This window comes from Streptomyces lucensis JCM 4490, assembly GCF_014650035.1.
Lineage (GTDB): Bacteria > Actinomycetota > Actinomycetes > Streptomycetales > Streptomycetaceae > Streptomyces > Streptomyces lucensis.
Genome location: NZ_BMUE01000005.1, coordinates 278,564 through 336,234, shown reverse-complemented (window position 1 = coordinate 336,234; position 57,671 = coordinate 278,564). Strand labels below are relative to the sequence as shown.

Here is a 57,671-nt window from a genome sequence, read left to right as displayed (position 1 = left end):
GAGCGCCTCAGGAGCCGGCGACCGCCGCCCGGATCTCCTCCGCGAAGCGTTCCGTGGCCGAACGCAGCGCTCCGACGCCGGGACCGTGGCGCAGCACACCCCGGCTGACGTTCGGGACGACGTTGCGCACCGCCGCCCCGAACACCTTCGGCAGATCGGCCGCCGTCGCCCCCTGCGCCCCCACACCGGGAGCCAGGAGCGGGCCGTTGATGTCGAGGTCGTACGCCGCCAGGTCGCCGACCGTGGCGCCGACGACCGCGCCGAAGGAACCCAGCGGCGCCTCGCCCGCGTTCTCGGCGGCCAGGTGGGCCAGCATGGTCGCGCCCACGCTGCGCCCGTCGGCCCGGACCGCGTGCTGCACCTCGGGGCCCTCCGGGTTCGACGTGAGGGCCAGCACGAACAGTCCGGCGCCGCTCTCCCGGGCCAGCGCGACGGCCGGGCCGAGCGAGCCGTAGCCGAGGTACGGCGAGACGGTGAGCGCGTCGGAGAACAGCGGGGCGTCCTTGTGCAGGTAGGCCTCGGCGTACCCGGCCATGGTCGAGCCGATGTCCCCGCGCTTGGCGTCCATCACGACCAGCGTGCCGGCCGCGCGCGCCTCCTGGACCGTCCGCTCCAGGACGGCCACTCCGCGCGAGCCGAAGCGCTCGAAGAAGGCACTCTGCGGCTTCATGACGGCCACCCGGTCGGCCACCGCCTCGACGACGGTCCGGCTGAACCGCTCCAGACCGGCCACGTCGTCGTCCAGCCCCCACTCGGCGAGCAGGGAGGCGTGCGGGTCGATGCCGACGCAGAGCGGGCCGCGCTCGTCCATGACGCGGCGCAGGCGCGCGCCGAAGGGCTCCGGAACGGTCATGCGGACTTCCTCACGTCGGCGCCGACCGCGTCGGCGAGGGTGGCGTACGGGCTGGTGCGCAGGCGCGCGGCGAGGCCCTTGTGGATCGCGCGGCACCAGAAGGGGCCCTCGTAGACGAAGGCGCTGTACCCCTGGACCAGCGTGGCGCCGGCCAGGATGCGCTGCCAGGCGTCCTCGGCGGTCTCGACGCCGCCGACGCCGACCAGGGTGATCCGGTCGCCCACGCGCGCGTACAGGCGGCGCAGGACCTCCAGGGAGCGCGCCTTCAGGGGCGCTCCGGACAGGCCGCCGGTCTCCTTCACCAGCGAGGGGGCGGAGGCGAGTCCGAGTCCCTCGCGCGCGATGGTGGTGTTGGTGGCGATGATGCCGTCCAGGCCGAGTTCCACCGCGAGGTCGGCGACGGCGTCGACGTCCTCGTCGGCGAGGTCCGGGGCGATCTTCACCAGCAGCGGGACGCGCCGGTTCGCGACCGTGCGGTCGGCGGCCTCGCGGACGGCGGTCAGCAGCGGGCGCAGCGCCTCGGTCGCCTGGAGGTCGCGCAGGCCCGGGGTGTTCGGCGAGGAGACGTTGACGACCAGGTAGTCGGCGTAGGGCGCGAGGCGCTCGGCCGACTTCACGTAGTCGGCGACCGCCTCCGCCTCCGGGACGACCTTGGTCTTGCCGATGTTGACGCCGACGACGGTCCGGAAGACCGGTTCACGGGTCGCGAGGCGGGCCGCCACGGCCAGCGAGCCGTCGTTGTTGAAGCCCATGCGGTTGATCAGCGCACGGTCGGCCACGAGCCGGAACAGCCGCTTCCTGGGGTTGCCGGGCTGCGGCTCCCCCGTCACCGTGCCGATCTCCACGTGGTCGAAGCCCAGCATCGACATGCCGTCGATGGCGACGGCGTTCTTGTCGAAGCCGGCGGCGAGCCCGAAGGGGCCGTGCATGCGCAGCCCGAAGGCCTCGGTGCGCAGCACCTTGTACCGGGGCGCGAGGACCGCCGCGACGAACGTGCGCAGCACGGGGACGCGGGCGGCGAGGCGGATCCAGCGGAAGGCGAGGTGGTGGGCCTTCTCGGGGTCCATCCGTTGGAACAGCAGACGGAAGAAGAGCTCGTACATCGGGGAAAGTCCTCAGGGGTCCTCGTGAAGAGGGGGACACCGTTTCCGGTGTCCCCCTCAAGGGCTGCTAGTCGCGGGCCGCGGTCAGGTGTTCCGCGTGTTCCTGGAGCGAGCGGACGCCCACGTCGCCGTGGTTGAGGGCGTCGATGCCCTGGACGGCGGCCGCCAGCGCCTGCACGGTCGTCAGGCACGGCACGGAGCGGGCCACCGCCGCCGTGCGGATGTCGTAGCCGTCGAGGCGGCCGCCGGTGCCGTACGGCGTGTTGACGATGAGGTCGACCTCGCCGTCGTGGATGAGCTGGACGATGGTCTTCTCACCGTTCGGACCGGTGCCCTCGGACTGCTTGCGCACGATGGTGGCGTTGATGCCGTTGCGCTTGAGGACCTCGGCGGTGCCGGAGGTGGCCAGCAGCTCGAAGCCGTGCGCGACCAGCTCGCGGGCCGGGAAGATCATCGAGCGCTTGTCGCGGTTGGCGACCGAGATGAACGCGCGTCCCTTGGTGGGCAGCGGGCCGTATGCGCCCGCCTGCGACTTGGCGTACGCCGTGCCGAAGACGGAGTCGATGCCCATGACCTCGCCGGTGGAGCGCATCTCCGGGCCGAGGACGGTGTCGACGCCGCGGCCGTGGATGTCGCGGAAGCGCGACCACGGCATGACGGCCTCCTTGACGGAGATCGGCGCGTCCAGCGGCAGCTCGCCGCCGTCGCCGTGCGCCGGGAGCAGGCCCTCGGCGCGCAGCTCGGCGACGGTGGCGCCCAGCGAGATCCGGGCGGCGGCCTTGGCGAGCGGCACCGCGGTCGCCTTCGAGGTGAAGGGGACCGTACGGGAGGCGCGCGGGTTGGCCTCCAGGACGTAGAGGATGTCGCCGGCCATCGCGAACTGGATGTTGATCAGGCCGCGCACGCCGACGCCCTTGGCGATGGCCTCGGTGGAGGCGCGGAGCCGCTTGATGTCGAAGCCGCCGAGGGTGATCGGGGGCAGGGCGCACGCCGAGTCGCCGGAGTGGATGCCGGCCTCCTCGATGTGCTCCATCACGCCGCCGAGGTACAGCTCCTCGCCGTCGTAGAGCGCGTCGACGTCGATCTCGATGGCGTCGTCCAGGAAGCGGTCGACGAGGACCGGCCGGGAGGGGCTGATCTCGGTCGACTCGGCGATGTAGGAGGCGAGGCGGGTCTCGTCGTAGACGATCTCCATGCCGCGCCCGCCGAGGACGTACGACGGCCGGACGAGGACCGGGTAGCCGATCTCGTCGGCGATGGCCTTGGCCTCCTCGAAGGTGGTGGCCGTGCCGTGCTTCGGGGCCGGCAGGCCGGCCTCCGCGAGGACGCGGCCGAAGGCGCCGCGGTCCTCGGCGGCGTGGATCGCCTCGGGCGAGGTGCCCACGATCGGCACGCCGTTGTCCTTCAGCGCCTGCGACAGGCCGAGCGGGGTCTGCCCGCCCAGCTGCACGATCACGCCCGCGACCGGGCCGGCCTGCTGCTCGGCGTGGACGATCTCCAGCACGTCCTCCAGCGTCAGCGGCTCGAAGTACAGCCGGTCGGAGGTGTCGTAGTCGGTGGAGACGGTCTCCGGGTTGCAGTTGACCATCACGGTCTCGTACCCGGCGTCGGACAGCGCGAAGGAGGCGTGGACGCAGGAGTAGTCGAACTCGATGCCCTGGCCGATGCGGTTCGGGCCGGAGCCCAGGATGATGACGGCCGGCTTCTCACGGGGCGCGACCTCGCTCTCCTCGTCGTAGGAGGAGTAGAAGTACGGCGTCCTCGCGGCGAACTCGGCGGCGCAGGTGTCGACGGTCTTGTAGACCGGGCGGATGCCGAGGGCGTGCCGGACCTCGCGGACGACGTCCTCGCGCAGGCCGCGGATCTCGGCGATCTGCTGGTCGGAGAAGCCGTGCCGCTTGGCCTCGGCCAGCAGGCCGGCGGTCAGCTCGGGCGCCTCGGCCAGCTCGTCCGCGACCTCCTTGATCAGGAAGAGCTGGTCCACGAACCACGGGTCGATCTTCGTGTACTCGAAGACCTCCTCGGGCGTGGCGCCCGCGCGGATGGCCTGCATGACCGTGTTGATCCGGCCGTCGGTGGGCCGGACGGCCTCGCGCAGCAGGGCGTCCTTGTCGCCGGGCTCGCCGGTGAAGGCGAACTGGCTGCCCTTCTTCTCCAGCGAGCGCAGCGCCTTCTGGAAGGCCTCGGTGAAGTTGCGGCCGATGGCCATGGCCTCGCCCACCGACTTCATTGTGGTGGTCAGCGTGGAGTCGGCCTGCGGGAACTTCTCGAAGGCGAACCGGGGGGCCTTGACGACCACGTAGTCGAGCGTGGGCTCGAAGGAGGCCGGGGTCTCCCGGGTGATGTCGTTCGGGATCTCGTCGAGCGTGTAGCCGACGGCCAGCTTGGCGGCGATCTTGGCGATGGGGAATCCGGTCGCCTTGGAGGCGAGCGCCGAGGAACGCGAGACGCGCGGGTTCATCTCGATGACGATCACGCGGCCGTCCTCGGGGTTCACCGCGAACTGGATGTTGCAGCCGCCGGTGTCGACGCCGACCTCGCGGATGATCGCGATGCCGACGTCGCGCAGCACCTGGTACTCGCGGTCGGTCAGCGTCATCGCCGGGGCGACGGTGATCGAGTCGCCGGTGTGCACGCCCATGGGGTCGAAGTTCTCGATGGAGCAGACGACCACGACGTTGTCGTGCTTGTCGCGCATCAGCTCCAGCTCGTACTCCTTCCAGCCGAGGATGGACTCCTCCAGGAGCACCTCGGTGGTCGGGGAGAGCGTGAGGCCCTGGCCGGCGATGCGGCGCAGCTCCTCCTCGTCGTGCGCGAAGCCGGAGCCGGCGCCGCCCATGGTGAAGGAAGGACGGACGACGACCGGGTAGCCGCCGAGGGTCTCGACGCCCTTGAGGACGTCGTCCATGGTGTGGCAGATGACCGAGCGGGCGGACTCGCCGTGCCCGGTCTTGCGGCGGACCTCCTCCACGACGTCCTTGAACAGGTCGCGGTCCTCGCCCTTGTGGATGGCCTCGGGCTTGGCGCCGATCAGCTCGACGCCGTACTTCTCCAGGACGCCGTTCTCGTGCAGCGAGATCGCGGTGTTCAGGGCCGTCTGGCCGCCCAGGGTGGGCAGCAGGGCGTCCGGGCGCTCCTTGGCGATGATCTTCTCGACGAACTCCGGGGTGATCGGCTCGACGTAGGTGGCGTCGGCGATCTCCGGGTCGGTCATGATCGTCGCCGGGTTGGAGTTGACGAGGACCACGCGCAGGCCCTCGGCCTTGAGTACGCGGCACGCCTGGGTGCCGGAGTAGTCGAACTCGGCGGCCTGGCCGATGACGATCGGGCCGGAGCCGATGACCAGGACGGACTGGATATCGGTGCGCTTAGGCACGCTGGCCCTCCATCAGGGAAACGAAGCGGTCGAACAGGTAGGCGGCGTCGTGCGGGCCCGCTGCCGCTTCGGGGTGGTACTGGACGGAGAAGGCCGGCTGGTCGAGCAGCTGCAGCCCCTCCACGACGTTGTCGTTGAGGCAGACATGGGAGACCTCGGCGCGCCCGAACCTGGTGTCGCTGACCTTGTCGAGCGGCGCGTCCACGGCGAAGCCGTGGTTGTGCGCGGTGACCTCGACCTTGCCGGTCGTGCGGTCCTGGACCGGCTGGTTGATGCCCCGGTGGCCGTACTTCAGCTTGTAGGTGCCGAAGCCGAGGGCGCGGCCGAGGATCTGGTTGCCGAAGCAGATGCCGAACAGCGGCGTCCTGCGCTCCAGGACGGCGGACATCAGCGCGACCGGGCCTTCGGCGGTCGCCGGGTCGCCGGGGCCGTTGGAGAAGAAGACGCCGTCGGGCTCGACGGCGTAGATCTCGTCGGCCGTGGCGGTGGCGGGCAGCACGTGCACCTCGATGCCGCGCTCGGCCATGCGGTGCGGGGTCATGCCCTTGATGCCGAGGTCGATGGCGGCGACGGTGAAGCGCTTGTCGCCGACCGCCGGGACGACGTACGCCTCCTTGGTGGCGACCTCCTCGTAGAGGCTGGCGCCCTTCATGTGCGGCTGGGCCTGCACGCGCTCGACCAGCTCGGCCTCGGAGGCGCTGTCGAGCGCGGAGCCGGAGAAGATGCCGGCGCGCATCGAGCCGCGCTCGCGCAGGTGGCGGGTGAGGGCGCGGGTGTCGATCCCGGAGATGCCGACCACGCCCTGCGCGACCAGCTCGTCGTCCAGGGAGCGCTTGGCGCGCCAGTTGGACGGCACGCGCGCGGGGTCGCGCACCACGTAGCCGGAGACCCAGATGCGCCGGGACTCGTCGTCCTCGTCGTTCCAGCCGGTGTTGCCGATCTGCGGGGCGGTCGCGACGACGATCTGGCGGTCGTACGACGGGTCGGTGAGGGTCTCCTGGTAGCCGGTCATGCCGGTGGAGAACACGGCCTCGCCGAAGGTCTCCCCCACGGCCCCGTAGGCGCGGCCGCGGAAGGTGCGGCCGTCCTCCAGGACGAGTACGGCGGGAACCTTCGCGGCTCCCCTGGTGGAGGTCGTCATCGTGCGCCTTCCGTGTCGTCGATCATCTTGTTCAGGGTGTCGGCCCATTCGGTGTGCTCGGCCGAGCGGTCCGAGCGGAACCCGGAGTCGATCAGCCTGTCGCCGTGGGCCCAGGTCACCACCAGCAGTCCGCCCTCGGTGAGGACCTTGCCGGCGATGCCCTTGTCCAGCCGGGCGCCGCGCAGCGCGGCCGCGGGGACGAAGAAGTCGTTCGCTCCGGGGCGCTCGACCTCCAGGCCCGCGTCGGTCAGGGTGAGCTCGGCCCGGCTGCGGGTGCCGAGGCCGTGGGCCACGATGCGGTCCAGCCACTGCCCGGCGGTGGTGGAGCCGTGGTAGCGGCCGCTCATGCTCAGTCTCACCGGGCCGGTTCCGTCCGGCGCGGTGGGCAGGGCCGGGATGTCGCCCTGGAGGGTGCCGCGCCACTTCCAGCCCTCGCGCATCAGCCAGTAGACGAGCGCGACGAAGAGGGCGAGTCCGACGAGCCAGCCGATGCGGCCCGGCCAGTCGGTGACGTCGGCCGACTTCCCGGCCAGCAGGATTACAGGTGTCACGTGAGCTTCCCGTCGACGAGCGTGGCCTTGCCCCGCAGCCACGTGTGCGTCACACGGCCCGGCAGCTCACGACCCTGGTACGGGGTGTTGCGGCTGCGCGAGGCGAAGCCCGCGGGGTCCACCTGGCCACGGTATGCCGTGTCGACGAGGGTGAGGTTGGCGGGCTCACCAGCCGAGACGGGTCGGCCGTGCCCGGTGGCCCGTCCGATCTGCGCGGGCCGGGCGGACATGCGGTCGGCGACGCCGGCCCAGTCCAGCAGACCCGTCTCCACCATGGTCTCCTGCACCACGGACAGCGCGGTCTCCAGGCCGACCATGCCCATTGCGGCCGCGGCCCACTCGCAGTCCTTGTCCTCGTGGGGGTGCGGGGCGTGGTCGGTGGCGACGATGTCGATGGTGCCGTCGGCGAGCGCCTCGCGCAGGGCGTGGACGTCGCGCTCGGTGCGCAGCGGCGGGTTGACCTTGTAGACCGGGTTGTAGGTGCGCACCAGTTCGTCGGTGAGCAGCAGGTGGTGCGGGGTCACCTCGGCGGTGACCTGGATGCCGCGGGACTTGGCCCAGCGGACGATCTCCACGGAGCCGGCGGTGGAGAGGTGGCAGATGTGGACGCGGGAGCCGACGTGCTCGGCGAGCAGCACGTCCCGCGCGATGATCGACTCCTCGGCGACGGCCGGCCAGCCGCCCAGGCCCAGCTCGGCGGAGACGACGCCCTCGTTCATCTGGGCGCCCTCGGTGAGGCGGGGCTCCTGGGCGTGCTGGGCGACGACGCCGCCGAAGGCCTTCACGTACTCCAGCGCGCGGCGCATGATCACGGCGTCGTCCACGCACTTGCCGTCGTCGGAGAAGACGGTGACGCCGGCGGCCGACTCGTGCATCGCGCCCAGTTCGGCGAGCTTCCTTCCCTCCAGGCCGACGGTGACGGCGCCGATGGGCTGCACGTCGCAGTAGCCGTGCTCCCTGCCCAGCCGGTAGACCTGCTCGACGACGCCGGCGGTGTCGGCGACCGGGAAGGTGTTGGCCATGGCGAAGACGGCGGTGTAGCCGCCGCTCGCCGCCGCGCGGGTGCCGGTCAGGACCGTCTCGGAGTCCTCGCGGCCCGGCTCGCGCAGGTGGGTGTGCAGGTCGACCAGGCCCGGGAGCAGCACCTTGCCCCCGGCCTCGACGACCTCGGCGCCCTCGGCGGACAGCCCGGTGCCCACCTCGGCGATCGTCTCGCCGTCGATCAGCACGTCCTGCGGCTCGCCGCCGAGCACCTTCGCACCGCGGATCAGGATCTTGCTCATGGTTCTACTTCTCCTCGGGGGTGCGGGCGTGGGTGAGGGCGGGCTCGTTGCCGCCGAGCAGCAGGTAGAGGACGGCCATCCGGATGGAGACGCCGTTGGCGACCTGCTCGACGACCGTGCAGCGGTCGGAGTCGGCGACCTCGGCGGTGATCTCCATGCCGCGGACCATCGGGCCGGGGTGCATCACGATGGCGTGCTCGGGCATCTTCGCCATGCGCTCGCCGTCGAGGCCGTAGCGCCGCGAGTACTCGCGCTCGGTGGGGAAGAAGGCGGCGTTCATGCGCTCGCGCTGGACGCGCAGCATCATCACCGCGTCGGACTTCACCAGCGTGCTGTCGAGGTCGTACGACACCTCGCAGGGCCAGCTTCCGACGCCGACCGGCACCAGCGTGGGCGGGGCGACCAGGGTGACCTCGGCGCCGAGGGTGTGCAGCAGGTCGACGTTGGAGCGGGCGACCCGGCTGTGCAGCACGTCCCCGACGATGGTGATCCGCTTGCCGCTGAGGTCCTGGCCGAGGCCGGCGTCCCGGCCGACCAGGCGGCGGCGCATGGTGAAGGCGTCGAGCAGGGCCTGGGTGGGGTGCTGGTGGGTGCCGTCGCCCGCGTTGACGACGGCGGCGTCGATCCAGCCGGAGTTGGCCAGGCGGTAGGGGGCGCCGGAGGCGCCGTGGCGGATGACGACGGCGTCGACGCCCATCGCCTCCAGGGTCTGGGCGGTGTCCTTCAGGGACTCGCCCTTGGACACCGACGACCCCTTGGCGGAGAAGTTGATGACGTCCGCGGAGAGGCGCTTCTCGGCGGCCTCGAAGGAGATCCGGGTGCGGGTGGAGTCCTCGAAGAAGAGGTTGACGATCGTGCGGCCGCGCAGGGTCGGCAGTTTCTTGATCGGCCGGTCGGCGACCCGGGCCATCTCCTCGGCGGTGTCGAGGATCAGGACGGCGTCGTCGCGGGTGAGGTCGGCGGCCGAGATGAGATGACGCTGCATCTGTCAGGCTCCGTAAGGCAGTTCGGTCAGGAGATTCGGGGCAGGCCGGTGCGCGTACGGGCGCGCCGGAGCGGCCGTACGCCGGACTTGGCTACTGGCCGGCCGGCTTCACACCGAGCAGCACGGTGTCGCGACCGTCCTCCTCGGCGAGCTGGACCTTGACCGTCTCCCGCAACGACGTGGGGAGGTTCTTGCCGACGTAGTCGGCGCGGATGGGCAGTTCGCGGTGGCCGCGGTCGACCAGGACCGCGAGCTGGACCGCGCGGGGGCGCCCGATGTCGTTCAGGGCGTCGAGGGCGGCGCGGATGGTACGGCCGGAGAAGAGCACGTCGTCGACGAGGACGACCAGCCTGCCGTCGATGCCGTCACCGGGGATCTCGGTGCGGGCCAGCGCGCGCGGCGGGTGCATGCGCAGGTCGTCGCGGTACATCGTGATGTCGAGCGAGCCGACCGGGACCTCGCGGCCGGTGACCTGCCGCAGCTTGGCGGCGAGCCGCTGGGCGAGGAAGACGCCTCGGGTCGGGATGCCGAGGAGCACCACGTCGTCGGCGCCCTTGGCGCGCTCGACGATCTCGTGGGCGATGCGGGTCAGTACCCGCGCGATGTCGGGGCCCTCGAGAACGGGCCGCGCATCGGTCGCATGCGTGTTCGCGTGCGTGTCCATACGAAACGGACCTCCTTCTCCGCCTCACGGGACGGACCTTAAAGGACGTCGGATTTGCGCCATCCACGGTAGCAGGTCCCCGGGAGCCCCCCGATCACCCCCCTGGCGGAATCGGCCGGCGCCGTCACGGAAGAGTCGGTGTGGACCATTCGGCTTGACGCACGAGAGTCACGCTGCGTAACCTCACAGTGAGTTACCAGCCGCGCGGCGGGCAGACAGCCGACCGCGTCGACACAGTGTCCGGGGAGCTATATGTCCAGCGAATACGCCAAACAGCTCGGGGCCAAGCTCCGGGCCATCCGCACCCAGCAGGGCCTTTCCCTCCACGGTGTCGAGGAGAAGTCCCAGGGTCGCTGGAAGGCCGTGGTGGTCGGTTCGTACGAACGCGGCGACCGTGCCGTGACCGTGCAGCGTCTTGCCGAGCTGGCCGATTTCTATGGCGTTCCTGTGCAGGAGCTGCTGCCGGGCACCACTCCGGGCGGCGCCGCCGAGCCGCCGCCGAAGCTGGTCCTGGACCTGGAGCGGCTGGCCACCGTGCCGGCCGAGAAGGCGGGCCCGCTGCAGCGCTACGCGGCGACCATCCAGTCCCAGCGCGGCGACTACAACGGCAAGGTGCTCTCGATCCGCCAGGACGACCTGCGCACACTCGCCGTCATCTACGACCAGTCCCCCTCGGTCCTGACCGAGCAGCTGATCAGCTGGGGCGTCCTGGACGCGGACGCGCGCCGTGCGGTCGCCGCGCACGAAGAGGCGTAAGCGCGGGGAGAACCCAGCAGAAACGTGCCGCCGGGGTGGCCGGAACTTCACGGTTCCGGCCACCCCGGCGGCGTTCTACGGCTCTCGTGGCCCCTTCCCGGTACGGGGGGAGCCACGGCACACCGACGGGGCGCGGGGAACCGCGCGGGCGGCCGCGGACGGCCCATGGCCGCCCGGCCGCCGCGGTTCCTCGGCGCCCCTTCTCGTCAGGCGCGACGCAGTGTCGGCTTGAGGTCCTTCAGCCGGCCGAGGAGGCCGTTCACGAACGAGGGCGACTCGTCCGTCGAGAACTCCTTCGCCAGCTGCACCATCTCGTCCAGGACGACGGCGTCCGGGGTCTCGTCGACCCAGATCAGCTCGTACGCGCCCAGCCGCAGGATGTTGCGGTCGACGACCGGCATCCGGTCCAGCGTCCAGCCCACCGCGTACTGCGCGATCAGCTCGTCGATGCGCTTCGCGTGCTCCGCGTAGCCCTCGACCAGCTGCATCGTGTACTCGCTGACCGGCGGCTGCCGCGTGTCGGACCGGGACAGCCGGATCCAGTCCGCGAGGACCGTCAGGACGTCGGCGCCGCGCTGGTCGCCTTCGAAGAGGATCTGGAAGGCGCGCTTGCGGGCCGTGTTGCGGGCAGCCACGGTTAGCTGTTCACCCGGCCGAGGTAGTCACTGGTGCGGGTGTCGACCTTGATCTTCTCACCGGTGGTGATGAAGAGGGGGACCTGGATCTGGTGACCGGTCTCCAGGGTGGCGGGCTTGGTGCCGCCGGTGGAGCGGTCGCCCTGGACACCCGGCTCGGTCTCCTGCACGACCAGCTCGACGGCGGCCGGCAGCTCGACGAAGAGGACCTCGCCCTCGTGCTGGGCGACGGTGGCCGTGAAGCCCTCGATGAGGAAGTTGGCGGCGTCGCCGACGGCCTTGCGGTCGACCATCAGCTGGTCGTAGGTCTCCATGTCCATGAAGACGAAGTAGTCGCCGTCCATGTACGAGAACTGCATGTCGCGCTTGTCGACAGTGGCCGTCTCGACCTTGACGCCGGCGTTGAAGGTCTTGTCGACGACCTTGCCGGAGAGCACGTTCTTGAGCTTGGTGCGCACGAAGGCCGGGCCCTTGCCGGGCTTGACGTGCTGGAACTCGACGACGGACCAGAGCTGGCCGCCTTCGAGCTTGAGCACCATGCCGTTCTTGAGGTCGTTCGTGGAAGCCACGGTTGCGGAATCTCCTGGACTGACGTGGACGACCCCGGCGCACGCACCCAGCGGCGCCGGGGAAGGCCGGGCGGCGTGGGGATGTGCCTGGTCTTCCCTGGGGTCGCTAGAGCGCGAGCAGCTCCTTGGTCGTGATGGTGAGTAGCTCGGGTCCGCCGTCCGCCTCGGGGCGCACGACGAGCGTGTCATCGATCCGGACACCGCCCCGGCCCGGGAGGTGGACCCCCGGTTCGACGGTGACCGGCACGCAAGCGTCCAGTTTACCCATGGCCGCGGGGGCCAGCTGCGGGTCCTCGTCGATTTCGAGTCCGACCCCGTGTCCGGTCAGCGGTGTGAGTGCCTCCGCATAGCCCGCGGAGTCCAGGACCTGGCGGGCGGCACGGTCGACGTCGCGGTACGCGGTCCCCGGCGCCAGGGACTCGCGCCCGGCCCGCTGGGCGGCGAAGACGAGGTCGTACAGCTCGATCTGCCAGTCGGCGGGCGAGGTGCCGATGACGAAGGTGCGGCCGATCTCGCAGCGGTAGCCGCGATAGGTGGCACCCAGGCAGACGGAGAGGAAGTCGCCCTCCTCCACGCGCCGGTCGGTGGGGCGGTGGCCGCGGCGCCCGGAGTGCGGTCCGGTGGCCACGGAGGTGGGGAAGGCCGGCCCGTCTGCTCCGTGGTCGACCAGGCGCCGCTCCAGCTCCAGCGCGAGGTGCCGCTCGGTGCGGCCGACCAGGATGGACTCCAGCAGTTCGCCGAGCGCCTGGTCGGCGATCTCGGCGCCGATGCGCAGACAGGAGATCTCCTCCTCGTCCTTGACGACCCTGAGCTGCTCCACGGCCGCGCCGAGGTCGGCCAGGCGGAGCGCCGGGGCGACCGAGGCGAGCGCCCGGTGGCGGGCCACGGTGAGGTGGTGTTCCTCCACCGCCAGGGAATCGGCGCCCTCGGCCGTGGCGAGACCGGCCGCCGCCACCGCGGGATCGCCGCCGGACGAGGACAGCACGTGCGTCCGCAGGTTCTCGTCCGGCCGGCCCTCGAACGGACGGTCCTCGGGCTGGCCGGCGCAGACGAGCAGGTCCTCGCGCCTGCCCAGGAGCAGGACGGCGCCCTGGGGGGCCGCCGCCGCGAGATAGCGCACGTTGGCGGGGCGGGTGACGAGCGCTGCCGCGGTGCCGGCCGCGTTGAAGTGGTCCCTCAGCCGGGATCGGCGGTTCGCGTACACCTCTGACATGAGATGAGCGTAGGAGCTTTGCGCGGATCGTGCCGATCGAGGGGGGCCGAGTGGGGTTCGCGGGGGTTCGTCCGGCTCGGTTACCAGCTCGGCGGGCTCGCTATGGCCCGCGCCAGGACCTCGTCCAGTACCTGGGCCGTGCCGGGGACGTCCAGCTGGGAGTTGTCGATGATCGGCAGTCCCGAGCCGTACCAGCCGGCCATCCGGCCGTGGATGCGGGCCACCTCCTCGTCGGTGAGGCGGCGGTTGCCCGTCCGTTCGGCGTTGCGCTCCAGGACGATGTCCAGTCCCGGAAGGAGGACGACCGGGAGCAGCCCGGGGCCCACGTGGCGCTTCCAGCCGCCGAGGCCGACCACCGGGCGGTCCGGGAAGACGGCGTCGTCCAGGATGCAGGAGATGCCGTTGGCCAGGAAGTTCCGGGCGGCGAAGCCGCAGGTGCGGCGGGCGAGGCGGTACTGGGCCTCGGAGTTCTCGTTCCAGCCGGACTGGGGGTCGGCGAAGCCCGAGCGGACCCATTCGCGCACGTCGTCCAGGCTGATGTGGGCCGTGGGGACGCGCCGGTGGTCCGCCCAGTACTTGGCCACGCTCGTCTTGCCGGCTCCGGCCGGACCGATCAGCAGGACGGCCAGGGTGGTGGCCGTCGGGTCGGCGGGCGCGGCCGTGGCGGGCGGCGCCGTGGGGACGCCGACCGGGCCGCCCGGTGGCAGCGGCACGTGGCCGGTGGTATCCGGGGCCGGCTGTGCGGGGGCGGGCGGGACGGCGGCGTGCTGCGGGGCCGGGGGCTGCGGGGGCGCCGGAGGTACGGTCCCGGACGCGGCCGGGAAGCCCGGTGCCTGGGGCGGCGGGGGAACGGGGCCGGGGCCCTGGGGGGCCGCCGGGTGCGGGCCGGGGTGGTGCCCGGCCGGCGCCCAGCCGGCGTGCGGCCCCTGCCCCGGCTGCTGGGGCGGCGGCAGCGGAGACCCCACTGCGTGCTGCATCCGTTGCCACTCCGTCTCGTCGTTCGGCTCGTTCGCCGCCGGGGCGTCCGGGTCGGTGCGGCGCCCCTCCGGCTCACTCGCAGCAGGCCATTGGTGCTGGCAGCGGGGGCGGACCCCCACTGCCCACCGAACGGTACCGTCCCCGGCCGTCATTTGCCGCAACGGCCGGGGACCGCCCGAAGTGCCCGGTCCCCCGGGGGAACCGGACACCGGACAACCGCGGGAAAGCGGACGTACGGAGCGGCGCGGGACCTACTGGCCCACTTCTCCGTAGGCGGCGAGCAGGACGGCCGGATCCGGGCCTTCCAGGACGGTCGGCTTGGCCAGGCCGTCGAGCACGATGAAGCGCAGCAGGTCGCCACGGGACTTCTTGTCGACCTTCATGGTCTGGAGCAGCTTGGGCCACTGGTCGTAGCGGTAGTGCAGCGGCAGCCCCACGGACTCCAGGACCGTGCGGTGGCGGTCCGCGGTCGCGTCGTCCAACCGGCCCGCGAGACGGCCCAGTTCGGCGGCGAAGTGCATGCCGACCGCGACCGCCGCGCCGTGCCGCCACTTGTAGCGCTCGTTCTTCTCGATGGCGTGGCCGAGCGTGTGGCCGTAGTTGAGGATCTCCCGCAGACCGGACTCCTTCAGGTCCGAGGAGACGACCTCGGCCTTGACCCGGATCGACCGCTCGATCAGCTCGGCCGTGTGCGGGCCCGCCGGGGTGCGGGCGGCCCCGGGATCGGACTCGATGAGGTCGAGGATCACCGGGTCGGCGATGAAGCCCGCCTTGATGACCTCCGCCAGCCCGGATACGTAGTCGTTGACCGGGAGGGAGTCCAGCGCGGCGAGGTCGCACAGGACACCGGCCGGCGGGTGGAAGGCCCCCACCAGGTTCTTGCCCTCGGCGGTGTTGATGCCGGTCTTGCCGCCGACCGCCGCGTCCACCATGGCCAGCACGGTGGTCGGGACGGCGATCCAGCGCACTCCGCGCAGCCAGGTCGCGGCGACGAACCCGGCCAGGTCCGTCGTCGCGCCGCCGCCGACGCCGACGATGACATCGGTGCGGGTGAAGCCGGACTGACCCAGCGCCTTCCAGCAGTAGGCGGCGACCTCGGCGGTCTTGGCCTCCTCCGCGTTGGGCACCTGGATGGCGACGGCCTCGTACCCCTGCTCGGCGAGGTCGGCGCGCAGCGCGTCGCCGGTCTCGGCCAGCGCCTCGGGGTGGATCACCGCGATCCGCTTGGCCTTCGGCCCGATCAGGCCGGCCAGTTCGCCCAGGAGCTGCCGGCCGACCAGTACCTCGTACGGGTCGGTGCCGGCGCTGCCGGCTACCTGGATGCGGGTGACTGCCTCGCTCATGCTTCTTCCAACTCCAGTGCGTCCAGCGCAGCTCGGGTGACCTCTTCGGGGGTGCGGCCGTCCGTCGGCACGACCGCGGTGGCGACCTCCTCGTACAGGTGCCGCCGGGCCTCCATCAGCTCGCGCCACTGCTTGCGCGGGTTGACCGCGAGCAGCGGGCGGGCCACGTTCAGGCCGGTGCGCCTGACGGCCTCGTCCACGTCCATGGAGAGGTAGACCACCCGGTGCCCGGCGAGCAGCGCGCGGGTGTCCGGGTCGAGGATCGCGCCGCCGCCGAGCGCGAGGACGCCCCCGTGCCCGGCGAGCGCGTCCCGTACCGCGCGCTTCTCGAGTGCCCGGAAGGCGGGCTCCCCCTCGTCCATGAAGATGTCGGAGATGGTGCGGCCCTGCTCGGCGACGATGTCGTCGTCCGTGTCCCGGTACCCCACGCCCAGCCGCTCGGCCAGCAGCCGCCCGACGGTGGACTTGCCGACGCCCATCGGGCCCACGAGTACGACCGCAGGCACGGTGCTCACCTGATCGCGAGGTGGTCGAGGTACGACCGCACGTTCCGGCCGGTCTCGGCGACCGAGTCGCCGCCGAACTTCTCGGCGACCGCGTCCGCCAGCACCAGCGCGACCATGGCCTCGGCGACGATGCCGGCCGCCGGGACCGCACAGACGTCGGAACGCTGGTGGTGGGCCTGGGCCTCCTCACCGGTCACGACGTCCACCGTCCGCAGGGCGCGCGGGACGGTCGCGATCGGCTTCATGGCGGCGCGCACGCGCAGCAGCTCGCCCGTCGTCAGGCCGCCCTCGGTGCCGCCGGAGCGGCCGGAGGCCCGCTTGATGCCCTCGGGGGTGGTCAGGATCTCGTCGTGCGCCTTGGAACCCGGCACCCGGGCCAGTTCGAAGCCGTCGCCGACCTCCACGCCCTTGATCGCCTGGATGCCCATGAGGGCGGCGGCGAGGCGGGCGTCCAGGCGGCGGTCCCAGTGGACGTGCGAGCCGAGGCCGACCGGGACGCCGTAGGCCAGCACCTCGACCACGCCACCGAGCGTGTCGCCGTCCTTGTGGGCCTGGTCGATCTCCGCGACCATCGCCTTCGAGGCGTCGGCGTCCAGGCAGCGCACCGGATCCGCGTCCAGCTTCGCCACGTCGGCCGGGGTCGGGTAGACGCCGTAGGGGGCCTTGGCGGAGGCAAGCTCCACGACGTGGGAGACGATCTCGATGCCGGCCGTCTCCTTCAGGTAGGAGCGGGCGACGGCACCCAGGGCCACGCGCGCGGCCGTCTCGCGGGCCGAGGCGCGCTCCAGGATCGGGCGGGCCTCGTCGAAGCCGTACTTCTGCATGCCGGCGAGGTCGGCGTGACCGGGCCGGGGCCGGGTCAGCGGCGCGTTGCGGGCGAGCCCGGCCAGCACCTCCGGGTCGACCGGGTCGGCCGCCATGACCTGGTCCCACTTGGGCCACTCGGTGTTGCCGACCATGATCGCGACCGGGGAACCGAGGGTGAGACCGTGCCGGACGCCGCCCAGGAACGTGATCTCGTCCCGCTCGAACTTCATGCGCGCACCGCGGCCATAGCCGAGCCGCCGCCGCGCCAGGTGGTCCGCCACCATGTCGGTGGTGATCGGCACGCCGGCGGGAAGCCCCTCCAGCGTCGCGACAAGTGCGGGACCGTGGGACTCCCCCGCGGTCAGCCAACGCAGCCTGCTCAACGGTGCTCCTCCGTGTTCGCGCCCGGTACTGCTGCGCACGCGGTTCCTCGCGTACGGCGACGGCACGGCCGGTCGCGCGACCCCGGCCCGCCACCTCCGATCCTCCCACGTCCCGGGCGCTGTCCGGCCGCCGGTCCAGCAGACGGACGCGGGAGCGCGCCGCTCAGCGGGCGGCGAGCGCCTTCTCGCCGGCCCGGCGCATGGCCTCCAGCGGGGCCGGGGAGCGGCCGGTCATCTGCTCGACCTGGAGCACGGCCTGGTGGACCAGCAGGTCGAGGCCGCCGACCACGGCGCCGCCGAACATGGACCAGCGGGCCGCCAGCTCGGTGGGCCAGGGGTCGTAGAGCACGTCGAAGAGGGTGGCGGGGCGTTCGGGTACGGCGGCGGCGAGCGCGTCGGTGGTACCGGCCGGCGTGGTGGCGATCACCAGCGGGGCCCGCAGGGCCTCGGCCGCGTCCGCCCAGTCGGCCGTGCGCACCTCCACGTCCAGCCGCTCGCCCCACCGGCGCATCTCGGCGGCGCGGGCCTCGCTGCGGACGTAGGCGACGACCTCCCCGGTGCAGATCCGGGCGAGCGCGGCGAGCGCGGAGGAGGCGGTGGCGCCGGCGCCGAGGATCGCGGCGGAGCCGACCTCCTCGATGCCGTGCTCGCGCAGGGCGGCCACCATGCCGGGGATGTCGGTGTTGTCGCCGGTCCGGCGGCCGTCCTCGGTGAGGACGACCGTGTTGACCGCGTCCACGGAGGCGGCCGTCTCGCTGATCTCGTCCAGCAGCGGGATGACCGCCCGCTTGAGCGGCATGGTCAGCGACAGCCCCGCCCACTGCTCTCCCAGCTCCGCGAGGAACCCGGGCAGCCCGGCCTCGTCGACCTCGAAGCGCTCGTACGACCAGTCGGTGAGCCCGAGTTCGCCGTACGCGGCCCGGTGCAGCGCCGGGGAGAGGGAGTGGGCGATGGGCGAACCGAGCACGGCGGCCCGGTGGGTCACTGTCATCAGCTCTTTTTCCTCGACGCGTTCCACTCCTCGACCAGCTTGTTGTGCTCGTCGAGCGTCCGCGTGAACTTGCTGGTCTTGCCGTCCATCGAGATGAAGTAGTACCAGCCGTCGTCGGTCGGGTCGAGCGCACCCCTGAGCGCTTCCTCGCCGGGGTTGTCGATGGGCCCCGGCGGCAGGCCCTTGGAGAAGTAGGTGTTGTAGGGGTTGTCGTACCTGCGCAGCTCGGCGATGCTCAGGTCGATCTTGCTCTGGTTCTTCACGTAGTTGTACGTGGAGTCGAACTCCAGCCGCCCGTAGGTCTGCGGGTTGTCCGGCGTGAGGCGGTTGTAGACGACCTCGGCCATCTTGCGGAAGTCGTCGTGGCTCGTGCCCTCGGCCTGCGCCAGGCTCGCCACGGTGAGCAGCTGCCAGGGGCCGTCGAGGCCGAGGACCTTGGCCTTCTTCTCCAGGCCCAGCTCCCGGTACTTGGCGGTGGCCTGCGAGACCATGCCCTTGAGGACGGCCTCGGGCTTCTGGCCCTTGGTGACCGCGTAGCTGGACGGGTAGAGGAAGCCCTCCAGCGGGTCCTTGAGATTCGGGTGGTTCAGCGCCCAGGCGGGCAGGCCGAGGTGCTTGTACTCCTTCTTCGCGACGCGCGCGGTGGTGCCCGCCGCCACGCCGACGCGCTTGTCGATCAGGCCGTAGATCTCGATGTTGCGCCGGCCCTCGGCGATGATCAGGTTGCTGCGGCTCTTCGGGCTGAGCATCAGTTCCACCGCGCTCGCGGCGGACATCTCCTTCTCCAGGGTGTAGACGCCGTCCTGGAGCGACTTGCCCTTGGGATTCGCCTGCAGCGCGGAGACGAACGCGGCGGCGCTCTCGACGACGCCCGCCTCCTTCAGCTTCTGGCCGATCTCCCAGCCGCCGTCGCCCTTGGTGATGCTGACGGTGACCTCGTGGCCGTTGCCGCTGCCCGCGTAGTCCGGGGCCGGGGCGAAACGATTTTGGTAGAACTTGTAGCCGAAGTACCCGACTCCGCCGAGGCCGCCGCCGAACACCAGGACGACGACCATGCAGGCGCAGCCGGTACGCCGTTTCTTGTCCTTGACGGGTTTGCGGCCCTTGCCTCGCCTGTCGCGCCGGCTCTGGAGCTCGTGCTCCTCGTCGTCGTCGCGGCCGTCCTCCTCGAGGGGGGCGGGCTCCTCCTCGTCGGCCGCGGGCTCCGGCCGCGCTTCCGGCTCGGGCTGCCTGCGCCCGGGCGGCTGCGGTGGGGGGTAGGCGTCCGCGGTGCCGTACAGGTCGGGCTGTTCCCCGCCGTACGCGACGGGCTGCTGGTTGTACGGGTCGTTGGGGTCGGCGGCGTAGGGCACGTGGCCGTGCGTGTTGCCCGCCTGCCAGGCGTCCTGGTGGTACTGCTGCTGCGTGTGGCCGGCGAGCTGCTGGTCGTAGCCGCCGTGACCCTGTTCGTCGTAGTACTGGTACTGCTGCCCGTCGTACCCGGGGTGCTGCTGGTTCCACTCGCCGTGCTGCGGCTCCTGCGGGTGGGGGTGCTGCGGCCGGCCGCCGTAGGCGGACTGCGGGCCGACGTGCGCCTGCTGTCCCTCCCATCCGCCGTCCCCGTACAACGGGTCCTGCGGATGCCACGGTTCGGAGCCCGGGCCCCGGCCATACTCAGTCATCGATCCCCTAGAGCCGCGAGGCCGACGGTCCGCGGCCGGTGGGCCGGTTTCCGTTCCGCCTCTTGCTGTGCCCCGGCTGTTCGAACACCGGCGCATCGCGCGGAACGTTACCGTATCGCGATCAGACAACCACTTCGACGCCCTCGCCGGGTGCCTTGCCTGACACCCGTTCGGATTCCAGGGCCTGCTGCAGAATGACGACGGCCGCGGCCTGGTCGATGACCGACCTGCCCTTCTTGGACCTCACCCCCGAGGCGCGCAGTCCCTGACTGGCCGTCACGGTGGTCATCCGCTCGTCGACCAGGCGGACCGGCACCGGCTTGACGCCCCTGGCCAGCTCCTGGGCGAAGGCGCGGACCTTGACGGCGGCCGGGCCCTCGCCCCCCTTGAGGGAGCGAGGGAGTCCGACGACGACCTCGATCGGTTCGTACTCCTCCACCAGCTGGCGCAGCCGGCGGTGGGCGGCGGGTACGTCCCGGCCGGGAACGGTCTCCACCGGTGTGGCGAGGATCCCATCGGGGTCGCACGAGGCGACCCCGATCCGGGCGTCCCCGACGTCGATCGCGAGCCGGCGTCCTCTGCGCATGGGGCGACCGCTTCCCTACTTGGCGGTGTCGGCGACGAGTCGCTCGACGGCGTCGACGGCCTCGCCGACGGCGGCCGGGTTCTGGCCGCCGCCCTGGGCGACGTCCGGCTTGCCGCCACCGCCGCCGCCGAGGGTCTTGGCGGCGGCGCGGACCAGGTCACCGGCCTTCAGACCGCGCTCGCGCGCGGCCTCGTTGGTGGCGATGACCGTCAGCGGCTTGCCGCCGGTGACCGTGAAGAGGGCGACCACGGCGGCCCGGCCGCCCTGGATCCGGCCGCGCACGTCGAGGACCAGCTTGCGCAGGTCGTCCGGCGCCGTGCCGTCCGGGACCTGGCCGGTGACCAGGGCGACGCCCCGCACGTCCTTGGCGGACCCGGCGAGGCCGGCGGCGGCCTGCAGCACCTTCTCGGCGCGGAACCTCTCGATCTCCTTCTCGGCGTCCTTCAGCTTGCCGAGCATGGCGGAGACCTTCTCCGGAAGCTCCTCCGGACGGCCCTTGATCAGCTCCTGGAGCTGGGCGACGACCGTGTGCTCGCGGGCGAGGAAGTTGTAGGCGTCCACGCCGACCAGGGCCTCGATACGGCGCACACCGGAGCCGATGGAGGACTCGCCGAGCAGCTTCACCAGGCCCAGCTGGGCCGTGTTGTGCACGTGTGTGCCGCCGCACAGCTCCTTGGAGAAGTCGCCGATGGTCACCACGCGGACGCGCTCGCCGTACTTCTCGCCGAACTCGGCGATGGCGCCCTGCTTCTTGGCCTCGTCGATGCCCATGACCTCGGCGTGCACGTCGAGGTCCCGGGCGAGCACCTCGTTGATCTTCTGCTCGACGTCGGTCATCACGGCCGTCGGGACGGCGGAGGGCGAGCCGAAGTCGAAGCGGAAGCGGCCGGGCTGGTTCTCGGAACCGGCCTGGGCGGCCGTCGGGCCGAGGGCGTCGCGCAGCGCCTGGTGGGTCAGGTGCGTGGCCGAGTGGGCGCGGGCGATGGCGTGGCGGCGGCGGGCGTCGATGGAGGCGTGGGCCTTGGCGCCGACGGTGACCTCGCCGACCTGGACGACGCCCTTGTGGACGTACACGCCCGGGACCGGCTTCTGGCAGTCGCGGATCTCGACGACGGCGCCGGAGTCGACCCTGATCCGGCCGGTGTCGCCGATCTGGCCACCGCCCTCGGCGTAGAACGGGGTGCGGTCCAGGACGATCTCGACCTCGTCGCCCTCGGCGGCGGCCGGGGAGGAGACCCCGTCGACGAGGATGCCGACGATCGTGGTCTCGCTCTCGGTCTCGGTGTAGCCGGTGAAGTCGGTGGCGCCGGCGGCGTCGGCGATCTCCCGGTAGGCGCCCATGTCGGCGTGGCCGGTCTTCTTGGCCTGGGCGTCGGCCTTGGCGCGCTCCCGCTGCTCCTTCATCAGGCGGCGGAAGCCCTCCTCGTCCACGGAGAGGCCCTGCTCGGCGGCCATCTCCAGGGTGAGGTCGATCGGGAAGCCCCAGGTGTCGTGGAGCAGGAAGGCCTTGTCGCCGGAGAGGACGCTGCCGCCGGACTGCTTGGTCTCGGTGACGGCGGTGTCGAGGATGTTGGTGCCGGCCTTCAGCGTCTTCAGGAAGGCGTTCTCCTCGGCGAGGGCGACCTTCTCGATGCGCTCGCGGTCGGTGACCAGCTCCGGGTACTGCTGGCCCATCATGCCGATGACGACGTCGATGAGGTCCTTGACGACCGGGCCGGTGGCGCCGAGCAGGCGCATGTTGCGGATGGCGCGGCGCATGATGCGGCGCAGCACGTAGCCGCGGCCCTCGTTGCCGGGGGTGACGCCGTCGCCGATGAGCATGGTGGCGGTGCGCATGTGGTCGGTGACCACGCGCAGCGACACGTCCGAGTCGTGGGCGTCGCCGTAGCGGACACCGGTCAGCTCGGTGGCCTTGTCGATCACGGCCATGGAGGTGTCGATCTCGTACATGTTCTGCACGCCCTGCAGAATCATGGCGAGCCGCTCCAGGCCGAGGCCCGTGTCGATGTTCTTGCTCGGCAGGTCCCCGAGGATCTCGAAGTTGTCCTTGCCGATGCCCTCGCCGCGCTCGTACTGCATGAAGACGAGGTTCCAGATCTCCACGTACCGCTCGTCGTTGACGGCGGGGCCGCCCTCGACGCCGAACTCGGGGCCGCGGTCGTAGTTGATCTCGGAGCAGGGGCCGCAGGGGCCGGGGACGCCCATGGACCAGTAGTTGTCCTTCATGCCCAGGCGCTGGATGCGTTCCTTGGGCACGCCGACGACCTCGTGCCAGATACGCTCGGCCTCGTCGTCGTCCTTGTAGACGGTGATCCACAGGCGCTCGGGGTCGAGGCCGTAACCGCCCTTGTCCTGGGGCGTGGTGAGCAGCTCCCAGGCGTACTTGATGGCACCTTCCTTGAAGTAGTCACCGAAGGAGAAGTTGCCGCACATCTGGAAGAACGTGCCGTGGCGGGTGGTCTTGCCGACCTCTTCGATGTCGGGCGTGCGCACGCACTTCTGCACGCTGGTGGCGCGCGCGAAGGGGGGCTTGACCTCACCGAGGAAGTAGGGCTTGAAGGGCACCATGCCGGCGGGGACGAGGAGCAGAGTCGGGTCGTCCGCGATGAGCGACGCCGAAGGGACGACGGTGTGCCCGCGCTCCTCGAAGAAGCTCAGCCAGCGGCGGCGAATCTCGGCCGACTCCATCAGTGGTCCTCATTCCGGTTGTGCGAGTACGTCGTGTTCTCGATGTACTTCGGGCTGCTGCGGTTGTTCTCGATGACGGCGTGGCGCCGGGGCGCGGGGAGCCCGGGGTCCTCGTCGATGCCGAGGGCGTCGTTCAGCTCCGCCTCGCGCTGCGCCATGTTGTCGCGCACGTCGAGCGCGAAGCCGACCGCGCGGTCCTTCACGCGCCGGCCGGTCTCCAGGGCCTTGTTCGCCGCGGTGGCGGCCAGGCTCTCCGGGGTCAGCTGCCTGAGCTTGCGGTTGACCTTGGTGGTGGCCCACACACCGGCGGCGACACCCGAGGTGAACCAGAACGTACGGCGGAACATCGCTCGGTCTCAGTCCTTACTTCCGCTTGCGGCGTGCGGCGGGGACCGTCCGGCCCACGATCACGGTACGCCGGGGCGCCTTCGCGGGCACGTCCTCCCTGCGGCCCCCCAGGGCCCGGCGGACGCCGTAGCCGAAGGCCGCGACCTTGACCAGGGGGCCGCCGAAGGTGGAGGCGACGGTGGTCGACAGCGCGGAGGCGTTCGACGTGACCTCCTGGACGTCGGAGGCGATCGCGTCGACCCGGTCGATCTGGGTCTGCGCCGAACGCACCGCCTGGGAGGCGTCGGCTAGCAGCGGGACGGCCTGGTCGGTCACGTCCGCCACGAGCTTGGTGGTCGCCTTGAGCGTCTGGGCCAGCCTCGCCAGTGCGACGGCGAGGAAGGAGACCAGGATCGCCCAGAAGACGGCCACCAGGATCCCGGCCACCTCACCACCGGACACTGTGCGCACCCGCTCCCTGAAACGTGCCTGAGCATCGAAAAAGTCGTGGCCCCGAGCCTATCGCGCCGAGGCCGGGGCTCCGCACCGGATTACCGGCCGCCGGGGACGGAGTCGCGACAGGCGATTGTACGCAACACGGTTCAGTACGCTCCGTGTCCCATGCGAGGTCCTCAGAGTCCCGGCCCGTGGGCGTACGTAGGTCCGCCCCTCGAACTCGACGCCTTCGTCGGGCGCTCGGCACAGCTCGCCGAGCTGGCGAGCGTGCTCGGCGGGTCCCGGCTGGTGACCGTGACCGGGGCCGGGGGCGTCGGCAAGTCCCGGCTGGCCGGACGGGCGGCGGCCCGGTGGGCGTCCGGTGACGCGGAGCGCGGCGCCGGCCGGGGCTGGGTCGAGCTGGCGACGGTCCGCGATCCGCAGCTGGTGGAGTACGCGGTCCTGGAGGCGCTCGGGCTGACCGACCACACCTCCCGCATGCCCCGCGAGATGCTGCTCGAACACCTCACCGGCCGGCGGGTCCTGCTGGTGCTGGACGGGTTCGAGCACCTGGTGGAGACCTGCGCCGGCCTGACGGCGGAGCTGGTACGCCGGCTGCCGGAGCTGCGCGTGCTGGCCGTGGGCCGGCGTCCGCTGGGGCTGGCCGGCGAACGGCTGTTCCCGCTGCCGCCGCTCGACGAGGACGAGGCGGTGGAGCTGTTCACGCGCCGGGCCGCGGAGCAGGGGCTGCCGGTGGCCGGGGCCCCCGAGGTGCGGGAGCTGTGCCGTCGCCTGGAGGGCGTTCCGCTGGCGCTGGAACTGGCGGCGGGACGGCTGCGGGCCCTGTCCCCCGACCAGTTGCTGCGGCGCCTGGACGACCGGTTCCGGCTGCTGACCGGCGGCGGCCGGGACGCCCTGCCCCGGCACCAGACGCTGCGCACGGCCATCGGCTGGAGCCACGAGCTGTGCACGCCGGCCGAACGGCTGCTGTGGGCGCGGCTGTCGGTGTTCGCGCGGACCTTCGACCTGGAGGCGGCCGAGTACGTGTGCAGCGGGGACGGGCTGGCCGCACGGGACGTCCTGGACGTGCTCTCGGAGCTGCTCGCCCAGTCGGTCGTCTCCCGCGAGGAGACCCCGGCCGGTCCCCGCTACCGCATGCTGGACACCGTGCGCGCCTACGGCGCCGACTGGCTGGAGGCGGCCGGCGACGCGGACCGGTTGCGCCGGCGGCACCGCGACTGGTACCTGGGCCTGGCGACCTGGTGCGAACTGGACTGGTTCTCGCCCCGGCAGCGGGAGGTGGCCGCCCGGGTCGAAGCGGAGCTGGCGAATCTGCGGGCGGCGCTGGAGCTGTGCCTGACGGAGCCGGAGGGAGTGCACCTCGGCCAGTACCTGGCGGGATCGCTGTGGTTCTGCTGGGTCGGGTGCGGGCGGCTGGCGGAGGGGCGGCGCTGGCTGGAGCGCAGCGTGGAGCTGGAGTCGGGGTACGAGCGGTCCCGGCTCAAGGCGCTGTGGGTGCTCGGGCACGTGGCGATCCTGCAGGGCGACACCGTGACCGCGCTGCGCACGCTGCGGGAGTGCCGGGAGCAGGCGGAGCGGTGCGCGGACGCGACGGCGGCGGCGTACGCCGAGCACCGTGCCGGGTGCCTGGCACTGATCACGGACGACATGAGCGGTGCGGAGACGCTGCTGCGGTCGGCGCTGGACCGCTACCGCGAGATCGGCGAACTCAACAGCAACGTTTTGATGGGCCAGGTGGAACTGGCGATGACACGGGCGTTCCAGGGTGATCTGCCGGACGCGGTGCGGCTGTGCGAGGACGTGCGGGGGATCTGCGAGGACCACGGGGAGCGCTGGGCGCGGTCGTACGCGCTCTACGTGCTGGCGTACGCGGCCTGGCGGGAGGGGGCCCCGGCGCGGGCGCGGAAGCTGCTCGGGGACTGCCTCGGCAACGCGCACGCCTTTGACGACCTGCTGGGCTGCGTGCTGGCGATCGAGCTGCTCGCGCTGGTGACGGCGGCGCAGGGCGACCCGGCCGAGGCGGCGGTGCTGCAGGGGGCGGCGGGCCGGCTGTGGCCGTCGGTGGGGCTGCCGCTGTTCGGCTCGGCCCACTACAACGCCCCGCACGAGGTGTGCGAGGCCGCCGCGCGGCGGGCGCTCGGTGACACGCGGTACGAGGAGTGCGTGCGCGAGGGGTCACGGCTGGACCGGGACGCGGCCGTGGCCCGGGCGCTGGGACACGACGGCGTACGGCCGCTGGGCGCGCTGCCCGCTCCGCGCGGGGCACGGGGCCGGGAGGGGGCCGGGAAACGCGAACCCGCCGCCTCGCCGGCCCCGGAGGGCGGCAGGACGGCGGGCTGAGGACGTACGCCGGCTGGGGTCAGCGGGCGTAGTACTCGACGACGAGCTGCTCGTCGCAGATCACCGGGATCTCCTTGCGGTTCGGCTCACGGTCCAGGCGGAACGCCAGGGCCTTGAGGTTCACCTGCAGGTAGCGCGGGGTCTCACCCTCGGGGGCGAAGCCACCCTCGCGGGCGATCGTGAAGAGCGTCTTGTCCTTGGAGCGGTCGCGGACCTGCACGACGTCGTCCGGGCGGACACGGAAGGACGGCTTGTCGACCTTCTGGCCGTTGACCTGGATGTGGCCGTGGACGACCATCTGGCGGGCCTGGTAGATCGTGCGGGCGATGCCCGAACGCAGGACCAGCGCGTCGAGACGGCGCTCGAGCTCGATGATCAGGGCCTCACCGGTCTTGCCCTGGACCTTGGAGGCACGCTCGTAGGCGCGGACGAGCTGGCGCTCGGACACGTCGTACTGCGCGCGCAGACGCTGCTTCTCCAGCAGACGGACCTTGTAGTCCGAGTTCTGCTTGCGGCCGCGGCCGTGCTCGCCCGGCGGGTAGGGGCGGGCCTCGAAGTACTTGACGGCCTTCGGGGTCAGCGCGATGCCGAGGGCACGCGACTTCTTGACCTTGGGGCGGGACTGGTTCGCCACTTCTTTTCCTTTTCCTTTTCGGCTGCCTCAGGGTTACGGGAGGTCGCATCCGCAGCCGGGGAATTCCCGACAGGTCCGCGTGGGACGTGTCGGGCAGCCGCTCCCCCTGATCTGGGCACATACATGCAGCACACGAACGGCCCACCGACCGGTCCCGGGCTCCGGGTGGTGGTGGGCTGCCCGCGACACCTACGACGGTGCGCGACGCTCCTGGATCGAAAGATCCGGCTGGATGTCCCGCCTGAGGCGCCGGCCGAAGCCGGACACGGGACGCAGCACTGCCAGGAATGCTACAGGGTGCTCAGGGCCGCTTGCGACCGAGGTGTCTCCTGGTCCATTCGACCGCGTCGGCGTAGCGGGCCTCGGCGCCGTGCCGGGTCGGCGTGTAGTAGTCGCGGTCCTTGAGGGCGTCCGGGGCGTACTGCTGCGGGGCGATGCCCTCGGGCAGGTCGTGCGGGTACACGTAGCCCTGCGCGTGGCCCAGCTTGGCGGCGCCCTTGTAGTGGCCGTCGCGCAGGTGCGGCGGGACCGGGCCGGCCAGGCCCGCCCGCACGTCCTGCAGCGCGGCGCCGATCGCCGTGGTCGCGGAGTTGGACTTGGGGGCGAGGGCCAGCGCGATCGTGGCGTGGCTGAGGGTGAGGGCGGCCTCCGGGAAGCCGATCATGGCGACGGCCTGGGCGGCGGCGACCGCGATCGGCAGGGCGTTCGGGTCGGCGAGGCCGATGTCCTCGCTCGCGGAGATCATCAGGCGGCGGGCGATGAAGCGGGGGTCCTCCCCGGCCTCGATCATGCGGGCCAGGTAGTGCAGGGCGGCGTCGACGTCGGAGCCGCGGATGGACTTGATGAGAGCGCTGGCGACGTCGTAGTGCTGGTCGCCGTCGCGGTCGTACTTCACCGCGGCGCGGTCGACGGTCTGCTCCAGCGTCCGCAGGCCGATCTCGCTCTCGCCCTGGTCCAGGGCGGCGCCCGCGGCCGCCTCCAGCGCGGTCAGGGCGCGGCGGGCGTCACCGCCGGCGATCCGCAGCAGGTGCGCCTCGGTGTCCTCGGGGAGGCCGACGGCGCCCTTCAGGCCGCGTTCGTCGGCCAGCGCGCGCCGCAGCAGGCCGCGGACGTCGTCGTCGGTGAGCGGTTCGAGGGTGAGCAGCAGGGAGCGGGACAGCAGTGGGGAGATGACCGAGAAGTACGGGTTCTCGGTGGTGGCCGCGATCAGGGTCACCCAGCGGTTCTCGACGGCCGGCAGGAGGGAGTCCTGCTGGGCCTTGCTGAAGCGGTGGATCTCGTCCAGGAAGAGGACGGTCTCCTTGCCGAACCCGCCGGTGGCGCGGCGGGCGCCGTCGATGACCGCGCGGACCTCCTTGACGCCCGCGGTGATGGCGGACAGCTCCACGAACCGCTTGTCGGTGGCCTTGGAGACGACGTAGGCGAGGGTGGTCTTGCCGGTGCCGGGCGGGCCCCAGAGGATCACCGAGGAGGGTCCGGCGGGGCCGCCGCCGGCCTCGCCGACCAGCCTGCGCAGCGGGGACCCGGGTGTGAGCAGGTGCTGCTGGCCCACGACCTCGTCCAGTGTGCGCGGGCGCATGCGCACCGCCAGGGGACTGGCCGCCGGGTCCTTCTCCTGGCGTTCTTCTGCTGCGGCGGTGAAGAGGTCGGGTTCCACCCTGAAACCCTAGAACACGGCACCGACAGTCCGGCCGGGCCCTTGCTGGGCCGTCGGCCGGTCCGGGCCGGCCGGTGCGGACCGGCCGGTCCCTGTCAGCTGGTCCAGAAGTCCCACCAGCGGGTCAGCACCAGCATGCCGATGATGCCCACGTGCAGGACCGGCAGCACCCAGGTGAACTCACCGAAGAAGGTCTTGAGCGGGCGCGGGGCCGGCAGGAAGCCGTTGCGGACGTTGAACGAGGTGACGTACCAGAACATGACGATCGTGGCGACCCAGGCCAGCGAGCACCACAGGCACAGCGCGTTGATCCGGTACAGGGACTGGAACTGCAGCCAGGCGCAGAAGACGACGCCGAAGAGCGTGCCGAAGTTGAAGGTCAGCCAGTACCACCGCGGGAAGCGGGCGCGGGCGAGCAGGCTCATGCCGACGCAGATGACGATGCCGTAGCAGACCAGGCCGAGCATCGGGTTCGGAAAACCGAACGCGGCGGCCTGCTTGCTCTCCATGACGCTGCCGCAGGAGACGACCGGGTTGAGGCTGCAGCCCGGGGTGAAGGTCGTGCCCGCGACCTTCGCCTCGAGGATCTTGAACTTGTCGATCGTGATGACCCAGGCGGCCAGCAGTCCGGCCGCGCCGGTGATCACCAGCAGCAGGGCGAAGGCACGGCTGCCGCCCACCGTGCGGGGGGCGTCGGCGGCACGCTCGGGACCGGGTTCCGTGGAGACGTCCTGGACTGTCGTCTTGCTCATCACGCCGATTCCGTCACTTGAGGTCGGACCTTCTTCGGGCACGGCTCATTGTGCCGCACCCGTCCGTGTGCGCACCGTTCACGCCGCATAAGGAAGTACGTACGACGAGTGGTGTCCGTTCGGTTCCGGACAGTCGGACAGTCGGACAGTCGCACAGCCGGACGGCACGAGGGCGCCGGACGCCCCCCAGAAGGAGCGTCCGGCGCCCTCGCGCGCGGCCGGTCAGCCGAGCCGGGACTCCAGCTCCGCCACGATCTCGTTCACGCCGATCGCCGTCTGCTCACCGGAGTCCATGTCCTTGAGCTGGACCACGCCCTCGGCGAGGTCCCGCTCACCGGCCACCACCGTGTAGCGGGCGCCGCTGCGGTTGGCGTTCTTCATGGCGCCCTTCAGGCCCTTGGCGCCGTAGGAGAAGTCCGCGGCGATGCCGACCTTGCGCAGCTCGGTGACCTTGGCGAACAGCACGCGGCGGGCCTCCTCGCCGAGCGGGACGGCGAAGACGCTGGTCGAGGCGGGGATGTTCAGCTCGATCCCCTCGGCCTCCAGGGCCAGCACCGTGCGGTCGACGCCGAGGGCCCAGCCGACCGACGGCAGCGCGGGGCCGCCGATCATCTCGGAGAGGCCGTCGTAACGGCCGCCGCCGCCCACCGCGGACTGGGAGCCCAGGCCGTCGTGCACGAACTCGAAGGTGGTGCGGGTGTAGTAGTCCAGGCCGCGCACCAGCTTGGCGTCGTCCTCGAAGGCGACGCCGGCCGCGGTGATCAGTTCGCGGACCTCCTCGTGGTACGTCTTGCAGGCGTCGCACAGGTAGTCCCGCAGCAGCGGGGCGCCCGTCAGCTGCTTCTGCACCGACTCGCGCTTGTCGTCGAGGACGCGCAGCGGGTTGATCTCCGCCCGGCGGAACGTGTCCTCGTCGAGGTCGAGGCCGCGCAGGAAGTCCTGCAGCGCGGCCCGGTACACCGGCCGGCACTCCTTGTCGCCCAGGCTGTTCAGCAGGATGCGGAAGTCACTGAGGCCCAGCGAGCGGTACGCCTGGTCGGCCAGGATGATCAGCTCGGCGTCCAGCGCCGGGTCCTCCGCGCCGATCGCCTCGGCGCCGACCTGGGAGAAGTGGCGGTAACGGCCCTTCTGGGGACGCTCGTAGCGGTAGTAGGAGCCGGAGTACCAGAGCTTGACCGGGAGGTTGCCCGCCTTGTGCAGGTTGGCCTCCAGCGCCGCGCGCAGCACGGACGCGGTGCCCTCGGGGCGCAGGGCCAGCATGTCGCCGCCCTTGGTCTCGAAGGCGTACATCTCCTTGGTCACGATGTCGGTGGACTCACCGACACCGCGGGCGAACAGCTCGACGTTCTCGAAGCCGGGGGTCTCGATGTAGCCGTAGCCGGAGTTGCGCAGCGGGGCGGCGATGGCCTCGCGCACCGCGAGGTACTTGGCCGAGTCCGGGGGGATCAGGTCGTAGGTGCCCTTGGGTGCCTTGAAGGTGCTCACGGAAAGCTCTCTCGTCACATTCCTCGTCGGGGAGCCTCGGCGGCTCCCTGGCCGGCGGCCACGTCCCGCAGGTAGGGGTTGGTGGCGCGCTCCTGGCCGATGGTCGTCTGGGGGCCGTGGCCGGACAGCACCACGGTGGAGTCGCCGAGCGGCAGGCACACGCGGGCCAGCGACTCGAGCATGTCCTCCATGGATCCGCCCGGCAGGTCGGTGCGTCCGATGGAGCCGGCGAACAGCAGATCCCCGGAGAAGAACACCGACGGGATGTCGGTGGTCTCGGGCATCCGGAAGGTCACCGACCCCCTGGTATGGCCCGGCGCGTGCGCGACGGAGAACGTGAGCCCGGCCAGCTCCAGCGTGGCGCCGTCGGTCAGCTCCTTGACGTCGTCCGGCTCCCCCACGGTCAGCTCGCCCATCAGCGGCATGCCGAAGGACCGGCCGAGCGCCTTCTCGGGGTCGCTCAGCATGTACCGGTCCTCGGGGTGGATCCAGGCGGGCACGTCGTGGGCGCCGCACACGGGGACGACCGAGGCCACGTGGTCGATGTGGCCGTGGGTGAGGACGACGGCGACGGGCTTGAGCCGATGCTTCCTGAGCGCTTCCTCGACTCCTTCGGCGGCCTGGTGGCCCGGGTCGATGATCACGCACTCCTCACCGGCGGCGGGGGCGACGAGATAGCAGTTCGTCCCCCAGGCCCCGGCGGGGAACCCGGCAATGAGCACGATCGTCCTTCGTTGTGTCGATTACAGGCGTCTTCAGCTGCGTCAGAGCCTACCGGCGCTGCCGTTTCCTCAGCGAACCCATATACGGTACGGGGCTACACGCAGCGGTCGGCCAGGACGCACGCGTACCGCTCGACCCACGACACGCATGAGGAGAGAACCCGGTGGTCACCCAGGATCAGCGGCGGCGTCAGCTCGCCCGGGAGAAGTTCTTGCGGCAGCAGCAGCGGCGCACCGAGGCGCGGCGCAAGGCCCGCCTGCGCAACTCCGTGATCGCATCGGTACTCGGCGTGGTCGTGATCGGCAGTGTCGCGCTCTACACGACCGGCGTACTGAAGAACGACGACGACAAGAAGACCGACGCGAGCGCCGCGGTCACGCCGAGCGCCACGCCGCCCAGCAAGGCTCCGGACCCGTGCGCGAAGCCGGCGGCCGGCTCGGTGAAGAACCTGAGCTGGAAGAAGGAGCCGGCGATGGACATCGACACGTCGGCGAAGTACTCGATGAAGCTCGCGACGACGTGCGGTGACATCGACATCGCGCTGAAGACGGCGGCGGCCCCGCACACGGTGAACTCGTTCGCCTTCCTGGCGGGCAAGGGCTACTTCGACCACACCAAGTGCCACCGGCTCACCCCCGAGCAGATCTTCGTGCTGCAGTGCGGCGACCCCAAGGGCACGGGGATGGGCGGGCCGGGCTACACCATTCCGGACGAGAACCTGAAGGACAAGATCCTCAAGGGCGGCACCTACCCGGCGGGCACGGTCGCGATGGCCAACACCGGGCAGAAGCACACCGGCGGCAGCCAGTTCTTCCTCGTCTACAAGGACAGCCCGCTGCCGCCGAGCTACACCCCGTTCGGCACGGTGTCCGAGGCGGGCATGAAGGTGCTGAAGAAGATCGCCGACGCCGGGGCCCAGGAGGCCGACCCGAACACCGGCAACACCGCCCCGAACGCCACCGTGGTGATCAACAAGGCGACGGTGACGAAGTCCTGACGGCCATGACGGCCGACCGCGCGATTTTTCGGTCGCGCTGGATGCGGACAGGCAACCCGCTGGTCGCCTATGTTGGCCGTGACGAAACTGTGGACGATGCCCGGGGGTGCTGAGCCCCCCGCGGGCATCATGTGGAGGAGGCGCTGTGAGCAGCGACCCGTGGGGCCGCGTCGACGAGACGGGGACCGTGTACGTGCGTACGGCCGACGGCGAGCAGGTCGTCGGATCCTGGGCAGCCGGCTCCCCTGAGGAGGCGCTTGCCTACTTCGAGCGCAAGTACGAGGGCCTGGTTGTCGAGATCGGCCTCCTCGAGAAGCGAGTGCAGACCACCGACCTGTCGGCGAAGGACGCCAAGACCGCGATCGACCACCTGCGCGAGCAGGTGGAGGCGCACCACGCGGTCGGCGACCTGGACGCGCTGCGGAAGCGGCTGGACAAGCTCGTCGAGAACGTCGAGGCGCGCCGCGAGGAGCGCAAGCAGCAGCGGGCCAAGCAGTCCGACGAGGCCCGCAGGGCCAAGGAGGCGCTGGTCTCGGAGGCGGAGGAGCTGGCGCAGTCCGACCAGTGGCGGGCCGCCGGTGAGCGGCTGCGGGCGCTGGTGGACACCTGGAAGGGGCTGCCGCGTCTGGACCGCAAGTCCGACGACGAGCTGTGGCACCGCTTCTCGCACGCCCGGTCGGCGTTCTCCAAGCGCCGCAAGGCGCACTTCGCGCAGCTGGACTCGCAGCGCGAGGAGGCCCGCAGGACCAAGGAGCGGCTGGTCGCCGAGGCCGAGGCGCTCTCCGGCTCCACGGACTGGGGTCTGACGGCGGCCCGCTACCGCGAGCTGATGACGGAGTGGAAGGCCGCCGGCCGCGCCCAGCGTGAGCACGAGGACGACCTGTGGAACCGCTTCCGCGGCGCCCAGGACGTGTTCTTCGCCGCGCGCAGCTCCGTGTTCGCCGAGCGGGACGCGGAGCAGGCGGAGAACCTGAAGCTGAAGGAGGAGCTGGCCGAGGAGGCCGAGAAGCTCCTGCCGGTCACCGACCTGAAGGCCGCGCGGGGCGCCTTCCGCTCGATCAACGAGCGCTGGGAGGCCATCGGTCACGTGCCGCGGGACGCGCGTCCCAAGGTCGAGGGCCGGATGCACACCGTCGAGCGGGCGATCCAAGAAGCCGAGGAGGCCGAGTGGCGCCGGACGAATCCGGAGGCACGCGCGCGTGCCGCGGGTCTGACCGGTCAGCTGCAGGCCGCGGTGGACAAGCTGAGGGCGCAGATCGAGCAGGCGCGCGCCCAGGGCAACACCTCCAAGGCCGACAAGCTGGAGCGTGAGCTGGAGGGCCGTCAGGCGCTCCTGGACCAAGCCCTGAAGGGCCTGCAGGAGTTCGGCGGCTGACCCCTGCCCCGACAGCGTGAAAGGGCCTCGTACGAGCGTACGGGGCCCTTTCCCGTGTTCCGGGGTGGTCCGCGCGGGCCTGCACAGGTCCATGGGCGGCCCGCGGGGCCGTGGTTACGACCGGCTGCGTCCCGATGTCACGCGGTAGACGTCGTAGACGCCCTCGACGCCGCGTACGGCCTTCAGGACGTGGCCGAGGTGCTTGGGGTCGCCCATCTCGAAGGTGAACCGGGAGGTGGCCACGCGGTCGCGGGAGGTCTGGACGGCCGCCGACAGGATGTTGACGTGCTGGTCGGACAGGACGCGGGTGACGTCCGACAGCAGCCGGGAGCGGTCCAGCGCCTCGACCTGGATGGCGACCAGGAAGACCGAGGACTGGGTGGGCGCCCACTCGACCTCGAGGATGCGCTCGGGCTCGCGGGACAGCGAGTCGACGTTGAGGCAGTCGCTGCGGTGGACCGACACGCCGCTTCCCCGGGTGACGAAGCCGATGATCGGGTCGCCGGGTACGGGCGTGCAGCAGCGGGCCAGCTTGACCCACACGTCGTCGACGCCCTTGACCACGACGCCGGGGTCCGCGCTGGAGCGGCGCTTGCGCCCGCGGGTACGGGACGGCGGGACCGCCTCGTCGATCTCCTCGGTCGCGGCCTCCTCGCCGCCGAGGGCCTGGACGAGCTTCTGCACGATGTTCTGCGCCGAGACGTGGCCCTCGCCGATCGCCGCGTACAGCGCGGAGATGTCCGAGTAGCGCATCTCGTGGGCGAGGGTGACGAGGGAGTCGCCGGTGAGGATCCGCTGGATCGGCAGGTTCTGCTTGCGCATGGCCCGCACGATGGCGTCCTTGCCGTGCTCGATCGCCTCGTCGCGGCGCTCCTTGGAGAACCAGGCGCGGATCTTGTTGCGCGCCCGCGGCGACTTGACGAACCCGAGCCAGTCGCGGGAGGGGCCGGCGCCGGACGCCTTGGAGGTGAAGACCTCCACCAGGTCGCCGTTGTCCAGCGTGGACTCGAGCGGTACGAGCCGGCCGTTGACCCGGGCTCCTATGGTGCGGTGGCCGACCTCGGTGTGCACGGCGTACGCGAAGTCCACGGGGGTGGCTCCGGCCGGCAGCGCTATGACGTCGCCCTTGGGCGTGAAGACGAAGACCTCGTTGCGGGAGAGGTCGAAGCGCAGGGACTCCAGGAACTCGCCGGGGTCCTCGGTCTCCTTCTGCCAGTCGAGCAGCTGCCGCAGCCACGCCATGTCGTTGATGGCGTCCTTGTCCTTGCCGGACGCCTTGGGGACGTCCGTGCGGACCTTGGAGGCGCCGGCGACGGCCTCCTGCTTGTACTTCCAGTGCGCGGCGATGCCGTACTCGGCGCGGCGGTGCATGTCGAAGGTGCGGATCTGCAGCTCGACCGGCTTGCCGTTGGGCCCGATGACCGTCGTGTGCAGCGACTGGTACATGTTGAACTTGGGCATCGCGATGTAGTCCTTGAACCGGCCGGGGACCGGGTTCCATCGCGCGTGCACCGTGCCGAGGGCGGCGTAGCAGTCGCGGACCGTGTCGACGAGGACGCGGATCCCCACCAGGTCGTAGATCTCCGCGAAGTCACGGCCGCGGACGATCATCTTCTGGTAGACGCTGTAGTAGTGCTTCGGGCGGCCGGTGACGGTCGCCTTGATGCGGGCGGCGCGCAGGTCGGCCTGGACCTCGTCGGTCACTATGGCCAGGTACTCGTCCCGCTTGGGGGCCCGCTCGGCCACCAGCCGCACGATCTCGTCGTACATCTTGGGGTAGAGGATCGCGAAGGCGAGGTCCTCCAGTTCCCACTTGATGGTGTTCATGCCCAGCCGGTGCGCCAGCGGGGCGTAGATCTCCAGCGTCTCGCGCGCCTTCTTCTCCTGCTTCTCGCGCTTGAGGTAGCGCATGGTGCGCATGTTGTGGAGGCGGTCGGCGAGCTTGATGACCAGGACGCGGGGGTCCTTGGCCATGGCGACGACCATCTTGCGCACGGTCTCGGCCTGCGCGGCCTCGCCGAACTTGACCTTGTCCAGCTTGGTCACGCCGTCGACGAGCAGGGCGACCACGTCGCCGAAGTCGCGGCGCAGGTCCTCCAGGCCGTACTCGGTGTCCTCGACGGTGTCGTGCAGCAGTCCCGCCATCAGGGTGGCCGGGTCCATGCCCAGCTCGGCGAGGATGGTGGTGACGGCGAGCGGGTGCGTGATGTACGGGTCGCCGCTCTTGCGCTTCTGACCGCGGTGCCAGCGCTCGGCGACCTGGTAGGCGCGCTCGATCTGGCGGAGCGTGGAGTTCTCGATCTTCGGGTCGTTGCTGCGGACTATGCGCAGCAACGGCTCCAGGACCGGGTTGTAGGGGTTGGCGCGCTGGACGCCGAGGCGGGCGAGGCGGGCGCGGACGCGGTTGGAGGAACCGCTGCGGGCCGGCGGGGTCGGCGGCTGGCGCACCACGGGCGGCTGGGCCGGGCGCTCGGTCGACGGGGGCTTGGGACGCGAGGCCTCGGCGCTCTTCTCGACGGGCGCGGACTGGGCGTGCTCGACCGGCCCGCGGGTGTCGTTCTTCGCGTGGGACGCGTTCGGCGCGGGTTTGGCCGCGGCTGCCGAGGCGGACTCGGGCTTGGCGGCGGTCAGGTGCTGGGCCTCGTCTGGCAAGAGGACTCCTCGTGCGCGATCCGGGTCCCCCGGTCAGGCTCCGGAAACCCCATCGTAGCGATCCCGCGCCCGGTCATCCCCCTCGGGCGGACGGGAGCGCTGTGCACCACCTGCAACGCGGGACGCCGCCGGGGGATTCCGGCAGGCGGATCCCGGATGCCGGGCGGGCGTGCGGAGGGTGTCCGGGGGTGGACGTCGCGGTGCGCCGGCATCGGCCGACGTCGCCGCCGGCCGTCGCGCCCCGGCCCTCCGGCCGGAACGCCGACGGCCGCTCCCGGTGCCGGGCACCGGGAGCGGCCGTCGTGTGTGTGCGCGCTCAGACCTGGAGGAGTGCCTTCAGGGGAGCGCTGCCGAGGGTCGGTTCCAGGCGGGCGCGACCGCCGAGGAAGCCCAGCTCCATCAGCACCGCGAGGCCCGAGACCTCCGCACCGGCGCGCTGGATGAGGTGGATCGCCGCTTCGGCGGTGCCGCCCGTGGCCAGTACGTCGTCCACGATCAGGACGCGGTCGCCGGCCGTCAGGTCCTCGGCGTGCACCTCGATCTCTGCCGAGCCGTACTCGAGGTCGTACGCCTGCCGCAGCGTGGCGCCGGGCAGCTTGCCCGCCTTGCGGACCGGGATGAAGCCGAGGCCCGCGCGGACGGCGACCGGGGCGCCGAGGATGAAGCCCCGGGCCTCCAGGCCGACGACCTTGGTCGCGCCGGTGCCGGCGGCGATCTCGGACAGCGTGCCGGTCAGGGCCGTGAACGCCGCCGGGTCCGCCAGCAGCGGGGTGATGTCCTTGAACATCACCCCGGGCTCCGGGTAGTCCGCCACGTCACGGATGCGGCTGAGCAGCAGCTCCTCGATGCCGGTCATCGGCGCTTCCCCGAGGGGCGGCCGCGTCCCCGGCTGCGGGGGCCGGGCTGGTTGCGCGGGCCCACGACGGCGGGAGCGGCGTCGTCGGAGTCGTCACCGGCGGCGACGTGGCCGGCCGGGGCGCCCTCGCCCGAAGCGGCCTGGGCGCGCTTGGCGAGGACCCGCTTCTTGAGGGCCTTCATCGCCGGCTCGCGCTCCTTGAGGTCGGCGACGAGCGGCGTGGCGATGAAGATCGACGAGTAGGCGCCGGCGGCGAGACCCACGAACAGCGACAGCGAGATGTCGTTCAGCGTGCCGGCACCGAGGAAGCCGCCGCCGATGAAGAGCAGACCGGCGACCGGCAGCAGGGCGACGACCGTGGTGTTGATCGAACGGACCAGGGTGCCGTTGATCGACCGGTTGGCGATGTCGCTGTAGGTGAAGCGGGTCTGCTTGGTGATGTCCTTCGTCTGCTCCTTGAGGCTGTCGAAGACGACGACCGTGTCGTAGAGCGAGTAACCGAGGATGGTCAGCAGACCGATGACCGTACCGGGGGTGACCTCGAAGCCGACCAGGGCGTAGATACCGGTCGTGATGGTGATGTCGTGGATCAGTGCGACGAGGGCGGCGACGGCCATGCGCCATTCGAAGGCGATCGCCAGGTAGATCACGACGAGCACCATGAAGATCGCCAGGCCCTCCCAGGCCTTGTTGGCGATCTGCTCGCCCCAGCTCGGGCCGACCAGGTCGGCGGCGAGCTTCTCGGGGTCGAGGTTCAGGTCCTTGGCCAGCTCATCCTTGATCCGGTCGGACTGGCCGGTGTCGATGCCGGCGATCTGGATGCGCAGACTGCCGTTGCCCAGCTTCTGCACGATCGCCTCGTGGCCGGAGGCCTCGTCGGCGTACTTCTCCGCCTGGGCCACCGAGGTGCTCATGTTCGTGGGCGTCGTGAAGACCGCGCCGCCCTGGAACTCGATGCCCATGTTCAGGCCGCGCACGGCGAGCCCGAGGATGGCCGTGATGGTGATCAGGATCGAGACGCCGTACCAGATCTTGCGCTTGCCGACGAAGTCGTACGAGATCTCGCCGCGGTGCAGCCGGGCGCCGAGGTTGCCGAGTTTCGACATCGCTCAGACCTCCTTCGGGTCGACAGGGCCGGCGGCAGGTCCGGCGGGACGGCGGGTGCGGCGCAGCGGCGGCTTCGCGCCCAGGCTCTCCGGGTCGAGGCCGGACCACTTGTGGCCGTCGGCGAAGAACTTGCGGCGCGCGAGGAGCGTCATCAGCGGCTTGGTGAACAGGAAGACGACGACGACGTCGAGCAGGGTGGTCAGGCCCAGCGTGAACGCGAAGCCCTGGACCTTGCCGACGGTGACGATGAACAGCACCGCGGCGGCGAGGAACGACACGAAGTCGGAGACCAGGATGGTGCGCCGGGCGCGAGGCCAGGCCCGCTCCACGGCGGGGCGCAGCGAGCGGCCCTCCCGGATCTCGTCCCGGATGCGTTCGAAGTACACGATGAACGAGTCCGCGGTGATGCCGATGGCGACGATGGCGCCGCAGACGGCCGGCAGGTTCAGCGCGAAGCCGATGGCCGGGCCGAGCAGCGACATGATCACGTAGGTGAGGGCCGCGGAGACCAGCAGGGAGGCCATCGCGACGACCGACAGACCGCGGTAGTAGACCACCAGGTAGATCACGACCAGCGCGAGACCGATGGCGCCGGCGAGCAGACCGGCGTGCAGCTGCTCACCGCCGAGCGCGGCGGTGACGGTGGTGACGGACTGCTCCTGGAAGGTGAGCGGCAGGGCGCCGTACGACAGCATGTTGGCGAGGTTCTGCGCCTCCTCCTGCTTGAAGCTGCCGGAGATGTACGCGTTGCCGCCGGTGATGGCCGTACGGACGTACGGGCTGGAGACGACTTCGCCGTCGAGGACGATGCCGAACTCGTTCTGCGGTTCCGGCTTCTTGGCCAGCTCTCCGGTGACGTCCGCGAACTTGTCGGCGCCGCTCTTGGTGAAGTCCATCTGGACCTGCCAGCCGGAGGCGCCCTGGGTGTCGAAGGTGGCCTTCGCCTTCTTCACCTCGGTGCCGTCCACGGCGGCGGGGCCGAGCAGGTACTTGTACCAGACGCCGTTGTTCTCGCCGCAGGCCACGGTGGTGTCACCGGGCTTGGCGTTCTTGCCGGCGTTGGCACGGTCGGCGGGCTTGGCGCAGTTCAGCACCGCGTACTGGGCCTGGAGCCCGGTCTTGCCGCCGCCGCTCGCGGACGCCGAGGGGGTGGCCGACGGCTTGGCGCTGCCGGACGCGGAGCCGCTCGGCGAGGGGGTCGAGTCGGCCTTGAGCGCGTCGGTGACGGCGCGGCCCTGGGTGGTCGCCGTGGCCGAGGGGGTCCCGGAGCCCGACGAGGTCGCCTTCGGCTTGGCGGAGCCGGTCGAAGACGGGCTGGAGCCCGGCTTCGGCGAGGAGCTGCCGCCGGAGGACGCGCCCGGCGAGGGGCTGGACGCGGCGGCGCCGGAGGGCTCGCTGGCCAGGACCGGGCGGAAGTACAGCTTGGCGGTGGTGCCGACCTGCTGCTGGGCCTCCTTGGAGTTGGTGCCCTTGGGGATGTTGACGATGATGTTGTCGCGCCCCTGGGTCTGCACCTCCGCCTCGGAGACGCCGAGGCCGTTGACCCGGCGGTTCATGATGTCGACCGCGGTGTCCATGTTGGCCTTGTTGATCGCGGACCCCTGGTCGGCCTTCGCCTTGAGCGTGATGCTCGTACCACCGGCCAGGTCGATGCCGAGACGCGGAGTGGTGTTGCCGGAGGCGAACATCCCTCCGGTGAGCGCCACGATGGCGATCAGGATGAGGGCCAGCGAGCGCCCTGGCTTGCTCTGGGCGCTCGCGTTCCGGCCCCTCTTAGGTGCTGCCACCTTCTCGTACTCCCTCTCGGGCCGCCCCGCGCGCGATCGGCGCGGTCGGCCATGACATGGTGTCGGGCTCCCCTGCGGGAAACAGACGCGCCCGGGGTGCGCGGCCGTCGCAACGACGACGCCGCGCTCCCCGGGGCGTGACTACTTCGTGCCGGAGTCGCCGTCGGTCTTCTTCGGCTCGTCCTCCGTCTTGGCCTCGGCGGGCTCGGCAGCGTCGGCGCCGTCCTCGGCGGCGTCCTTCTTACCGAGGTCGATCTTGTCGTCGGAGGCGGCAGCGGCGGCAGGCCCGTCGGCTTCGTCGGTCTCGGTGAGGGAGGAGGCGTCGTCCGGGACGATGTCGGTGTCGGACTTCAGGTCGTGCTCGATGCCGTGCACGATGCGGTTGTACTCGTCGTCGCTGAGCACGGCACCGATCGCGTTCTTGGCGAAAAGGAGGTCGACGCCCGGGCCGGCGTCGAGGAGGACGGTGTCCTCGTTGACCTCCTTGACCGTCGCGTACATGCCCCCGATCGTGCGGACACCGGAGCCGGGCTGCAGCTCGTTCCGCATCTGGGCGGCCTGCTGCTGCTTCTTCTTGGCCGAGCGCGTCATCAGGAACATGGCCGCGATGAGCACGATGAAGGGGAGAAGGGTAAAGGCATTCACGGGACGGGGTTTCCTTCGCGCGACCGCGACGGAGAGCGGCCTTCTGGATGGGGGTGTGGGTCGGCGCCACCCGCAAGGGCGGCATCGGCGGAGTCTAAGCGAGTCCGCGCGCATGGAACAACGCTCAGCATGGCACCTGGGTTCCTGCTCCGGCCAATGCCCTCGCCGTCACGGGGTGACGACGTGGCCTCCAGGGGGTGTCTCGTCGATCAGGCCGGGAGCCCGGCCTGATCGACGAGACAGCCCCTACGCCCCGAACAGATCCTGTTGTCCGTTTCCCGCGGCGCCGCCGGCGGCCGCGTGCGGCGGGGTGAGTTCCAGGTGCGCCCAGGCGGCGGGAGTGGCGACCCGGCCGCGCGGGGTACGGGCCAGCAGCCCCTCTCTGACCAGGAAGGGTTCGGCGACCTCCTCGACGGTCTCCCGCTCCTCCCCCACCGCCACGGCGAGGGTGGACAGGCCGACCGGGCCGCCGCCGAACAGCTTCAGCAGGGCCTGGAGCACGGCGCGGTCGAGCCGGTCGAGGCCGCGCGCGTCGACCTCGTACACGGCCAGGGCCGCCGCGGCGATGTCCCGGGTGATGAGGCCGTCCGCCTTGACCTGCGCGTAGTCGCGCACGCGGCGCAGCAGGCGGTTGGCGATGCGGGGCGTGCCGCGGGAGCGGCCGGCGATCTCGGCGGCGCCGTCCGGCTCGATCCCGACGTCCAGCAGGCTCGCCGAGCGGTGCACGACGCGCTCCAGCTCGTGCGGCTCGTAGAACTCCATGTGCGCGGTGAAGCCGAAGCGGTCGCGCAGCGGGGGCGGCAGCAGGCCCGCGCGCGTGGTGGCGCCGACCAGGGTGAACGGGGGCAGCTCCAGGGGGATGGCGGTGGCGCCGGGGCCCTTGCCGACGATGACGTCGACGCGGAAGTCCTCCATCGCCATGTACAGCATCTCCTCGGCGGGCCGGGACATGCGGTGGATCTCGTCGAGGAAGAGGACCTCGCCCTCCTGGAGGGAGGAGAGGATCGCGGCGAGGTCGCCGGCGTGCTGGATGGCGGGGCCGGAGGTGATGCGGATGGGGGCGCCCATCTCGGCCGCGATGATCATCGACAGGGTGGTCTTGCCCAGGCCGGGGGCCCCGGAGAGCAGCACGTGGTCGGCGGTGGCGCCGCGCGCGCGTGCGGCGCGCAGGACGAGGTCGAGCTGTTCGCGGACCTTCTCCTGGCCGATGAACTCGCCGAGGTCCTTGGGCCGCAGGGCGGCCTCGACGGCCTGGTCCTCCCGGTCGGCGGACGCACCGACGAGCCGCTCGGAGGCGGGGGTGTCGTTCGCGTCGTCCCAGTTCACGAAGGTCTCCTAGCGGGGTGGAGCAGGTCAGCGGGCTCGGTTCAGGGTCTGCAGGGCGGCCTTCAGCAGCTGTCCGACCTGCGGGGTGCCGCCGGCGGCCTCGGCCCGGGGCGCCACGGCGGTCACGGCCTCGTCGGCCTCCCGGGTGGCGTAGCCGAGGCCGATGAGGGCCGCGTGCAGCTGGTCGCGCCAGCCCTGGCTGACGGGGGCGCCCACCGCGGGGGCGCCGGTCGGCTCGCCGAGCCGGTCCTTCAGCTCCAGCAGGAGTTTCTGGGCGCCCTTCTTGCCGATGCCGGGCACGGCGGTGAGGGCCTTCTCGTCCCCGGTGGCGACGGCCCGGCGCAGCGCGTCCGGCGTGTGCACCGCGAGCATCGCCTGGGCGAGCCTCGGCCCGACGCCGCTGGCGGTCTGGAGCAGTTCGAAGACCTGGCGCTCGTCGTCGTCGGCGAAGCCGTACAGCGTCAGGGAGTCCTCACGGACGACCAGGGAGGTGGCCAGTCTGGCCGGCCGGCCCGTCCGCAGTCCGGACAGGGTGTTCGGGGTGCACTGGACGGCGATGCCGATGCCGCCCACCTCGACCACCGCGGAGTCGGGGGCGAGGGCGGCGACCGGTCCGCTCACGAAGGCGATCATCCCGTACGGCCTTTCGAGGTGTGCAGGGCGACGGCCTGCTGGAGTCGGTTCTGCGCGGGGGCGCGCCAGATGTGGCAGATGGCGAGTGCGAGGGCGTCGGCGGCGTCGGCCGGCCTGGGCGGCGCGGCCAGCCGGAGCAGGCGCGTGACCATGGCGCCGACCTGCGCCTTGTCGGCGCGTCCGCTGCCGGTGACGGCGGCCTTGACCTCGCTGGGTGTGTGCAGGGCGACGGGTATGCCCCGGCGCGCGGCGCACAGCATGGCGACCGCGCTGGCCTGGGCGGTGCCCATCACGGTACGGACGTTGTGCTGGCTGAACACCCGCTCCACGGCGACGTACTCGGGCCGGTGTTCGTCCAGCCACGTCTCGATGCCCTGCTCGATGGCGACGAGGCGGTGTCCCAGCTCGGCGTCCGTCGGCGTCCGGACGACGCCGACACCGACCATGGTCAGCGGGCGCCCCGCCACCCCCTCGACGACGCCGACACCGCACCGGGTCAGGCCGGGGTCCACCCCCAGTACACGCACAGGCCCTCCCCTCTCCGCTGCGACCGGCAGTTCGCGGTGATCCACGACTGTCGACAGGCTAACCGCCGCCACTGACAACGGCGGCGGGCCGGTGGACGTGTTCCACCGGCCCGCCGAGCCGCTCGGTCCGCGGCAGCGTTACGCGTCGACCTTCTCCATGATCTCGTCGCTCACGTCGAAGTTGGCGAAGACGTTCTGCACGTCGTCGCTGTCCTCGAGCGCGTCGATGAGCTTGAAGATCTTCTTGGCGCCCTCCTCGTCCAGCTCGACCTGGACGGACGGCACGAAGCTGGACTCGGCGGAGTCGTAGTCGATCCCGGCCTCCTGCAGGGCGGTGCGGACCGCGACCAGGTCGGTGGCCTCGCTGATGACCTCGAAGGTCTCGCCCAGGTCGTTGACCTCCTCGGCACCCGCGTCCAGGACGGCGCCGAGGACGTCGTCCTCGGCCAGCTCGCCCTTGGGGACGATGACGACGCCCTTGCGGCTGAACATGTACGACACCGAGCCCGGGTCGGCCATGTTGCCGCCGTTGCGGGTCATGGCGACGCGCACGTCGGAGGCGGCGCGGTTGCGGTTGTCGGTGAGGCACTCGATGAGCACCGCGACACCGTTCGGGCCGTAACCCTCGTACATGATCGTCTCGTAGTCGGCGCCACCTGCCTCGAGACCGCCACCGCGCTTGATCGCGGAGTCGATGTTCTTGTTGGGGACCGACTGCTTCTTGGCCTTCTGGACGGCGTCGTAGAGGGTCGGGTTGCCGTCGAGGTCCACGCCGCCCATGCGCGCCGCGACCTCGATGTTCTTGATCAGCTTCGCGAAGAGCTTGCCGCGCTTGGCGTCGATCACGGCCTTCTTGTGCTTCGTCGTGGCCCATTTAGAGTGGCCGGACATCTGCCTGTCTCCTTCGCGTAACCCATCTCTGCAACGAACTCCAGAGATCCTACAAGGACTCCGGTGTCCGGTAGGCGCGCACCATGTCGACGAACAGGGAGTGCACGCGGTGGTCGCCGGTCAGTTCCGGGTGGAACGACGTGGCGAGCGCGTTGCCCTGGCGGACGGCGACGATGTGGCCCTCGTGCTCGGCGAGCACCTCGGCCCCGGCACCCACGGACTCCACCCAGGGAGCGCGGATGAAGACGCCCTCCACAGGATCGCCCGCGACGCCCCGTACGTCGACCGCGGCCTCGAACGACTCGTTCTGGCGCCCGAAGGCGTTGCGGCGCACGATCATGTCGATGCCGCCGATGGTCTCCTGGCCCGAGCGCGGGTCGAGGATCTTGTCGGCCAGCATGATCATGCCGGCGCAGGTGCCGTAGACGGGCATGCCGTCGCGCACGCGCGCGCGGAGGGGCTCCATCACTCCGAAGAGGACGGCCAGCTTGGAGATGGTGGTGGACTCGCCGCCGGGCAGGACGAGGGCGTCCACCTCGGCGAGTTCCTCGGGGCGCCGTACCGGCCTGGCCACGGCGTCGGCCGCGGCCAGGGCGATGAGGTGCTCCCGTACGTCGCCCTGCAGGGCCAGGACGCCTATGACGGGGGTGTTCATGCGGTCCGTCGCCTTACCAGCCGCGGTTGGCGTAGCGCTCGGTCTCGGGCAGGGTGTCGCAGTTGATGCCGACCATGGCCTCGCCGAGGTTGCGGGAGGCGTCCGCGATGATCTTCGGGTCGTCGTAGAAGGTGGTGGCCTTCACGATGGCGGCGGCGCGCTTGGCCGGGTCGCCGGACTTGAAGATGCCGGAGCCGACGAAGACGCCCTCGGCGCCGAGCTGGCGCATCAGGGCGGCGTCCGCCGGGGTGGCCACGCCGCCGGCGGAGAAGAGGACCACCGGGAGCTTGCCCAGCTCGGCGACCTCCTTGACCAGCTCGTAGGGGGCGCGCAGCTCCTTGGCGGCCGCGTACAGCTCGTGGTTGTCGAAGCCGCGCAGCTTGGCGATCTCGTTCTTGATCTGGCGCAGGTGGCGGACGGCCTCGACGACGTTGCCGGTGCCGGCCTCCCCCTTGGAGCGGATCATCGCGGCGCCCTCGGCGATGCGGCGCAGGGCCTCGCCCAGGTTGGTGGCGCCGCACACGAACGGCGTGGTGAAGGCCCACTTGTCGGAGTGGTTGACCTCGTCGGCCGGGGTGAGGACCTCGGACTCGTCGATGTAGTCGACGCCGAGGGACTGCAGCACCTGGGCCTCGACGAAGTGGCCGATCCGGGACTTGGCCATGACCGGGATCGAGACGGCGTCGATGATGCCCTCGATCATGTCCGGGTCGGACATGCGGGCCACGCCGCCGTCCTTGCGGATGTCGGCGGGGACCCGCTCCAGGGCCATGACGGCGACGGCGCCCGCGTCCTCGGCGATCTTCGCCTGCTCCGGCGTGACGACGTCCATGATCACGCCGCCCTTGAGCTGCTCGGCCATACCGCGCTTCACGCGGGCGGTGCCGGTCTCGGGAGCCTGGTTGTCGGTGGTGGACACGGGTGACCTCACTGATGTGAAAGAGACGTTCTGCACCCGTGAGGAAACGCGAGTGGACCAGGCCACAGCAAGGGCCAATGGCAAGCCGGTGGATCCTTTTCGGCTCCGCGCCGGCTCCGCGCCGGGCCCGGGCAGGGCCCGGGGCCGGTCAGGAGGCGCGCTCCACCAGGGCCGCGGGCGGCTCGTCGTCCATCTCGACGGCCAGCGGGAACGGGGCGTGACCGGCCAGCCGGAACCAGCGGACCTTGCGGTGCTCACGAAGCCGGCGGGCGGCCCCGACGGCGTCGTTGTGGAAGCGGCGGGCCATCGGGACCCGGCGGACGGCCTCGGCCAGCTCATGGGCCGCGTCCTCACCGCCCGGCGCCTCCCGCAGGGCCTCCACCTGCGCCGTGTCCGCGAAGACCGCGCGCAGGGCCTGGCTCAGTTCGCTCTCGGCGACCTCGCGCTGCTCCTCCTCGGCCTGCCGGGCCGCGTGGGCGGCCTCGTACAGCACGATGGAGGCGGCCGGGTCCAGCACGCCCGAGGTCGCCAGTTCCTGTGCCACCGAGGCCCGGCGCAGCAGCTGGGCGTCGAGCGCGGCCCGGGCGGCGTCCATGCGCACGTGCAGCCGGTCCAGCCGCCCGGCCGTCCAGCTCAGGTACACGCCGATCGCGACGAGCGCGACGAGGATCCAGATGAGGGTTGCGGTCACGGCGGAAGGCTATCGGGACCCCTTGCCCGTGCCGCCGGGCCGGGTCGTCCCCGGGCTCAGTCCCGGGCCAGCCCGAACCGGGCCCGCAGTCCGCTCGTCCGCTCGTCCGCCGCGACGGCCGCCGCTCCGGCCGTCACCGTCTCGTAGACGGACAGGATGTCCGCGCCGACCGTCGACCAGTCGAACCGCCGCACGTGGGCGCTGCCCCGCTCGCGCAGCTCGGCCAGCCGTGCCGGGTTCCCGAGCAGGCGCACGGCCGCCGCGGCGAGCGCGTCCGCGTCCTCGTTGGCGAAGAGCTCCCCCGCCCCGCCCTGGTCGAGGACCTGCACGAAGGCGTCCAGGTCGGAGGCGAGGACGGGGGCCCCCGCCGACATCGCCTCGACCAGGATGATGCCGAAGCTCTCGCCGCCGGTGTTGGGGGCGACGTACAGGTCCACGCTGCGCAGGAAGCGGGCCTTGTCCTCGTCGCTGATCATGCCGAGGAACTCCACGCGGGAGCGCAGTCCGGCGGGCAGGTCCGCGACGGCCGCCTCCTCGTCGCCGCGTCCGGCGACCAGCAGGCGGGCGTGGGGGCGGGCGGCCAGGATCGCCGGCAGCGCCCGCATCAGCACCGGCAGGCCCTTGCGGGGCTCGTCGATCCGGCCCATGAAGCCGATCGTGTCGCCCTGCCATTCGGGCTTGGGCTCGGCCTTGCCGAAGAAGTCCACGTCGACGCCGTTGGGGATGACCACCGCGTCGCCGCCCAGGTGCTCGACCAGGGTGCGGCGCGCGTACTCGCTGACCGCGATCCGCGCGCTGATCTTCTCCAGCGCGGCCTGCAGGATCGAGTACGCGGCGATCATCGCGCGCGACCGCGGGTTGGAGGTGTGGAAGGTGGCGACGATGGGTCCCTGCGCCGCCCAGCAGGTCAGCAGGCCGAGCGAGGGAGACGTCGGCTCGTGGATGTGGACCACGTCGAACTTGCCCTCGTGCAGCCAGCGCCGTACCCGCGCGGCGGACAGGAAACCGAAGTTCAGGCGGGCCACCGAGCCGTTGTAGGGCACCGGGACCGCGCGGCCGGCCGAGACGACGTACGGCGGCAGGGGCGTGTCGTCGTCGGCGGGGGCGAGGACGGACACCTCGTGGCCGAGCCGGATGAAGTACTCGGCGAGGTCACGGATGTGGAACTGGACGCCACCGGGCACGTCCCAGGAGTACGGGCAGACGATCCCGATTCTCACGCGGGTCCCTTTCCGGGGTCGAGGTCGGCCAGCCACAGACGCTGGAGCATGTGCCAGTCCTCCGGGTGATCGGCGATCCCGGTGGCGAAGGCGTCGGCCAGTGCCTGTGTCATGACGGACGTCTTCTCGGTCCGCGTACCTGACCGCGGTACCTCGATCGGGGGATGCACCCGGCCCTTCATGACCGGCGAGTCGTCGTACCAGAGGGTGACGGGCAGCAGCAGGGCGCCCGTCTGCTGCGCGAGCAGGGCCGGTCCGGCGGGCATCCGGGCCCGGTCGCCGAAGAAGTCGACCTCGACGCCTGAGGCGGACAGGTCGCGGTCGGCGACCAGGCAGACCAGGCCGCCGTCGCGCAGCCTGCGGGCCAGCGTGCCGAAGGCGGAGCCGCCGCTGTGCGGCAGGACCTCCATGCCGAGGCCCTCGCGGTAGGCGACGAAGCGGTCGTAGAGCGTCTCGGGCCTCAGCCGCTCGGCGACCGTGGTGAACGGTGTCTCCAGCGCGGTGGTGACCCAGGCGCCTGCCAGGTCCCAGTTGGCCAGGTGGGGCAGGGCGAGGACGACGCCACGGCCGGAGGCGAGGCCGTCGGTCAGGTGGTGGAGGTCCTTCGGCTCGAAGCCGGCTCTGACGCGCTCGGCGCTCCAGGCCGGCAGCCGGAAGGACTCCATCCAGTAGCGCAGGTACGAGCGCATGCCCGCGCGCGAGAGCTCGGCGAGGCGCTCGGCCGTGGCGCCGGGGACCACGCGCGCGTAGTTCGACTCCAGCCGCAGCACACCCTTGCCTCGCTGCTTCCAGGCGAGGTCGGCGATGGTCCGCCCGAGGCGGACCGCGGCGGGCTCGGGAAGTCTCTTGACGGTGCTCCAGCCGAGCCCGTACAGCGCGTCGGTGAGCCGGTCGGCGGTGCTCACTTCGCCGCCTCGCTCCCCCGGGACGCGTCCTCCCGAGCGGCCACCGCCTCCGCCTCGGCGGACTCGCGGCGGACGGTGACGACCCGCTGGATCAGCGTGACGAGGCTGCCGACGGCGACGATCCACAGGGCGACGGGCAGCAGCCACTGGATGCCCGGCACGCCGAACTTGTGCAGGCCCGCGAAGCCGGCCGCCACCAGCGAGATCACCAGCCGCTCGGCGCGCTCGACGAGCCCGTTGACGGCCACCGGCAGGCCGATCGACTCGCCGCGCGCCTTGGTGTACGACACGACCTGGCCGCTGGCCAGGCAGAAGATCGAGACGGCGCACAGGACGTTGTCGTCGCCGTTGCCCGCGTACCAGAGCGCGAAGCCGCCGAAGATGGCGCCGTCGGCGACCCGGTCGAGGGTGGAGTCGAGGAAGGCGCCCCAGCGGCTGGAGCGGCCCAGCTGCCGGGCCATGTTGCCGTCGACCAGGTCGGAGAAGACGAACAGCGTGATCACGACCGTGCCCCAGAAGAACTCGCCCATGGGGTAGAAGACCAGCGCGCCCGCGACGACACCGGCCGTGCCGATGAGCGTGACCGCGTCGGGGCTGACGCCCCGGCGGATGAGAAACGCGGCGAACGGCGTGAGAACACGCGTGAAGAAAGCACGCGCGTACTTGTTCAGCATGGCCTTCCCGAGGGTCGGTGTCGCCGCGGCCCTGGTGACCTCCGGCTGGCCCATCGTAGCCACGCGCGGGTGCGCGTGACGGGCGGGCACCGGTACCCGGGGTCCGGGCCCGTCCGCGGCCCCGCTCGCGGTGCCGTTCGCACTCCCGTTCGCGAACCTGTCCGGGGTCCTTCGTATGGACGCGGCATGACGGGAGTGGAAAGCTCGAATAACCGCGGGCGTCGCCGGAGCCGCCAGTGCACGCGGGTCCCGCGTGTCCGCGCCCACAGTGACCTCACCGTGCACGGGAGGCAAAATCATGGGCGACAAGACACAGACACACCCCGGAGCCGCCGGCAGGGCTCTGGCGGCCGACCGTCCCACGTCCGTACGGAACGTGGTGCTGGTCGGCCACAGCGGATCGGGCAAGACGACCCTGGTGGAGGCCCTCGCGCTGACCGCCGGGGCGGTGAACCGGGCGGGCCGCGTCGAGGACGGCGGCACCGTCTCCGACTACGACGACATCGAGCACCGTCAGCAACGCTCCGTACAGCTCTCCCTGGTGCCGGTCCCCTGGGACGGCATCAAGGTCAACCTCCTCGACACCCCCGGGTACGCCGACTTCGTCGGGGAGCTCAGGGCCGGTCTGCGCGCCGCGGACGCGGCCCTCTTCGTCGTCTCGGCCTCGGACGGGGTGGACGGCTCGACCCGGATGGTGTGGGAGGAGTGCGCGGCCGTCGGCATGCCCCGCGCGATCGTGATCACGCACCTCGAGGCCGCGCGCGCCGACTTCGAGGAGACGACCCGGATGTGCGCGCAGGCCTTCGGCGGCGACGACCCGGACGCCGTCCTGCCCCTGTACCTGCCGCTGCGCGGCCCCGAGGGCCCCGACGGGCACGCGCCCGTGACCGGCCTGGTCGGGCTGCTGTCACGCAAGCTCTTCGACTACTCGACCGGCGAGCGCAAGGAGTCCGAGCCGGGCGAGGACCAGCTCCCGGACATCGAGGAGGCCCGCAACCGGCTCATCGAGGGGATCATCGCGGAGAGCGAGGACGAGACCCTCATGGACCGCTATCTGGGCGGCGAGCAGGTCGACGTCAAGACGCTGATCGAGGACCTGGAGCGGGCCGTCGCGCGCGGCACCTTCTTCCCCGTCCTGGCCGCCGCGCCCGCGGCCGAGGGCGCGCGGCAGGGGCTCGGCACCGTCGAGCTGCTGGAGCTGGTCACCCGCGGGTTCCCGACCCCGCTCGAGCACCCCCTGCCCGGCGTCACCACCGTCGACGGCGAGCCACGCGAGCTGAAGCCCTGCGACACGGACGGCCCGCTGGTCGCCGAGGTCGTCAGGACGTCCTCCGACCCCTACGTCGGCCGTGTCTCCCTGGTCCGCGTCTTCTGCGGCACCCTGCGCCCCGACCGGATCGTGCACGTCTCGGGGCACGGCCTGGCCGACCGCGGCCACGAGGACCACGACGTCGACGAGAAGATCGGCGCCCTGTCGATGCCCTTCGGCAAACAGCAGCGCCCGGTGACGCACGCCGTCGCGGGCGACCTCGTGTGCGTGGCCAAGCTGAGCCGTGCCGAGACGGGCGACACGCTCTCCGCCAAGGAGGATCCGCTCCTGATGGAGCCCTGGCGGATGCCCGACCCGCTGCTGCCGATCGCCATCCAGGCGCACAGCAAGGCCGACGAGGACAAACTCTCCCAGGGCCTGTCCCGGCTGGTCGCCGAGGACCCGACGATGCGCCTGGAGCAGAACCAGGACACCCACCAGGTGGTCCTGTGGTGCCTGGGCGAGGCCCACGCGGACGTGGCCCTGGAACGGCTGCGCAGCCGCTACGGCGTCCAGGTCGACGTCGTGCCGCACAAGGTCTCGCTGCGGGAGACGTTCGCGAACAGGGCCGCCGGGCGCGGCCGGCACGTGAAGCAGTCCGGCGGGCACGGGCAGTACGCGATCTGCGAGATCGAGGTGGAGCCGCTGCCGGGCGGCTCGGGCATCGAGTTCGTGGACAAGGTGGTCGGCGGCGCGGTGCCGCGGCAGTTCATCCCGTCCGTCGAGAAGGGCGTACGGGCACAGGCCGCCAAGGGCGTCGCCGCCGGGTACCCGCTCATCGACGTCCGGGTGACGCTGCTGGACGGCAAGGCGCACTCGGTGGACTCCTCCGACGCCGCCTTCCAGACGGCCGGCGCGCTCGCGCTGCGGGAGGCCGCCGCCGACGCGAAGATCCATCTGCTGGAGCCGGTGGCCGAGGTGACCGTGCTGGTCAACGACGAGTACGTGGGTCCCGTGATGAGCGATCTGTCGAGCCGGCGCGGACGGCTGCTCGGCACCGAACAGGTGGGCTCCGGACGGACGTTGATCCGGGCGGAGGTGCCGGAGTTCGAGATCGGCCGGTACGCCGTCGACCTGCGCTCGCTGTCGCACGGCACGGCGCGCTTCGACCGGTCCTACGCCCGGCACGAGCCGATGCCGCCGCAGATCGCCGAACGGATTCGCGAACAGGCCGGGGACGGCGCGTAGTTCCCGGCGGTCCGGCATCGCACGGGCGGGTGGCTTCGGCCGTCCGCCCGCGCGTCGCCGGTGGTGGCGGATACGCTGATCACCTGATCAGGCGGTGCCGCAGCCGTCCGGTAATGGTGCGGTCCCGGCCTGACGACCGGTTCAACAGGTGTGCGGGGCAGGGAAGTCGGGAAGGCCGCAGGAGCGACGCCGGCGGTGATGGGGGCGGGAATGTCGTTGGGAACGGAGTGGGACGGGCCCCAGGTGCCCGTCGCGGGCGACGGGCAGCAGGCGGCGACTTCCGCGCTGGCCTCGGCGGCGTACCGGGACAGCCCGGTCGAGGAGATCAAGAAGGCGGACAACGAGTGGCACCAGTCGACCGTCAAGGCCGGCAGGATCAAGCTTTTCCGGCCGAATCTCGGTGAGTCCTTCGCTCGGGCCGTGGCCGACCGGGTGCTCGCCCCCGGCCGCGCGCCGCTCATCCAGTCGTTCGGCTCCGAGCCCCAGTTCGTCGTGGAGCACTGTCTCGCGGCCAACAACATCCGCCGTGAACGCGACAACCGTCTGACGGCTGTCACGGTCGTGTGCGGTCTGCTGTTCCTGCCCGGGCTGATCGTCTGGCTGCTCGTCTTCCAGCTGCGCATGTTCGTCGCGAAGCGCGACGACAAACGCGCCGGGCCGCTGGCCACCGCCCTGCTCCTCGGCGTCGGCCTCCTCGCCGCGCTGTTCCTGGTCAAGATGCCGTTCGGCGGCTTCTGGGCGTGGTACGCCCGTGCGGCCGTCGTCGCGCCCGTGCTGGGCTGGTTCTGGGCCAGGCGGATCTGCGAGAGCAGCGCCCGGGACCTGAGGGCCCGCTGGGACGGCCTGCTCTCCGGCACCAGCGTCGGCGCCAAGGTCCCGGAGGCCGTGCCTCGCGGCCCGGGCCAGACCGCCGCGGAGGAGCTGCGCCAGTCGCTGGCCCGGCTGACCGCCGAGCAGCAGTCCAACGCGGTCTTCTACGCCGGTCCCAAGGGCATACTCGGCATGGGCACCCGCTGGGGCGCCTGGCAGCTCGCCGAGGACCTGGTGCCCGCCGACCCCGGCCGGGAGATCCACCCCTTCCGCAGCTGGGACGTGGTCCGGGCGATCCACGACCAGCTGACCCTGCTGGAGCGCGGCCCGCTGAACACCGGCGGTTTCCCGAAGCCGTCGATACGGCACTGGATCGTCACGCCGATCGGCGAGAAGGCCACGGCGGTGGCCCGGCCGGAGGGCACCGACGTCGAGGCCTTCCAGGTCAAGCCGCACGCCATACAGGACATCTGCAACAAGCAGCAGTTCGGCAGCGGTGACCGGCACTACCTGGGCGTGCAGTGGACGCTGTGGGACGGCCAGCTGGTGATCACCATGCTGATCACGGTGACCGTGCTGCACCAGACGCTGCGCATCGAGGTCACCGGGCACGCGCTGGGGCCGGTGAACTCGCTGTTCACCACGAAGCCGGAGGCGCCGACCAAGGAGGTGTCCAAGTCCCTCAAGCCCTGGGAGACCCGGACCGTCAAGCTCCCGCTGGTCGGCACCGACGAGGTGGTACGGCTGGCCGCGCGTGCCCCGCTGACCTGGTACCCGCCGCTGCTGAAGTGGCTGGGCGGTTCGCTCGTCCTGCCCGAGCCGTTCGGTCTGCGGCACGCCTGGGCCGACCAGCCGTGGCGGCACCGCTTCATGGCCGACGACGCGCTGCGCGCGGCCACGCCGGTGCTCCGGGTGGTCCACTCGGCGGCGATCAAGGTGCTGGAGGAGAACGGCGTGGACACGGAGAAGTTCGGGGCCCGCTCCACGTTCCTCAGCGGCAACGTCCAGGACCCGACGCCGCGGAAGGCGGACCTGTACGAGGCGTGAGCCCCCGGCGGTTCGGCGGGGGCGGTGGGACCGGTGCCGGATCGGTGGCGGTGGGTCCGGGGGCCGGCGCCCCCGGAGCCCCGCTCCGGCCCTGGACGGGCCGCGTCCTCGAGCGCCGGACGGGGCCGGCGGTACCGGCCCGGTGCCCCGTCAGGCCGTCGGCCAGGACTCCGCCAGCATCTTGCGGGTGTCCGCCAGCAGCTGCGGCAGCACCTTGGTGTGGCCGACCACCGGCATGAAGTTCGTGTCGCCGCCCCAGCGCGGGACGATGTGCTGGTGCAGGTGGGCGGCGATGCCGGCACCGGCCACCGTGCCCTGGTTCATGCCGATGTTGAAGCCGTGCGCGCCGGACGCGGTGCGCAGGGCGGTCATCGCCTGCTTGGTCAGCTCGGCCAGCTCGGCGGTCTCCGGCCCGGTCAGGTCGGTGTAGTCGGCCACGTGCCGGTACGGCACGGTCATCAGGTGCCCGCCGTTGTAGGGGTAGAGGTTCAGAACGGCGTACACGTGCTCGCCGCGGCGGACGACCAGGCCGTCCTCGTCGGACTTGGCCGGGATCGAGCAGAAGGGACAGCCGTCCTCGGCCCCCGGACCGGTCGGCTTGTTCTCGCCCTGGATGTAGGCCATCCGGTGGGGCGTCCACAGGCGCTGGAACGCGTCCTGCGTCCCCACTCCGATCTGCTGCTCCGGCTCAGTCGTCATGCTAGGCAGCATATGGCTTCGCCCGTTCGCGGCGTGTCGCCGGGGCTCCGGGCCGGCCCCCACCGGCCAAGCTGGGCCGGTGGACGTCGACAGCCCCGCGGCTCGCTGGGAGCAGCGCACCGAGATCCCCCTCTTCGTGGCGTCGCTGGTCTTCACGGCCGCCTATGCCACCCGTGTCCTGGCCGTGAACCTGTCGTCCGGCTGGCGGGGCCTGTGCCTGGCCTCGATGCTCGCGCTGTGGCTGGTGTTCGCCGTCGACTACCTGGTGCGCTGGCGGCTCGGCGGGCAGCGCTTCCTGCGGTTCGTCACGACACACTTGCTGCACACGCTGGTGGTCGTCCTGCCGCTGCTGCGCCCCCTGCGGATCGTCCCGCTGTACGACGTCGTGCAGCGTCGGCAGGGGGACCCCCGGCTGTCCCTGTACGCACGCGTGATCGCCTACGCGAGCCTGTCCACCCTGCTGCTCGGTTTCTCCGGCGCCCTCGCGGCCTACCAGCAGGAGCGCGGGGCGCCGGGTGCCACCATGCGGACGTTCGGGGACGCCGTGTGGTGGGCCGCCTCGACCCTCAGCACGGTCGGCTACGGCGACGTCACCCCGGTCACCACCCTCGGCCGGGTGATCGCCACGGGGATGATGGCGTGCGGGCTCGGCCTGCTCGGCGCGGTGACGGGTTCGTTCTCGTCCTGGCTGATGCAGACCTTCTCCCGCGAGGGAGACAGGGAAGGGCCCCCGGGACGGTGATCCCGGGGGCCCTCGGGCACAGGCGGTTCAGACCTGGGCCCGCTCCTCCACGACCGTCGCGATCTTGGCGATGGCCTCGTCGAACGGGATGCCGTTCTCCTGGGAGCCGTCGCGGTAGCGGAAGGACACCGAGCCGTTCGACATGTCCTCGTCGCCCGCGATGACCATGAAGGGCACCTTCTGCTTCTGGGCGTTGCGGATCTTCTTCTGCATGCGGTCCGAGGAGGAGTCCACCTCGACGCGCAGTCCCTTCCTCCGGGCCGCGGCGGCGAACTTCTCCAGGTACTCCACGTGCCCGTCGCCGATCGGGATGCCGATCGCCTGGACCGGGGCGAGCCAGGCCGGGAAGGCGCCCGCGTAGTGCTCCAGCAGGACGGCGAAGAAGCGCTCGATGGAGCCGAACAGCGCGCGGTGGATCATGACCGGGCGCTGCTTGGAGCCGTCCGGGCCGGTGTACTCCAGGTCGAAGCGCTCGGGCAGGTTGAAGTCGAGCTGGATGGTCGACATCTGCCAGGTGCGCCCGATGGCGTCCTTCGCCTGGACCGAGATCTTCGGGCCGTAGAAGGCGGCGCCGCCCGGGTCGGGCACCAGGGGCAGGCCCTGCTTCTCGGCGACCTGGCGCAGCGTCTCGGTCGCCTCCTCCCAGACCTCGTCCGAGCCGACGAACTTCTCCGGGTCCTTGGTGGACAGCTCCAGGTAGAAGTCGGTCAGGCCGTAGTCGCGCAGCAGGCCGAGGACGAAGGTGAGCGTCTTGTCCAGCTCCTCCGACATCTGCTCACGGGTGCAGTAGATGTGCGCGTCGTCCTGGGTGAAGCCGCGGGCACGGGTGAGGCCGTGCACGACGCCCGACTTCTCGTACCGGTACACGGTTCCGAACTCGAACAGGCGCAGCGGCAGTTCACGGTACGAGCGGCCGCGCGCGTCGAAGATCAGGTTGTGCATCGGGCAGTTCATGGGCTTGAGGTAGTAGTCCACGCCCTCGTCGAGCTGCATGGGCGGGTACATGCCCTCGGCGTACCAGTCCAGGTGCCCGGACGTCTCGAAGAGCTTCCCCTTCGTCGCGTGCGGGGTGTAGACGAACTCGTAGCCCTCCTCCTCGTGCCGGCGGCGCGAGTAGTCCTCCATCACCCGGCGGACGATGCCGCCCTTGGGGTGGAAGACGGCGAGGCCGGAGCCGATCTGCTCCGGGATGGAGAACAGGTCGAGCTCGTTGCCGAGCTTGCGGTGGTCGCGCTTCTCGGCCTCGGCGAGGAAGTCGAGGTACGCCTTCAGCTCGTCCTTGGACGGCCAGGCGGTGCCGTAGATGCGCTGCAGCATCGGGTTCTTCTCGCTGCCGCGCCAGTAGGCGGCGGCGTTGCGCATCAGCTTGAACGCCGGGATCAGCCGGGTGGAGGGCAGGTGCGGACCGCGGCAGAGGTCCTTCCAGCACAGCTCGCCGGTCTTGGCGTCGAGGTTGTCGTAGATGGTCAGCTCGCCGGCGCCGACCTCGACGTCCGCGCCGTCGTCGTGCGACGCCGAGCCCTTGAGACCGATCAGCTCCAGCTTGTAGGGCTCGTTCGCCAGTTCCTCGCGGGCGGACTCGTCGGTCACCACGCGGCGGGCGAACTTCTGCCCGCGCTTCTGGATCTCCTGCATCTTCTTCTCGATGGCCTTGAGATCCTCGGGCGTGAACGGCTTCTCGACGTCGAAGTCGTAGTAGAAGCCGTCCTTGACGGGCGGGCCGATACCCAGCTTGGCGTCGGGGAACAGCTCCTGGACGGCCTGGGCCATGACGTGCGCGGTGGAGTGGCGCAGGATGTTCAGGCCGTCGTCGGAGGAGATCTCGACGGCCTCGACCTCGTCGCCGTCGGACACCTCGTACGCGAGGTCCTTCAGCTCGCCGGCCACGCGCGCGGCGATGATCGAGCGCTCGCCCGCGAAGAGGTCGGCGGCCGTAGTGCCCGTCGTCACCACGCGTTCTTCCCGCTCGGAATCGCGTTGGATGATCACACGGACGTCTGACACCGGTCTCTCCTGACTGAAGGTGGGGGCGGCGCCATACCAGGAGCGCGCGCACAGGCGATCGTACCGACCCGACGGCGCCGACCGCGAAACGGTTACTTTCGGTCCCCGTCCCGGTACGCCTCCCCGCAGGCCTCCTCGAAGTAGTCGAGGTCCTCCTGGAGGGACTTCAGCAGCCGGTCCCGCTCCCCCTCGTCGACCTGCACGGGGACCACCCCGGAGGCCCCGGTGAGCCGGCGGAAGCCGCCCCGGCGCTCCAGCCGGCCGTGCACGCGCACCGGGAGCCCGACGAGGTGGGCGTGGCCGGCGATGCGGTAGTCCTCCTCGCCGAGGGTGACCCTCAGGTGCGGGACCTCGGCGCCGGCGAGGACCCGCAGGCGCACGGTGCCCTCGCCGCCGGGGCCGGAGCGGCGCATGCGGACGACGGCGCCGGTGACGCGGACCGGCACGGAGGGTTCCGCGCGCAGGTAGCGGGCGGAGGCCTCGCGCAGGGCGGGCAGGTCGCCGGGGGAGAACTCGACGGGTTCGGCCGAGGCGGCGCATCCCTCGGGGACACCTGCCGCGGGAGC

Annotated in this window: 51 protein-coding genes (1 of these 51 cut by a window edge); 7 read left to right on the top strand and 44 right to left on the bottom strand. The window is 71.5% G+C overall.

The features are described 5' to 3' along the window. Positions 1-7: 7 nt before the first annotated feature. The 8 genes from pyrF to pyrR all read right to left on the bottom strand — a co-directional run bounded on the left by pyrF (position 8) and on the right by pyrR (position 9,956). Positions 8-853, bottom strand: a complete 846-nt coding sequence (gene pyrF, locus IE177_RS14770; RefSeq protein ID WP_190015775.1) for an orotidine-5'-phosphate decarboxylase — start codon at positions 851-853, stop codon at positions 8-10. Further along, positions 850-1,956 (bottom strand): quinone-dependent dihydroorotate dehydrogenase, encoded by a 1,107-nt coding sequence (locus tag IE177_RS14765; RefSeq protein ID WP_190015774.1) that lies wholly within the window; start codon positions 1,954-1,956, stop codon positions 850-852. Before IE177_RS14765 ends, pyrF begins: the two co-directional genes overlap by 4 nt. Before the next feature lie 67 nt (positions 1,957-2,023). After that, the gene (gene carB / locus IE177_RS14760; protein WP_190015773.1) at positions 2,024-5,332 is read right to left on the bottom strand and encodes a carbamoyl-phosphate synthase large subunit; all 3,309 of its coding nucleotides are present in this window, start codon (positions 5,330-5,332) and stop codon (positions 2,024-2,026) included. Continuing rightward, a complete protein-coding gene (gene carA / locus IE177_RS14755) occupies positions 5,325-6,473 on the bottom strand; it encodes a glutamine-hydrolyzing carbamoyl-phosphate synthase small subunit (protein WP_190015772.1) in 1,149 nt (382 codons plus the stop codon). Before carA ends, carB begins: the two co-directional genes overlap by 8 nt. Continuing rightward, a complete protein-coding gene (locus tag IE177_RS14750) occupies positions 6,470-7,024 on the bottom strand; it encodes a PH-like domain-containing protein (RefSeq protein ID WP_190015771.1) in 555 nt (184 codons plus the stop codon). The genes carA and IE177_RS14750 overlap by 4 nt, the downstream gene beginning before the upstream one ends. Beyond that, entirely contained in the window at positions 7,021-8,307 is a 1,287-nt protein-coding gene (locus IE177_RS14745) for a dihydroorotase (RefSeq protein ID WP_190015770.1), read from the bottom strand. The genes IE177_RS14750 and IE177_RS14745 overlap by 4 nt, the downstream gene beginning before the upstream one ends. A gap of 4 nt (positions 8,308-8,311) precedes the next feature. Next, positions 8,312-9,292, bottom strand: a complete 981-nt coding sequence (locus IE177_RS14740) for an aspartate carbamoyltransferase catalytic subunit (protein ID WP_190015769.1) — start codon at positions 9,290-9,292, stop codon at positions 8,312-8,314. Positions 9,293-9,383: 91 nt separating this feature from the next. Continuing rightward, complete coding sequence (gene pyrR, locus IE177_RS14735) at positions 9,384-9,956, bottom strand: bifunctional pyr operon transcriptional regulator/uracil phosphoribosyltransferase PyrR (RefSeq protein ID WP_190015768.1); 573 nt, start codon at positions 9,954-9,956, stop codon at positions 9,384-9,386. Between the two features lie 252 nt (positions 9,957-10,208). On the opposite strand from pyrR, the gene bldD reads away from it, so the two are divergent. Then, a complete protein-coding gene (bldD, locus tag IE177_RS14730; protein WP_019984640.1) occupies positions 10,209-10,712 on the top strand; it encodes a transcriptional regulator BldD in 504 nt (167 codons plus the stop codon). Between the two features lie 206 nt (positions 10,713-10,918). Here bldD and nusB read toward each other — a convergent pair whose 3' ends face one another. The 13 genes from nusB to IE177_RS14665 form a co-directional block, all read right to left on the bottom strand. Beyond that, positions 10,919-11,347 carry a transcription antitermination factor NusB gene (gene nusB / locus IE177_RS14725; protein WP_190015767.1) on the bottom strand — a complete coding sequence of 143 codons (429 nt, stop codon included), beginning with the start codon at positions 11,345-11,347 and terminating at the stop codon, positions 10,919-10,921. A gap of 2 nt (positions 11,348-11,349) precedes the next feature. Continuing rightward, complete coding sequence (efp, locus tag IE177_RS14720; RefSeq protein ID WP_150479770.1) at positions 11,350-11,916, bottom strand: elongation factor P; 567 nt, start codon at positions 11,914-11,916, stop codon at positions 11,350-11,352. Positions 11,917-12,022: 106 nt separating this feature from the next. Then, positions 12,023-13,129: an aminopeptidase P family protein gene (locus tag IE177_RS14715; protein WP_190015766.1), complete on the bottom strand. Its 1,107-nt coding sequence runs from the start codon at positions 13,127-13,129 to the stop codon at positions 12,023-12,025. 80 nt (positions 13,130-13,209) lie between these two features. Further along, positions 13,210-14,106: a Pro-rich N-terminal domain-containing protein gene (locus IE177_RS14710; RefSeq protein WP_190015765.1), complete on the bottom strand. Its 897-nt coding sequence runs from the start codon at positions 14,104-14,106 to the stop codon at positions 13,210-13,212. A gap of 252 nt (positions 14,107-14,358) precedes the next feature. After that, a complete protein-coding gene (gene aroB / locus IE177_RS14705; RefSeq protein ID WP_190015764.1) occupies positions 14,359-15,450 on the bottom strand; it encodes a 3-dehydroquinate synthase in 1,092 nt (363 codons plus the stop codon). Continuing rightward, positions 15,447-15,965 carry a shikimate kinase gene (locus tag IE177_RS14700; protein ID WP_229816040.1) on the bottom strand — a complete coding sequence of 173 codons (519 nt, stop codon included), beginning with the start codon at positions 15,963-15,965 and terminating at the stop codon, positions 15,447-15,449. Before IE177_RS14700 ends, aroB begins: the two co-directional genes overlap by 4 nt. Continuing rightward, complete coding sequence (gene aroC / locus IE177_RS14695; RefSeq protein WP_190015763.1) at positions 15,962-17,146, bottom strand: chorismate synthase; 1,185 nt, start codon at positions 17,144-17,146, stop codon at positions 15,962-15,964. Before aroC ends, IE177_RS14700 begins: the two co-directional genes overlap by 4 nt. Before the next feature lie 163 nt (positions 17,147-17,309). Beyond that, the gene (locus tag IE177_RS14690) at positions 17,310-18,137 is read right to left on the bottom strand and encodes a shikimate dehydrogenase (protein ID WP_190015762.1); all 828 of its coding nucleotides are present in this window, start codon (positions 18,135-18,137) and stop codon (positions 17,310-17,312) included. Then, the gene (mltG, locus tag IE177_RS14685) at positions 18,137-19,798 is read right to left on the bottom strand and encodes an endolytic transglycosylase MltG (protein ID WP_190015761.1); all 1,662 of its coding nucleotides are present in this window, start codon (positions 19,796-19,798) and stop codon (positions 18,137-18,139) included. The genes IE177_RS14690 and mltG overlap by 1 nt, the downstream gene beginning before the upstream one ends. Positions 19,799-19,919: 121 nt before the next feature. Continuing rightward, positions 19,920-20,384 carry a Holliday junction resolvase RuvX gene (ruvX, locus tag IE177_RS14680; RefSeq protein WP_190015760.1) on the bottom strand — a complete coding sequence of 155 codons (465 nt, stop codon included), beginning with the start codon at positions 20,382-20,384 and terminating at the stop codon, positions 19,920-19,922. A gap of 15 nt (positions 20,385-20,399) precedes the next feature. Beyond that, positions 20,400-23,072, bottom strand: a complete 2,673-nt coding sequence (alaS, locus tag IE177_RS14675) for an alanine--tRNA ligase (RefSeq protein WP_190015759.1) — start codon at positions 23,070-23,072, stop codon at positions 20,400-20,402. After that, positions 23,072-23,419 carry a hypothetical protein gene (locus tag IE177_RS14670; RefSeq protein ID WP_190015758.1) on the bottom strand — a complete coding sequence of 116 codons (348 nt, stop codon included), beginning with the start codon at positions 23,417-23,419 and terminating at the stop codon, positions 23,072-23,074. Before IE177_RS14670 ends, alaS begins: the two co-directional genes overlap by 1 nt. 16 nt (positions 23,420-23,435) lie before the next feature. Then, positions 23,436-23,861: a DUF948 domain-containing protein gene (locus IE177_RS14665; RefSeq protein ID WP_190015863.1), complete on the bottom strand. Its 426-nt coding sequence runs from the start codon at positions 23,859-23,861 to the stop codon at positions 23,436-23,438. A 159-nt stretch (positions 23,862-24,020) separates the two neighbouring features. Here IE177_RS14665 and IE177_RS14660 point away from each other — a divergent pair, with 159 nt between their 5' ends. Next, the gene (locus tag IE177_RS14660; protein WP_190015757.1) at positions 24,021-26,195 is read left to right on the top strand and encodes an ATP-binding protein; all 2,175 of its coding nucleotides are present in this window, start codon (positions 24,021-24,023) and stop codon (positions 26,193-26,195) included. Between the two features lie 19 nt (positions 26,196-26,214). Here IE177_RS14660 and rpsD read toward each other — a convergent pair whose 3' ends face one another. From rpsD to IE177_RS14635, 5 genes are all read right to left on the bottom strand, one after another. After that, a complete protein-coding gene (rpsD, locus tag IE177_RS14655) occupies positions 26,215-26,829 on the bottom strand; it encodes a 30S ribosomal protein S4 (RefSeq protein WP_023552091.1) in 615 nt (204 codons plus the stop codon). Positions 26,830-27,130: 301 nt separating this feature from the next. Further along, complete coding sequence (locus tag IE177_RS14650; RefSeq protein ID WP_190015756.1) at positions 27,131-28,486, bottom strand: replication-associated recombination protein A; 1,356 nt, start codon at positions 28,484-28,486, stop codon at positions 27,131-27,133. Positions 28,487-28,581: 95 nt separating this feature from the next. Further along, on the bottom strand, positions 28,582-29,238 hold the full coding sequence (locus IE177_RS14645) for a vitamin K epoxide reductase family protein (protein WP_190015755.1): 657 nt from the start codon (positions 29,236-29,238) through the stop codon (positions 28,582-28,584). A 222-nt stretch (positions 29,239-29,460) separates the two neighbouring features. Further along, positions 29,461-30,723 (bottom strand): histidine--tRNA ligase, encoded by a 1,263-nt coding sequence (hisS, locus tag IE177_RS14640; protein ID WP_190015754.1) that lies wholly within the window; start codon positions 30,721-30,723, stop codon positions 29,461-29,463. Positions 30,724-30,737: 14 nt separating this feature from the next. Continuing rightward, on the bottom strand, positions 30,738-31,445 hold the full coding sequence (locus IE177_RS14635; protein WP_190015753.1) for an MBL fold metallo-hydrolase: 708 nt from the start codon (positions 31,443-31,445) through the stop codon (positions 30,738-30,740). 164 nt (positions 31,446-31,609) lie between these two features. Between IE177_RS14635 and IE177_RS14630 the strand changes: the two genes are divergently transcribed. Beyond that, on the top strand, positions 31,610-32,443 hold the full coding sequence (locus tag IE177_RS14630) for a peptidylprolyl isomerase (protein WP_190015752.1): 834 nt from the start codon (positions 31,610-31,612) through the stop codon (positions 32,441-32,443). A 145-nt stretch (positions 32,444-32,588) separates the two neighbouring features. Beyond that, complete coding sequence (locus IE177_RS14625) at positions 32,589-33,818, top strand: DUF349 domain-containing protein (RefSeq protein ID WP_190015751.1); 1,230 nt, start codon at positions 32,589-32,591, stop codon at positions 33,816-33,818. A 114-nt stretch (positions 33,819-33,932) separates the two neighbouring features. Here IE177_RS14625 and relA read toward each other — a convergent pair whose 3' ends face one another. The 15 genes from relA to pgsA all read right to left on the bottom strand — a co-directional run bounded on the left by relA (position 33,933) and on the right by pgsA (position 49,360). Next, the gene (gene relA / locus IE177_RS14620; protein WP_190015750.1) at positions 33,933-36,470 is read right to left on the bottom strand and encodes a GTP pyrophosphokinase; all 2,538 of its coding nucleotides are present in this window, start codon (positions 36,468-36,470) and stop codon (positions 33,933-33,935) included. 316 nt (positions 36,471-36,786) lie between these two features. Beyond that, on the bottom strand, positions 36,787-37,326 hold the full coding sequence (locus IE177_RS14615) for an adenine phosphoribosyltransferase (RefSeq protein WP_190015749.1): 540 nt from the start codon (positions 37,324-37,326) through the stop codon (positions 36,787-36,789). Next, positions 37,323-38,432 (bottom strand): protein translocase subunit SecF, encoded by a 1,110-nt coding sequence (secF, locus tag IE177_RS14610; RefSeq protein ID WP_190015748.1) that lies wholly within the window; start codon positions 38,430-38,432, stop codon positions 37,323-37,325. The genes IE177_RS14615 and secF overlap by 4 nt, the downstream gene beginning before the upstream one ends. Positions 38,433-38,435: 3 nt before the next feature. Next, the gene (gene secD / locus IE177_RS14605; RefSeq protein ID WP_190015747.1) at positions 38,436-40,220 is read right to left on the bottom strand and encodes a protein translocase subunit SecD; all 1,785 of its coding nucleotides are present in this window, start codon (positions 40,218-40,220) and stop codon (positions 38,436-38,438) included. Between the two features lie 141 nt (positions 40,221-40,361). Then, positions 40,362-40,865, bottom strand: coding sequence for a preprotein translocase subunit YajC (gene yajC, locus IE177_RS14600; protein WP_190015746.1), 504 nt, complete (start codon positions 40,863-40,865; stop codon positions 40,362-40,364). Between the two features lie 246 nt (positions 40,866-41,111). After that, on the bottom strand, positions 41,112-42,191 hold the full coding sequence (gene ruvB / locus IE177_RS14595; RefSeq protein WP_190015745.1) for a Holliday junction branch migration DNA helicase RuvB: 1,080 nt from the start codon (positions 42,189-42,191) through the stop codon (positions 41,112-41,114). 27 nt (positions 42,192-42,218) lie between these two features. Further along, positions 42,219-42,824 (bottom strand): Holliday junction branch migration protein RuvA, encoded by a 606-nt coding sequence (gene ruvA, locus IE177_RS14590; RefSeq protein WP_190015744.1) that lies wholly within the window; start codon positions 42,822-42,824, stop codon positions 42,219-42,221. Further along, positions 42,821-43,351, bottom strand: a complete 531-nt coding sequence (ruvC, locus tag IE177_RS14585) for a crossover junction endodeoxyribonuclease RuvC (protein WP_190015743.1) — start codon at positions 43,349-43,351, stop codon at positions 42,821-42,823. The genes ruvA and ruvC overlap by 4 nt, the downstream gene beginning before the upstream one ends. Positions 43,352-43,489: 138 nt before the next feature. Beyond that, on the bottom strand, positions 43,490-44,242 hold the full coding sequence (locus IE177_RS14580; protein ID WP_190015742.1) for a YebC/PmpR family DNA-binding transcriptional regulator: 753 nt from the start codon (positions 44,240-44,242) through the stop codon (positions 43,490-43,492). A 49-nt stretch (positions 44,243-44,291) separates the two neighbouring features. Next, positions 44,292-44,897 (bottom strand): pyridoxal 5'-phosphate synthase glutaminase subunit PdxT, encoded by a 606-nt coding sequence (gene pdxT / locus IE177_RS14575; RefSeq protein WP_190015741.1) that lies wholly within the window; start codon positions 44,895-44,897, stop codon positions 44,292-44,294. A 13-nt stretch (positions 44,898-44,910) separates the two neighbouring features. Next, positions 44,911-45,816, bottom strand: coding sequence for a pyridoxal 5'-phosphate synthase lyase subunit PdxS (gene pdxS / locus IE177_RS14570; protein ID WP_190015740.1), 906 nt, complete (start codon positions 45,814-45,816; stop codon positions 44,911-44,913). Positions 45,817-45,964: 148 nt separating this feature from the next. After that, positions 45,965-46,507 carry a LemA family protein gene (locus IE177_RS14565; protein ID WP_190015739.1) on the bottom strand — a complete coding sequence of 181 codons (543 nt, stop codon included), beginning with the start codon at positions 46,505-46,507 and terminating at the stop codon, positions 45,965-45,967. 56 nt (positions 46,508-46,563) lie between these two features. After that, on the bottom strand, positions 46,564-47,727 hold the full coding sequence (locus IE177_RS14560) for a glycosyltransferase family 4 protein (protein WP_190015738.1): 1,164 nt from the start codon (positions 47,725-47,727) through the stop codon (positions 46,564-46,566). Next, the gene (locus IE177_RS14555; protein ID WP_190015737.1) at positions 47,724-48,632 is read right to left on the bottom strand and encodes a phosphatidylinositol mannoside acyltransferase; all 909 of its coding nucleotides are present in this window, start codon (positions 48,630-48,632) and stop codon (positions 47,724-47,726) included. The genes IE177_RS14560 and IE177_RS14555 overlap by 4 nt, the downstream gene beginning before the upstream one ends. Continuing rightward, positions 48,629-49,360, bottom strand: coding sequence for a phosphatidylinositol phosphate synthase (gene pgsA / locus IE177_RS14550; protein WP_190015862.1), 732 nt, complete (start codon positions 49,358-49,360; stop codon positions 48,629-48,631). Before pgsA ends, IE177_RS14555 begins: the two co-directional genes overlap by 4 nt. 244 nt (positions 49,361-49,604) lie before the next feature. Here pgsA and IE177_RS14545 point away from each other — a divergent pair, with 244 nt between their 5' ends. Together IE177_RS14545 and IE177_RS14540 are read left to right on the top strand one after the other, a co-directional pair. Beyond that, positions 49,605-51,803 (top strand): elongation factor G-like protein EF-G2, encoded by a 2,199-nt coding sequence (locus IE177_RS14545; RefSeq protein WP_190015736.1) that lies wholly within the window; start codon positions 49,605-49,607, stop codon positions 51,801-51,803. 210 nt (positions 51,804-52,013) lie between these two features. Beyond that, entirely contained in the window at positions 52,014-53,660 is a 1,647-nt protein-coding gene (locus IE177_RS14540) for an AbeC-like domain-containing protein (protein WP_190015735.1), read from the top strand. Positions 53,661-53,810: 150 nt separating this feature from the next. On the opposite strand, the gene IE177_RS14535 is transcribed toward IE177_RS14540, so the two are convergent. After that, positions 53,811-54,371, bottom strand: coding sequence for an HIT family protein (locus IE177_RS14535; RefSeq protein ID WP_190015734.1), 561 nt, complete (start codon positions 54,369-54,371; stop codon positions 53,811-53,813). Positions 54,372-54,438: 67 nt separating this feature from the next. On the opposite strand from IE177_RS14535, the gene IE177_RS14530 reads away from it, so the two are divergent. Next, complete coding sequence (locus IE177_RS14530) at positions 54,439-55,101, top strand: potassium channel family protein (RefSeq protein WP_190015733.1); 663 nt, start codon at positions 54,439-54,441, stop codon at positions 55,099-55,101. Between the two features lie 27 nt (positions 55,102-55,128). On the opposite strand, the gene thrS is transcribed toward IE177_RS14530, so the two are convergent. Together thrS and IE177_RS14520 are read right to left on the bottom strand one after the other, a co-directional pair. Continuing rightward, complete coding sequence (thrS, locus tag IE177_RS14525) at positions 55,129-57,105, bottom strand: threonine--tRNA ligase (protein WP_190015732.1); 1,977 nt, start codon at positions 57,103-57,105, stop codon at positions 55,129-55,131. Between the two features lie 92 nt (positions 57,106-57,197). Further along, on the bottom strand, positions 57,198-57,671 hold the 3' end of the coding sequence (locus IE177_RS14520; protein WP_190015731.1) for a hypothetical protein. 765 nt of this gene lie beyond the right edge of the window; the window shows 474 of its 1,239 coding nt (coding positions 766-1,239); its start codon lies off the right edge, out of view — the gene reads right to left on this strand; the stop codon is at positions 57,198-57,200.

Excerpts from the sequence above, each read along its gene's own strand:
- pyrF (WP_190015775.1), bottom strand. The coding sequence starts at position 853 with ATGACCGTTCCGGAGCCCTTCGGCGCGCGCCTGCGCCGCGTCATGGAC.
- IE177_RS14765 (WP_190015774.1), bottom strand. The coding sequence starts at position 1,956 with ATGTACGAGCTCTTCTTCCGTCTGCTGTTCCAACGGATGGACCCCGAG.
- carA (WP_190015772.1), bottom strand. The coding sequence starts at position 6,473 with ATGACGACCTCCACCAGGGGAGCCGCGAAGGTTCCCGCCGTACTCGTC.
- IE177_RS14745 (WP_190015770.1), bottom strand. The coding sequence starts at position 8,307 with ATGAGCAAGATCCTGATCCGCGGTGCGAAGGTGCTCGGCGGCGAGCCG.
- IE177_RS14740 (WP_190015769.1), bottom strand. The coding sequence starts at position 9,292 with ATGCAGCGTCATCTCATCTCGGCCGCCGACCTCACCCGCGACGACGCC.
- pyrR (WP_190015768.1), bottom strand. The coding sequence starts at position 9,956 with ATGGACACGCACGCGAACACGCATGCGACCGATGCGCGGCCCGTTCTC.
- bldD (WP_019984640.1), top strand. The coding sequence starts at position 10,209 with ATGTCCAGCGAATACGCCAAACAGCTCGGGGCCAAGCTCCGGGCCATC.
- IE177_RS14715 (WP_190015766.1), bottom strand. The coding sequence starts at position 13,129 with ATGTCAGAGGTGTACGCGAACCGCCGATCCCGGCTGAGGGACCACTTC.
- IE177_RS14710 (WP_190015765.1), bottom strand. The coding sequence starts at position 14,106 with ATGCAGCACGCAGTGGGGTCTCCGCTGCCGCCGCCCCAGCAGCCGGGG.
- aroB (WP_190015764.1), bottom strand. The coding sequence starts at position 15,450 with ATGAGCGAGGCAGTCACCCGCATCCAGGTAGCCGGCAGCGCCGGCACC.
- IE177_RS14690 (WP_190015762.1), bottom strand. The coding sequence starts at position 18,137 with ATGACAGTGACCCACCGGGCCGCCGTGCTCGGTTCGCCCATCGCCCAC.
- mltG (WP_190015761.1), bottom strand. The coding sequence starts at position 19,798 with ATGACTGAGTATGGCCGGGGCCCGGGCTCCGAACCGTGGCATCCGCAG.
- ruvX (WP_190015760.1), bottom strand. The coding sequence starts at position 20,384 with ATGCGCAGAGGACGCCGGCTCGCGATCGACGTCGGGGACGCCCGGATC.
- alaS (WP_190015759.1), bottom strand. The coding sequence starts at position 23,072 with ATGGAGTCGGCCGAGATTCGCCGCCGCTGGCTGAGCTTCTTCGAGGAG.
- IE177_RS14670 (WP_190015758.1), bottom strand. The coding sequence starts at position 23,419 with ATGTTCCGCCGTACGTTCTGGTTCACCTCGGGTGTCGCCGCCGGTGTG.
- IE177_RS14660 (WP_190015757.1), top strand. The coding sequence starts at position 24,021 with ATGCGAGGTCCTCAGAGTCCCGGCCCGTGGGCGTACGTAGGTCCGCCC.
- IE177_RS14645 (WP_190015755.1), bottom strand. The coding sequence starts at position 29,238 with ATGAGCAAGACGACAGTCCAGGACGTCTCCACGGAACCCGGTCCCGAG.
- IE177_RS14615 (WP_190015749.1), bottom strand. The coding sequence starts at position 37,326 with ATGACCGGCATCGAGGAGCTGCTGCTCAGCCGCATCCGTGACGTGGCG.
- secF (WP_190015748.1), bottom strand. The coding sequence starts at position 38,432 with ATGTCGAAACTCGGCAACCTCGGCGCCCGGCTGCACCGCGGCGAGATC.
- ruvA (WP_190015744.1), bottom strand. The coding sequence starts at position 42,824 with ATGATCGCCTTCGTGAGCGGACCGGTCGCCGCCCTCGCCCCCGACTCC.
- IE177_RS14580 (WP_190015742.1), bottom strand. The coding sequence starts at position 44,242 with ATGTCCGGCCACTCTAAATGGGCCACGACGAAGCACAAGAAGGCCGTG.
- pdxT (WP_190015741.1), bottom strand. The coding sequence starts at position 44,897 with ATGAACACCCCCGTCATAGGCGTCCTGGCCCTGCAGGGCGACGTACGG.
- pgsA (WP_190015862.1), bottom strand. The coding sequence starts at position 49,360 with ATGGGCCAGCCGGAGGTCACCAGGGCCGCGGCGACACCGACCCTCGGG.
- IE177_RS14545 (WP_190015736.1), top strand. The coding sequence starts at position 49,605 with ATGGGCGACAAGACACAGACACACCCCGGAGCCGCCGGCAGGGCTCTG.
- IE177_RS14540 (WP_190015735.1), top strand. The coding sequence starts at position 52,014 with ATGTCGTTGGGAACGGAGTGGGACGGGCCCCAGGTGCCCGTCGCGGGC.
- IE177_RS14535 (WP_190015734.1), bottom strand. The coding sequence starts at position 54,371 with ATGCTGCCTAGCATGACGACTGAGCCGGAGCAGCAGATCGGAGTGGGG.